The following is a 57671-nucleotide window of genomic DNA, read 5'->3' as shown; positions in this document are numbered from 1 at the left end:
ATCTGTCGTAATTTCCGAGAAATCCAGCACCGTCATGCCGCGACGGCCGTTCGATGTCGGTTTATATTTTTTAATCGCCATCGGAATGTCCCTCCTTCGTCACAAATATGAGTTCGTTACACTTCGAACAGTTCGATCTCTTTGCTGTCCTGCGTCAGCGTCACGATCGCTTTGCGGCGGCGGTTCGTATAGCCGCTGTAACGGCCGACGCGTTTAAATTTCCCTTTATAGTTCATGATGTTGACTTTTTCGACTTTGACGCCAAAAATTTTCTCAACGGCTTCTTTTACTTCCGTTTTGTTCGCTTTGACGTCGACTTCAAACGTATATTTTTTTTGCCCGATCAAGTCCATTGTGTTTTCCGTGATGATGGGGCGCTTAATAATGTCGCGAGGGTCTTTCATTATGCAAGCACCTCCTCTACCTTCTCCACGGCCGCCTTCGTAATGACGAGCTTGTCGTGATTCAGCACATCAAGCACATTGATGCCGCTAGCCGCCACCACTTTGACGCCCGGGATGTTGCGCGCCGACAAATACACGTTTTCGTTCAATTCGTCGGTGACAATGAGCGCTTTCCGGTCAACCGAGAGGTTATTCAAAATTTTTACCATTTCTTTCGTTTTCGGCGCTTCCAACGACAATTGGTCCAAGACAACGATGTCGTTTTCGAGCACTTTCGAAGATAAAGCCGATTTGATCGCCAAACGGCGAACTTTTTTCGGCAGTTTGTAGCTGTAGCTGCGCGGTACCGGACCGAAGACCGTGCCGCCGCCGCGCCATTGCGGAGCGCGAATCGAACCTTGGCGGGCGCGTCCTGTCCCTTTTTGACGCCACGGTTTGCGGCCGCCGCCGCTCACTTCAGCGCGGTTTTTCGTTTTGTGCGTTCCTTGGCGCATCGAAGCGCGTTGCATGATGACTGCTTCAAACAACACATGTTTATTTGGCTCAATCCCAAAAACGGCGTCGTTCAGTTCAATTTCGCCGACCGTCTGTCCGTTTTGGTTGTACAATGCTACTTTTGGCATTACGTAGTTCCTCCTTTCTTGGCCGGATGTTATTTCGCCTTCTTCGCCGCTTTCACAGCGCTTTTGACAATTACTAAGCCTTTTCTCGGTCCTGGCACATTGCCTTTAATGAGCAGCAAGTTGCGTTCCGGATCGACTTTGACGATTTTCAAGTTTTGGATCGTCACACGCTCGCCACCCATGCGGCCCGGCAAGTTTTTCGTTTTGAATACGCGGTTCGGCGCGATGGCCCCCATCGAACCAGGACGACGATGGTAGCGGGAACCGTGAGCCATTGGTCCGCGCGATTGGCCGTGGCGCTTGATGGCCCCTTGGAACCCTTTCCCTTTCGAAGTGCCTGTGACGTCAACGATGTCGCCTTCGCTGAAAATGTCCACTTTCACTTCTTGACCAACTTCGTATTCATCCACGTTGGCGCCGCGGATTTCGCGAATGAAGCGCTTAGGTGCCGTGTTTGCTTTGGCAGCATGGCCGATTTGCGGTTTGTTGGCGCGCTTTTCGCTAATGTCCTCAAAACCTAATTGAATCGCTTCGTAACCGTCGTTTTCGATCGTTTTCTTTTGCAAAACGACGTTCGGCGTCGCTTCGATGACAGTTACCGGAATCAAATCGCCGTTTTCCGCAAATACTTGCGTCATACCGATTTTTCTTCCTAAGATTCCTTTCGTCATTGGTCACACCTCCTAATCCATTAAAGTTTAATTTCAATGTCCACACCGGACGGCAAATCCAATCGCATTAACGAATCCACCGTTTGCGGAGTCGGATTGATGATGTCAATCAAGCGCTTATGTGTCCGCATCTCGAATTGTTCACGGGAGTCTTTGTATTTGTGAACGGCGCGCAGGATCGTATACACCGTTCTTTCTGTCGGCAGCGGAATCGGACCCGACACTTTTGCCCCAGAACGTTTTGCGGTTTCCACAATTTTCTCCGCTGACTGATCCAAAATTCGATGATCGTAAGCTTTTAAACGAATGCGAATTTTTTCTTTTGCCATTTGGTTTCCCTCCTTCTTCGCCTATTTTGAAAATAGACTTCTCCACGGAAATTTCCTGCACCCCGCCGTGGCAAAGCGGCCGGGTGTGTCAGCAACCTTCCGCTTCATCGCAGTCAAAGACCAACATTTGATATTATACTGGTATGTAAGGGAGATTGCAAGCCATTTCTTCGCTTTTCCCACACTTCTTCATTATACCGAGGCACCGGGCCGTTTTCAACATCGCCTCGGGAAAAGGAAAGATGGAAGGGGAGCACATGCAAGCACCGCGCTCGCTCGAGGAAAAGGGGTGAAGCAACGTTGGGGGCGCCGCTCTTTTGGCCAAACAGGCAAAAGAGGAAGGCTGATCGAAAAGACGCCGGCTTTTAAGATCGCACAACATGATAGAAAACGAAAGAGGGTGTCCCGATCGTTTCCGGACACCCTCTTTTCGCTTCAATTATTCAATGATTTGCGATACCGAACCAGCGCCAACCGTGCGGCCGCCTTCACGGATCGAGAATTTCGTTCCTTCTTCGATCGCGATCGGAGCGATCAGTTCAACCGTCATTTCGACGTTGTCGCCAGGCATAACCATCTCAACGCCTTCCGGAAGCGTGATGATGCCCGTTACGTCCGTCGTACGGAAGTAGAATTGCGGACGGTAGTTCGAGAAGAACGGAGTATGGCGTCCGCCTTCTTCTTTCGTCAAAACGTAAACTTGCGCTTTAAACTTCGTGTGCGGCGTGATCGAGCCCGGTTTCGCCAACACTTGACCGCGCTCAACTTCATCGCGCGATACACCGCGGAGAAGCGCACCGATGTTGTCGCCGGCTTCCGCTTGGTCGAGAAGCTTACGGAACATTTCTACGCCCGTAACCGTCGTCGATTTCGGCTCGTCGGAAAGACCGATGATTTCAACCGGATCGCCAACTTTCAACGTACCGCGCTCAACACGGCCCGTCGCAACCGTACCGCGGCCCGTAATCGAGAAGACGTCCTCGATCGGCATCATGAACGGTTTGTCTACTTCACGTTGCGGCGTCGGAATGTACTCGTCAACCGCGTTCATCAGTTCAAGAATTTTTTCTTCCCATTGCGGGTCGCCTTCGAGCGCTTTTAATGCCGAACCTTTGATGACCGGCACTTCATCGCCCGGGAAGTCGTATTCAGAGAGAAGATCGCGAACTTCCATTTCAACGAGTTCAAGCAACTCTTCGTCGTCCACCATGTCGCATTTGTTCAAGAACACAACGATGTACGGAACGCCAACTTGGCGGGAGAGAAGAATGTGCTCGCGCGTTTGCGGCATCGGGCCGTCCGCCGCCGATACAACAAGGATCGCGCCGTCCATTTGCGCTGCGCCCGTGATCATGTTTTTGACGTAGTCCGCGTGGCCTGGGCAGTCAACGTGCGCATAGTGGCGATTGTCCGTTTCATACTCAACGTGCGCCGTCGAGATCGTGATTCCGCGCTCACGCTCTTCCGGAGCCGCGTCGATTTGGTCGTACGCTTTCGCTTCCGCCTTACCTTGTTTGGCCAAAACCGTCGTGATGGCAGCTGTCAACGTCGTTTTCCCATGGTCAACGTGGCCGATCGTGCCGATGTTGACGTGCGGTTTCGTGCGTTCGAATTTCGCTTTAGCCATGAGAGATCCTCCTTAAAAATGAAAATATAATGGATATGGTTGGTTAAGTATAGGATGCTTGGGAACAAAATGTTCCCAAGTCTTACTTACATAAGTATTTATAGCGAAACTAGCAAAAGAAATCAATTATTCGCCTTTATTTTTTTTGATAATTTCATCGGCGATGTTTTTCGGAACTTCTTCGTAATGGTCAAACACCATCGAGAATGTTCCGCGCCCTTGCGTGTTCGAACGGAGCGATGTCGCATAACCGAACATTTCGGCCAGCGGCACCATCGCGCGAACGACTTGAGCGTTGCCGCGCGCTTCCATTCCCTCAACGCGGCCGCGCCGGGACGTGATGTCACCCATGATGTCACCAAGGTACTCTTCAGGGATGACCACTTCCACTTTCATGATCGGCTCCAACAGAACCGGGTCACACTTCGCAGCGGCGTTTTTCAGCGCCATGGAAGCGGCGATTTTGAACGCCATTTCGCTCGAGTCGACATCGTGGTACGATCCGTCGAACAATTTCGCTTTAATGTCGACAACCGGATAGCCGGCTAAGACGCCGTTTTGCATCGCTTCTTCCAGACCCGCTTGAACGGCCGGCACGTATTCTTTCGGAACGACCCCACCAACGATGGCGTTCTCGAATTCGAAACCTTTGCCGCGCTCGTTCGGCGAGAATTCGATCCAAACGTGACCGTATTGACCGCGGCCACCGGACTGACGGATAAACTTCCCTTCGACTTGCGCCGATTTGCGGAACGTTTCACGGTAAGCGACTTGCGGCGCCCCGACGTTCGCTTCCACTTTGAATTCACGGCGCATCCGGTCGACGATGATGTCAAGATGCAGTTCGCCCATTCCCGAGATGATCGTTTGTCCCGTTTCCGGATCGGTGTGAGCGCGGAATGTCGGGTCTTCTTCTTGCAATTTTTGCAACGCTTGGCTCATTTTGTCTTGGTCGGCTTTCGATTTTGGTTCGATCGCCACGGAAATGACCGGCTCTGGGAACTGCATTGATTCAAGGATGACGAGATTTTTCTCATCACATAGAGTATCGCCGGTCGTCGTGTCTTTTAAACCAACTGCGGCCGCAATATCGCCGGCATACACTTTCGAAATTTCTTGCCGGTGGTTCGCGTGCATTTGCAAGAGACGGCCGATCCGTTCGCGTTTGCGTTTCGTCGAGTTCATGACGTACGAGCCGGAATCAAGCGTGCCGGAATAGACGCGGAAGAACGTCAATTTTCCAACATACGGGTCGGTCATGATTTTGAACGCGAGCGCCGCAAATGGAGCGTCGTCACGCGCTTCGCGAGTCACTTCTTCTTCCGTATCCGGAACGACGCCGCGAATCGCCGGAATGTCTACCGGGGACGGCAAGTAGTCGACAACCCCGTCAAGAAGCAGCTGAACGCCTTTGTTTTTGAAGGCCGAGCCGCAGAAGACCGGGAAGAATTCCACGCTGATCGTCGCTTTGCGGATCGCCGCTTTCAGCTCTTCTTTCGTGATTTCTTCCCCTTCTAAATATTTCATCATCAGCTCTTCGTCAAGCTCAGCCACCGCTTCAATGAGCTTGGCGTGATATTCTTCCGCCATATCGCGGTAGTCTTCCGGAATTTCGATGCGCTCGATGTTTTTGCCGAGCTCATCGTGATAATGATACGCGCACATTTCGACAAGGTCGATGATGCCAGAAAACTGGTCCTCAGCGCCAATCGGCAGCTGCACCGGATGCGCGTTTGCTTGCAGGCGGTCATGAAGCGTTTTTACCGCATACAAGAAATCGGCGCCGATTTTGTCCATTTTGTTGACAAACACAATCCGCGGAACACCGTAAGTCGTTGCTTGACGCCAAACGGTTTCCGTTTGCGGCTCTACGCCGGATTGCGCGTCCAATACGGTAATCGCGCCGTCCAACACGCGCAACGACCGCTCAACCTCAACCGTAAAGTCGACGTGCCCCGGCGTGTCAATGATGTTGATGCGATGGCCTTTCCATTGCGCCGTTGTCGCCGCCGACGTAATCGTAATCCCGCGTTCTTGTTCTTGCTCCATCCAGTCCATCGTGGCTGCGCCTTCATGCACTTCCCCGATTTTATGAACGCGGCCGGTGTAGAACAAGATCCGCTCGGTTGTCGTCGTTTTCCCGGCGTCAATGTGCGCCATGATCCCTATGTTGCGAGTGTTTTCTAAGGAGAACTCTCTTGCCATAGCGGTTATTTTCTCCTTCCTTCAAAATAAAGTATAAACAAATGGCGCCGCCCTCTTTTCTTTCACAAAGCGGAACAGCCTTGCTGAAAAAAGCTGCAATATATAGGAAGATAGGTGAACAGGCAGCGATCGTGCCTTCTCACCTATTCCTTTTAAGCGGCGTTCCTTACCAGCGGTAGTGGGCGAAAGCTTTGTTCGCTTCGGCCATTTTGTGCGTGTCTTCGCGTTTTTTCACCGCTGCGCCCGTGTTGTTGGCAGCGTCCATAATTTCGTTTGCCAAGCGCTCTTCCATCGTTTTTTCATTGCGAAGGCGGGCGTATTGCACGAGCCAACGCAGGCCGAGGGAAATGCGGCGGTCCGGACGGACTTCGACCGGAACTTGATAGTTCGCCCCACCGACGCGGCGAGCGCGCACTTCCAACACCGGCATGACGTTTTTCAACGCTTGCTCAAACACTTCCATCGGATCTTTACCCGTGCGTTCACGGATCATATCAAACGATGTATAAAGAATTTTTTGTGCTTTCGATTTTTTGCCGTCAACCATAATTTTATTGATCAGACGGGTAACCAGTTTGGAATTGTAAATCGGATCCGGCAATACGTCACGCTTAGCAACAGGGCCTCTACGTGGCATAGTGTTTCCTCCCTTCAGGAAAACATTCTCTTCATTTCATTATTTTTTCGCTGCTTTTGGTTTTTTCGCTCCGTACTTCGAACGACCTTGCATCCGGTTCGCTACGCCAGCGGCATCAAGCGCGCCGCGGATGATGTGGTAGCGCACCCCTGGCAAGTCTTTGACACGTCCGCCGCGGATCAACACAACGCTATGTTCTTGCAAGTTGTGGCCAATCCCCGGAATATAGGCCGTCACTTCAATGCCGTTCGTCAGGCGGACACGGGCGTATTTCCGAAGCGCCGAGTTCGGTTTTTTCGGCGTCATTGTGCCGACACGCGTGCATACGCCGCGTTTTTGTGGAGACGATACGTTCGTTTGCTCCTTTTTGAAGCTGTTGTACCCTTTGTTCAACGCAGGGGATTTCGATTTGACCACTTTTTTCTCGCGTCCTTTGCGGACCAATTGGTTGATTGTAGGCATGAAAAGCTCCTCCTTTCGCGTGTTTTAAGCCCACATATCCAGGTGGTTCATCCTTTATGCAAACAAAGGTTTAAAGGCAAAAGAAAAGCGCTTAGCGAAGAATCGCCACCGCGGCCGCGCCGACCTGAATTTTGCAAGCTTTGCCGAGCTTTTTCATCGAATCGACTTTCGTGACCGGCACATTCGCCTCATTGGCGGCCGTCGTCACTTGCTCGATGATCGGCAAGTCGGCATCCATCGCCACGATCACTTCTGCCGCTTTCCCTTCCTTTAAAGCCCTTATCGTTTGTTTGGTTCCAATCACAATTTTCCCAGCCTGTAATACTTTTTCATAAGACATGTAACATATCCTCCAAAGTACCAGGTTGTTGGAACACCTTTATTAGACTACCATTTTCTTTGGTGATTGTCAACAGCATTTTGCATTCGGTGCCGCCGCTAAGGATGACCTTAGCGGGCGGCGCCGTTTACATTATTTGGACGAAACCGGGTCGCCGGCCGTTTCTTTCTTGATGGCCGGTTTTACGTTGCGATAACGGGCCATGCCGGTTCCGGCCGGGACCAATTTTCCGATAATGACGTTTTCCTTCAAGCCAAGGAGCTCATCGCGTTTTCCTTTGATGGCTGCATCCGTCAAGACGCGCGTCGTTTCTTGGAACGAAGCAGCCGACAAGAACGAATCGGTCTCCAGCGAGGCTTTGGTAATGCCAAGCAGCACTTGACGAGCCGTGGCCGGGCGTTTTCCTTCGCGCAGAGCTTGGGCATTGACGTCTGTAAATTGATGAACGTCCAACAGCGTGCCCGGCAGCACGTCGGTGTCTCCGGCATCAATGACGCGCACTTTGCGCAACATTTGCCGCACCATGACCTCAATGTGCTTATCGCTGATTTCCACCCCTTGCATCCGGTATACTTTTTGTACTTCGCGGAGCAAGTATTCTTGGACGGACGTGATGTCGCGCACGCGCAGCAGCTGTTTCGGGTCGACCGAGCCTTCCGTCAGCTCTTGGCCGCGTTCGACACGCTGCCCTTCTTCGACTTTTAGCCGTGCGTTGTACGGCGCTACGTACGTGCGCGTTTCCACCTCGCTTTGGACGACGATTTCATATTGGTTGTCGCGCGTTTCGTTAATTGAAATAACCGTGCCGTCGATTTCCGAAATCACGGCTTGCCCTTTCGGATTGCGGGCTTCAAACAGCTCTTGCACCCGCGGCAACCCTTGGGTGATATCATCGCCGGCGACGCCGCCTGTATGGAACGTCCGCATCGTCAGCTGCGTGCCCGGCTCGCCGATCGACTGAGCGGCGATGATGCCGACCGCTTCGCCAACTTCGACGTCCATGCCGGTCGCCATGTTGCGGCCATAACATTTTTTGCAGACGCCATGGCGCGTGTTGCAGGCGAAGACGGAGCGAATCCACACTTCCGTTATGCCGGCTTTCACGATCTCATTGGCGATATCTTCGGTGATCATCTCGTCTTTGCGAACGATCACCTCTCCCGTTTCCGGATGGCGCACCGTTTTATGCGCATAGCGGCCGACAAGCCGTTCCTCGAGTTTGACCACCACTTCTGTGCCGTCGGTCAGCGCCCGCGCCAAAATGCCGCGGTCGGTGCCGCAATCTTCCTCGCGGACGATGACGTCTTGCGCCACGTCGACGAGGCGGCGCGTGAGGTAACCCGAGTCGGCTGTTTTGAGCGCCGTATCCGCCAACCCTTTCCGCGCGCCGTGTGTGGAGATAAAGTATTCCAATACCGTCAAACCTTCACGGAACGACGACTTGATCGGCAGCTCGATGATCCGGCCGGCCGGGTTGGCCATCAAGCCGCGCATCCCCGCAAGCTGCGTAAAGTTCGAAGCGTTCCCGCGGGCGCCGGAATCGCTCATCATAAAAATCGGGTTGCGCTTGTCGAGCGATTTCATCAGCCGGTCTTGAATTTTGTCTTTCGCCGCGCTCCAGATGGAAATGACGCGCTCATACCGCTCTTCGTCGGTAATCAATCCGCGGCGGAACTGCTTCAAAACCGTATCGACTTTCGTTTGTGCTTCATCCAAAATTTCTTGTTTTTCCGGCAAAACGACGATGTCAGCGACACCGATCGTGATGCCCGCCTTCGTCGAATATTGGAAGCCGAGGTCTTTCATCCGGTCAAGCATTTTCGATGTTTCAGTGATTTTGAAACGCTTGAACACTTCAGCGATAATTTGCCCGAGCACTTTTTTCTTAAACGGCGGGACAGGCTCGCGCTTGCGAATCTCTTCGCGCACGTTGACCCCTTTGTCCAAGAAGTACTTATCCGGCGTCCGCCCTTCAATGTTTTCCGTCGTCGGCTCGTTGATGTACGGGAACGACTTCGGCAAAATTTCATTGAAAATAAGCTTGCCGACGGTCGTCAGGAGCAGCTTGCTGTTTTGTTCCTCAGTAAATGTTTCGTTTTTCAGCGAGCCGGCATGAATGGCGATGCGCGAATGGAGATGGACGTAACCGTTATGATAAGCAAGCAGCGCCTCGTCCGTGTCTTTGAACACCATACCTTCGCCGATGGCCCCTTCGCGCTCCATCGTCAAGTAGTAGTTTCCTAAAACCATGTCTTGCGATGGGGTAACGACCGGTTTGCCGTCTTTCGGGTTCAAAATGTTTTGCGCCGCCAACATCAACAAGCGCGCTTCGGCTTGCGCCTCAGCCGACAACGGCACGTGCACAGCCATTTGGTCGCCGTCGAAGTCGGCGTTGTACGCCGTACAAACGAGCGGATGAAGACGGATCGCCCGCCCTTCGACAAGCGTTGGCTCGAACGCCTGAATGCCGAGACGGTGCAGCGTCGGGGCGCGGTTTAACAGCACCGGATGTTCTTTAATGACATCTTCGAGCACATCCCATACTTCCGGATGAACGCGCTCGATTTTCCGTTTCGCACTTTTAATGTTGTGCGCCAAGCCCCGCTCGACAAGCTCCTTCATAACAAACGGCTTAAACAGCTCAAGCGCCATTTCTTTCGGCAAGCCGCATTGATACATTTTCAAGTTCGGGCCGACGACAATGACGGAACGGCCGGAATAGTCGACCCGCTTGCCGAGCAAGTTTTGCCGGAAGCGGCCTTGCTTCCCTTTCAGCATATGAGAGAGCGACTTTAACGGACGGTTCCCGGGACCCGTCACCGGGCGGCCGCGGCGGCCGTTGTCGATCAACGCATCGACGGCCTCTTGCAGCATCCGTTTCTCGTTTTGGACGATAATGTTCGGTGCGCCGAGGTCGAGAAGCCGTTTCAGCCGATTGTTGCGGTTGATGACGCGGCGGTACAAATCGTTTAAGTCCGACGTCGCAAACCGACCGCCGTCAAGCTGCACCATCGGGCGCAATTCCGGCGGAATGACCGGCAGCACATCAAGCACCATCCACGCTGGATCGTTTCCTGAACTGCGGAACGCCTCAAGTACCTCCAGGCGCTTAATGATGCGGGCGCGCCGCTGACCTTGCGCCGTTTTCAACTCCTCTTTCAGCGCGTTGACTTCTTTATCCAAATCAATGTCTTGGAGCAGTTTTTTGATCGCCTCCGCCCCCATCGATGCTTGGAACGATTGGCCGTATTTTTCGCGATAGGCGCGGTACTCTTTTTCCGACAGCAGCTGTTTTTTCTCAAGCGGTGTATCGCCCGGGTCGGTGACGACGTAGGAAGCAAAATAAATCACTTCTTCAAGCGCCCGCGGCGACATGTCAAGGACGAGCCCCATTCGGCTCGGGATCCCTTTGAAATACCAAATGTGCGACACCGGGGCGGCGAGCTCAATATGGCCCATCCGTTCGCGGCGGACTTTTGAACGCGTCACTTCGACGCCGCAGCGGTCGCAGACGACGCCTTTGTAGCGAACGCGCTTATATTTGCCGCAGTGGCACTCCCAGTCTTTCGTTGGGCCGAAAATGCGCTCGCAAAACAGGCCGTCCTTTTCCGGCTTCAGCGTCCGGTAGTTGATCGTCTCCGGCTTTTTCACTTCGCCGTACGACCAAGAACGAATTTTTTCTGGGGAAGCGAGCCCGATTTTCATGTACTCAAATTTATTGACATCCAGCAAGGGGTATACCTCCCTTATTTGATCCGTCGGTTTTGCTCCATGGCTTGTTTGCCGTCCATCCGCTCGAACGGCCGGCGGCGGGGAATCTCCCCGCCTAACCGTCATGACCGCTTCACTCTTTCGTCACGACATCTTTTTCTTCGTCAGCTTCTTCCGCTTCAACCGGCTTGACGTCGGCCATAATGGCGTCCGGAACATGGTCGTCATCGTCATCAAAGTGTTCCATGTTGATTTCTTGCTCGTCGCTCGTCAAAATCGTGACGTCCATGCCCAAGCTTTGCAATTCCTTAATCAACACTTTAAACGACTCCGGCACCCCCGGCTCAGGGATATTCTCCCCTTTGACGATCGCCTCGTACGTTTTGACGCGGCCGACGACGTCATCGGACTTGACAGTTAGGATTTCTTGCAGCGTATAGGCGGCTCCGTACGCCTCAAGCGCCCATACTTCCATTTCGCCAAAGCGCTGGCCGCCAAACTGCGCCTTACCGCCAAGCGGCTGTTGCGTGACGAGCGAATACGGGCCCGTCGAGCGAGCGTGAAGCTTGTCGTCCACCATGTGGGCGAGTTTGATCATGTACATAATCCCGACTGACACGCGGTTGTCAAACGGCTCACCGGTGCGGCCGTCATACAGCACGGTTTTCGCATCGCGCGCCATGCCGGCCTCTTCGAGAATGTTCCATACATCCTCTTCCGTTGCGCCGTCAAAGACCGGAGAGGCGATATGCAAACCGAGCTTTTTCGCCGCCATGCCGAGGTGCAGCTCAAACACTTGCCCAATGTTCATCCGCGACGGAACGCCGAGCGGGTTTAGCATGATATCGATCGGGGTTCCATCCGGCAAGAACGGCATATCTTCTTCCGGAAGAATGCGGGAAATGACCCCTTTGTTCCCGTGGCGACCAGCCATTTTGTCACCTTCAGAAATTTTCCGCTTTTGCACAATGTAAACGCGCACCAATTGGTTGACGCCTGGCGGAAGCTCGTCGCCGTCTTCGCGGTTGAACACTTTGACATCGAGGACGATGCCGCCGCCGCCGTGCGGCACGCGCAATGACGTATCGCGCACCTCGCGCGCTTTTTCCCCGAAGATCGCGTGCAGCAGCCGTTCTTCAGCCGTCAGTTCGGTCATCCCTTTTGGCGTCACTTTGCCAACGAGCAAGTCGCCGTCCTTCACTTCTGCACCGATGCGGACGATGCCGCGTTCATCCAAGTTTCTCAGCGCGTCTTCACCGACGTTCGGGATGTCGCGCGTAATTTCTTCCGGGCCGAGCTTCGTGTCGCGCGATTCGGCTTCGTATTCTTCGATATGAATCGACGTGTACACATCTTCTTTGACGAGCCGCTCGCTCATAATGATGGCATCCTCATAGTTGTAGCCATCCCATGTCATGAAGGCGACGAGTACGTTGCGGCCAAGAGCGAGCTCGCCTTTATCCATCGACGGACCGTCAGCCAAAATCTCGCCTTTCTCGACAATGTCGCCTTTTTTCACAATCGGCCGTTGATTGTAGCACGTGCCTTGGTTTGAGCGCACAAATTTCAGCAGCCGATATTTATCTAAATCACCCTTGACTTCTTTGCCGTCGACTTCAATGAGCCGGCGCACCCAAATTTCCTTCGCCTCCACACGTTCGACAATGCCGCGGTGCTTGCAAATGACCGCCGCGCCGGAGTCTTTCGCCGAGACGTACTCCATGCCCGTGCCGACGATCGGCGCTTCCGGCTCGAGCAGCGGCACCGCTTGGCGCTGCATGTTGGCTCCCATCAACGCGCGGTTCGAGTCGTCGTTTTCCAAAAACGGAATGCAAGCGGTCGCGGCCGAAACGACTTGTTTTGGCGAAACGTCCATGTAGTCGACGCGGTCGCGCTTGACAACGATGTTTTCGCCGCGGAAACGGGCAACGACGTTTTCCTCTAGGAACGTCCCGTCTTCGGCAAGCGGCACGTTCGCTTGCGCCACAACATAGTTATCTTCTTCGTCCGCCGTCAAATAATCAATATGGTCGGTTACTCTCCCTGTTTCCGGGTCAACGCGTCGGTACGGCGTCTCAATAAAGCCGAACTTGTTCACTTTCGCGTAGGTCGACAACGAGTTGATGAGGCCGATGTTCGGACCTTCCGGCGTCTCGATCGGACACATCCGCCCGTAGTGCGAATAGTGAACATCGCGCACCTCAAACCCGGCGCGCTCGCGCGTCAATCCGCCAGGGCCAAGCGCGGACAGGCGGCGCTTATGCGTCAGTTCGGCCAACGGGTTCGTTTGATCCATGAACTGCGACAGCTGCGAGCTGCCGAAAAACTCTTTGATCGACGCAATGACTGGCCGAATGTTGATCAACTGCTGTGGTGTAATCGTATTTGTATCTTGGATCGACATGCGTTCGCGCACGACGCGCTCCATACGCGATAGGCCGATGCGGAATTGGTTTTGCAGCAGTTCGCCGACCGAACGGAGGCGGCGGTTGCCTAAATGGTCGATGTCATCCGTATCGCCGACGCCGTGGAGCAAGTTGAAGAAATAGCTGATCGACGCAATGATGTCCGCCGGCGTAATATGTTTCACATCCTCAGCAATAAAGCCGTTGCCGATGACATTGATCACTTTGTCGCCATCTAAATCGTTCGGGGCGTAAATTTTGACCGTCTGCACGGAAATGTCGCCGTCCGCCACCCCTTCAACCGGTCGGTACGTTCGCAAACCTACACCTTTTTCCAAATACGGAAGGAGCCGGTTCAGCGTCCGACGGTCGATCATCGCTCCCGCTTCCGCAATGACCTCCCCGGTTTCCGGGTCGGCGATCGTCTCAGCGAGCCGCTGATTGAACAGCCGGTTTTTAATATGAAGCTTTTTGTTGATTTTATAGCGTCCCACGCTGGCCAAGTCGTAGCGTTTCGGGTCAAAAAAGCGCGACGCCAGCAAATTTTTCGCGTTCTCAAGCGTCGGCGGCTCCCCTGGACGGAGGCGCTCATAAATTTCGATCAACGCCTTTTCTGTGCTGTCGGTATTATCTTTTTCGAGCGTATTGCGCAAGTATTCATTGTCGCCAAGCAGATCGATGATTTCTTGGTCGGAGCTGAACCCGAGCGCACGAAGAAGCACCGTCACCGGCAGTTTGCGGGTGCGGTCGATACGCACGTAAACGACGTCTTTCGCATCGGTTTCGTACTCAAGCCATGCGCCGCGGTTCGGAATCACCGTCGCCGAGTAGCCGCGCTTGCCGTTTTTGTCCACTTTGTCGCTGTAGTACACGCTTGGTGAACGAACGAGCTGGGACACAATGACGCGTTCCGCTCCGTTGATGATAAACGTCCCGGTTTCCGTCATGAGCGGAAAATCACCCATAAACACGTCTTGTTCCTTCACTTCGCCCGTTTCTTTATTGATCAGGCGAACTTTGACGCGAAGCGGAGCCGCATATGTAACATCGCGTTCTTTCGCCTCTTCCACCGAGTATTTTGGCTCTCCTAAACTATAGTCGATAAATTCAAGCGAGAGATTGCCGGAAAAGTCTTCGATCGGGGAAATTTCCTTGAACATTTCCCGCAGCCCTTCATCGAGAAACCATTGGTAAGAGGACGTTTGAATTTCAATCAAGTTCGGCAATTCCAGCACTTCGCTAATGCGTGCGTAGCTTCTGCGTTGGCGGTGTCGCCCGTATTGAACCAGTCGGCCTGTCAAGAGTGATTCACCCCTCAAATGTAGACATTATGAAAACCGGAACCGGAACGTGGTCGCCAACGGATCGGAAGGGACATAAAAACCATCCCTATCAGTTGGCCCGCTCCGTCATTCCGGGGCAAAGCAGGCATGCTTGCGGCCGGCCCCCGCCGTCCGGGCGGAAACGGCTTTGCTTGCGTGCACCACCGTTTCGGGAAAGGGGATTTCAACACGCTCCCGGTGCGAGGAAACCAGGCGTTGAATGGGGAAAAAAAGAAAATGGTTTCTATTGCAATAGAAAACCATATGGTTCATTGCTTATGGATTTTATCATTTTTTCCATTGCACACAAAATTATACGTCTCCCCTTTACACGGGAAATGTGCCTATTTAGCATTTTATAATGCTACCACAATCAAAAAACGGTGTCAACATTTTTTCGCCTTTATGATATAATATCCTTTTTTCTTGGCGACGACTTCTACAACGGGAAACCATTCGTTCAGCTTTTGCAAAGCGGAAGGGGCGCCTTGTTTTTTTTGGATGACCACCCATAGCTCGCCCTGATCAAGCAGATGATCGCGGCTTTGTTCAAAAATCGCGTACACGACCCGCTTGCCGGCCCGGATCGGCGGATTGGTGATAATGGCCGCAAACCGCTGTTCACCGACTGCGGAAAACAGATCGCTTTGGTAAACGACCGCATTGGCAATCGCGTTCGCTCGCCTGTTTGTCTCCGCCAGCTCGAGCGCCCGTTCGTTGATGTCAATCATATGAACACGCCGATCCGGAAACGATCGAGCCAAGGCCAGCCCGATCGGCCCGTATCCACAGCCGACATCCAACCAATCCCCCGCCACTTCAGGCTCTTCGAACGTTTCGATTAACAAGCGGGTACCAAAGTCCACGTCGCGTTTCGAAAACACTCCGCTGTCCGTCGTGAAGCGGAATTCATGTCCTCGCAGCACGTACGTCCACGTTTGCGGATTTCGCTCCGACGCTGGACGGACCGAGTAATAATGCTCACTCACGATCGTTCCCTCCTTTTTTGCTGACAGATTGCACCGCCTTCATCACATAGTGTAACAAAAAAGAGACCGACCCTTGCTTCGGGCCAGCCTCTTTTTTCAGCGGCGCAGCCATTACTTGACTTCGACTTTCGCGCCAACTTCTTCGAGTTTTGCTTTAATTTCTTCAGCTTCTTCTTTGGAGACAGCTTCTTTGATCGGTTTCGGCGTGTTGTCAACCAAGTCTTTCGCTTCTTTCAAGCCAAGGCCAGTAAGTTCGCGAACGACTTTGATGACCTTGATTTTTTGCGCACCAGCGTCAGCGAGAATGACATCGAATTCGGTTTTCTCAGCCGCCGCTTCAGCGCCAGCCGCTGCGCCGCCCGCTACAACAACCGGAGCCGCAGCCGTTACGCCAAATTCTTCTTCAATCGCTTTAACAAGTTCGTTTAATTCCAATACCGTCATGTTTTTCACTGCTTCAATGATTTGTTCTTTCGTCATCGTGACTTCCTCCTTTTTTGATCATGATCGTTTACGCATATCCGAGCGCGCTGTTACGCGCCTTGCTCTTCTTGCTTGTCAGCCACCGCTTTAACCGCAAGCGCCAAGTTGCGGATCGGGGCTTGAAGGACGCTAAGCAGCATCGAAAGCAAGCCTTCGCGGGACGGGAGTTTGGCCAAGGCGTCGATTTCTTCTTTGCTGGCGACGTTTCCTTCAATGACACCGCCCTTGATTTCCAACGCCTCGTGCGTTTTAGCAAATTCGCTTAAAATTTTCGCCGGCGCCACGACATCTTCATTGCTGAAGGCAATGGCGTTCGGACCCGTAAACACTTCATCCAATCCTTCCAAGCCGACTTCCGCGAGCGCCCGGCGGGTTAACGTGTTTTTGTACACTTTGAACTCAATGCCCGCCTCACGCAGCTGTTTACGCAGCTCAGTCATTTCCGCCACGTTCAAGCCGCGGTAGTCGACGATGACCGTCGCCTTGCTGGCCCGGAATTTATCCGCGATTTCAGCGACGACCTGTTTTTTCAGTTCAATCGCGCTCGACACGTTCTGCACCTCCTGTGAAAAGAATCGAAGAATACCACTTATACCGCTTGGGCGTTCAACAAAAAACCTCCATGCCGCGTAGACATGGAGGTATCGTTCAGCGCACCGAACGGAAAACAGACGGCGCGCTGTTCTATCGTCCACATACCTCGGTAGGAAATTAAGCCGCAAACGGGCACCTACTGTCTACGGTACAAATGATATTCATTTGCTCAGCCAAATGGCATTTTAGCAGATGGGCAAGCAAAAGTCAACGGTTATTGCGCGACAGCTACCGTCGACGGATCGACCTTGATGCCAGGGCCCATCGTTGACGTAATCGTGACGTTTTTCACGTACGTCCCTTTCGCCGCCGCCGGCTTCGCTTTCAAAATCGCTTCGTAAACAGCGGCGAAGTTTTCAGCCAGCTTCTCGTTGTCAAACGACACTTTGCCGATTGGAACATGGATGTTCCCTGCTTTATCAACGCGGTACTCCACTTTCCCGGCCTTGATTTCTTGCACCGCTTTCGCGACGTCAAACGTGACGGTTCCGGTTTTCGGGTTTGGCATCAAGCCTTTCGGGCCTAAGATGCGGCCGAGTTTCCCGACTTCGCCCATCATGTCCGGCGTAGCAACGACGACGTCAAAGTCAAACCAGCCTTGCTGGATTTTGTTGATATATTCGGTATCGCCGACATAGTCAGCGCCAGCGGCTTCCGCTTCTTTCGCTTTTTCCCCTTTCGCGAATACCAACACGCGCGCGACTTTCCCTGTGCCATGCGGCAGGACGACAGCGCCGCGGATTTGCTGGTCCGCTTTTTTCGGGTCAACGCCCAAACGGAACGCGACTTCGACCGTGGCGTCAAACTTCGCTACGTTCGTTTTTTTTACGAGCTCGATCGCTTCGGCAATCGGGTACGCTTTAAAGCGATCAACAAGCTTCAATGCTTCCAAGTATTTTTTTCCTCTTTTTGGCATATAAAACATCCTCCTCGGTTGTGGTTGTAGCGGAAAAAACCTCCCACACGAAACGCTCTTCACCTTGCGAAGAAAGTGAAGAAAGGCGCGGCAGGCAAGTGTCATTCATGGAGAAAGAGGTTGCCACCTGATGCAACCTCTCCTCCCGAGCCGCGCGACAGCATTAGTCTTCAATCACGATGCCCATGCTGCGGGCCGTGCCTTCGACCATGCGCATGGCGGCTTCAATGCTCGCCGCGTTCAAATCCGGCATTTTCAGCTCGGCGATCTCACGCACTTTGTCGCGTTTGATCGTCGCCACTTTGTTGCGGTTCGGTTCGCCGGAGCCCGATTCAATGCCAGCCGCTTTTTTCAGCAATACAGCGGCAGGCGGCGTTTTCGTGATGAATGTAAACGAACGGTCTTCAAAAACCGTAATTTCAACCGGAATGATCAACCCTGCTTGATCAGCCGTGCGAGCATTAAACTCTTTGCAAAACGCCATAATATTGACACCGGCTTGACCGAGCGCAGGACCTACTGGCGGCGCCGGATTCGCTTTTCCTGCAGGAATTTGCAATTTGACGACCTTGATGACTTTTTTCGCCACGAGACACACCTCCTTACGTCCGTGATGTGGTATTAGGGATTGCCCCTCCCACTCATTCGGCTCCCCATCTTATGAGCCGTTTCGATATCTCCCGTTTCCGTTGAGAGGATCAGCAGAATAACAACAGGCTCCCTTATACGCGCCGGTATAAGTTCATTGCTTGATGTCTCCGGTTCAGAGACATACTGACTTTAAAATAGTATCACTTTTCCCTAGTAATTGCAAGTTCTTTATCCAGCTAGATTTTTTCAATTTGGGAAAACTCGAGCTCCATCCGCGTTTCGCGCCCAAACATATCGATCAACAGTTTCACTTTATGCTTGTCTGGGTCAATAGCTTCAATTTTCCCGACAAAGTTCGCAAACGGCCCTTCTTTGATGCGGACCGTTTCGTTCACTTCGTAGTCGACGTCCACCTCAGCGAGCGGCATGCCCATCCGCTTCAAAATTAGTTTGACTTCTTCCTCCATCAGCGGCGTCGGTTTTGAGCCGGCTCCGCTTGAACCGACAAATCCGGTCACCCCCGGCGTATTGCGCACTACATACCATGAGTCGTCCGTCATGACCATTTCAACAAGCACATAGCCAGGAAACACTTTTTTCTTGGTCGTTTTTCGTTTTCCGTTTTTCACGTCGGTCTCGGTCTCTTCCGGAACGATGACGCGAAAAATTTTATCTTGCATCCCCATCGATTCAACACGCTTTTCCAAATTCGCCTTCACTTTGTTTTCGTATCCCGAATAGGTATGGACGACATACCAGTTTTTCTCCATCAGCGAGCCTCCCTCGGGCGGTTTTTATCCCATTTTTGCGCAAAACAAAAACCCGTTGCCGGGTTCCATGCTCGTGCGATTATCTTTCATTATAGCATATCATTCGCCTGCTTATTCAGACAAAAGACGAATGAGTTCGGAAATGCCGAGGTCGACAACGGCAAAAAAGACGGTGAAAAACACCACCGTAGCCAACACGATCGCCGTATAGTTCACCAATTCCTTCCGGTTGGGCCAGCTTACTTTTTTTAGCTCGCGCACAACTTCACGCAAAAAATTTGTTATCCGCTGCATCACTCGTACCTCCACGATCGCTCCAAACTGTCTCCATCACCGGTTTGATTTGGCGATGGACCGCACGCTTGCCGCATCTTGGTCAGCACCAGGCGCGCGCCGATCGTCTGCGCGGCAACGGCGCTGTTCGACGTTCCAACGTTCCGCCTGTTTCAGCCAGATGTCCATAAAAATTTATCATACTGTCCATTCCGCTGTCAATGTCATGTTTTTCTCCTTGTCGCTGCCCGACACGCCACCTACAAATGAACTTCACGATATTCTAAGTATTTTTCCAGCTTCCGCTTGACGCGCTGCAACGCGTTATCAATCGACTTGACATGGCGGTTCAATTCTTCGGAAATTTCTTGGTACGAGCGCCCATCCAAATATAACGCGAGCACTTTCCGCTCGAGGTCGCTTAACAGCTCAGCCATCTTCAACTCAATGTCCCCTACTTCCTCACGGTTGACGATCAGCTGCTCCGGATCGGTCGCCTGCGTGCCGGACAGCACGTCCATCAGCGTGCGGTCCGATTCATCATCATAAATCGGTTTGTCCAAAGACACATATGAATTGAGCGGAATATGCTTTTGGCGGGTCGCCGTTTTAATGGCGGTGATCATTTGCCTGGTGATGCAAAGTTCTGCAAACGCTTTAAACGAAGAAAGCTTGTCCCCCTTGAAATCGCGGACGGCCTTATACAGGCCGATCATCCCTTCCTGCACGATATCCTCCCGGTCGGCGCCGACCAAAAAATAGGAGCGGGCCTTAGCGCGCACAAAATTTTGGTACTTATGGATCAAAAAATCGAGCGCTTCCCCATCCCCCTCGTGAACAAGCGCAACAAGCTGTTCGTCATCAAGGTGGCGATAATCCTTGATTTTATGTACGTTGACGCATTCCCCCACGCTGATCCCCCCGACCGCATAACTCGCTATTAGTTATTATACAGGACAAATTTTTACAGCGTCAACCGCTCATTTTTGCCCTCTTCGCCATTTTTCGAAGATTTCGGCAACTTGCTCACTGAGCGGCATTTTCGAGGTTGGGGTGTGCTGTTTGATATCGCTCAGTTTTTTGGAAATGTCCCGCTCGACCGATTCGACCTCATATAACAGCTCGCGGGCCGATTTGCGCAAGGCCCCTTGGCTGAACACCGTCCACTGCTCGGTGTAGTCGGAGGTAGCGACGTACACTTTCGTGCGCGCGTTCATCAATGTTTTTGCCAACCGTTCAATCCGCTCATCGGCCGTCTCATGCTCTTTTGTAAAAATGACGTCAATATCATAATGCTTATATTTTTTTTCATTGCCTTGCACGAGGTGGGCGTCAAACACAATGACGACATGATCGCCGGTGAATCCTTTATAATCGGCCAGTTTCGCAATTAACAAATCCCTTGCCGCTGCCAGATCGCCCTCTTCTTTCAACCGCCGGAGCGCCGGCCATGCCCCGATCATGTTATAGCCGTCGACAATCAAAATGTTCATCGGCTATTCCCCTAACGGATACCGCTTCCGGTACACCTCGTACATGAGCAGGCTGGCGGCGACAGAGGCGTTGAGCGAGGTGACGTGCCCGCGCATCGGCAGCCGGACCAAAAAATCGCATTTTTCCAGCACCAAACGGCTGATCCCTTTCCCTTCGCTGCCGATCACGAGCGCCAGCGGCATCGTGCCATCGAGCGAACGGTAGTCATCTTTGGCAGCCGCATCGGTGCCGGCGATCCAGACGCCGCGCTCTTTCAGCTCGTCCATCGTCCGCGCCAAGTTTGTGACACGCGCGACCGGAACGTGCTCAATCGCCCCGGTCGAAGCCTTGGCCACCGTTGGGGTCAGCCCGACCGAACGCCGCTTCGGAATGATGAGGCCATGCGCCCCGACGGCGTCAGCGGTGCGCATGATCGCCCCTAAATTGTGCGGGTCCTCAAGCTCGTCCAAGATGAGAAAAAACGGCGCTTCGCCCCGCTCGGCGGCGCGAGCGAACAAGTCATCGATTTCATAGTAGCGGTAGGCCGCCGCCTGGGCGATCACCCCTTGATGGGCCCCTTCCGCCATTTGGTCCAGCTTGCGTTTCGGGACGTATTGAACGAGCACGCCCCGCCGTTTCGCCCATTCAAGCACAGGTTCGACGGTATGGCGCTGCGCCCCTTCAGCGATCCAAATTTTATTGATGTCACGCCCCGCTTTGAGCGCTTCAATGACCGGATTTTTACCGATAATGTAGTCCATCATTCCAACGCCCTTTCTTCCCTTTCAATAATGGCAAAGGAACGGCTGATCAATTCCATAATCCGTGCTTCGTTATTCACTAAAAAATGATACCCAATCAGCGCTTCAAAGGCCGTGCTGTGCCGATACGTTTGCACATCCGTGTTTTTCGGGATCGTGCCGGATTTGGCGTTGCGGCCGCGGCGAACAATCTCTTTTTCCTCATCGGTCAGCACGCCTTCGTCAAGCAGCGCGAAAATGACTTTCGCTTGCGCCCCCGCCGACACATAGCGAACCGCCCGCCGGTGCAGCTCATGCGGCCGAACGTTCCCAGCTGCGAGCAAATGGCGGCGCACGTACACCTCATAGACCGCATCGCCGATGTAAGCGAGCGCCAAACCGTTTAACTGCCCTGCATTCTCGACTGTCTCAAACGGCATCATCGCTTACGATCCTCGTTTCCATCTCGTTCCTTGCGGCGTGTCTTCCAAAATGATGTTTTTGGCTCTCAGTTCGTCGCGAATGCGGTCAGCCAAGGCAAAATCGCGATTTTTCCGCGCTTCATTGCGTTTTTGGATCAACGCCTCGATTTCCTCATCAAGCAACTCATCCTGTTTCAAAGTAAGCCCCAGTACGCCCGCCAGCTGCTCGAACTCGCGCAAAAACGCGGCAATGACCTTCTCGGATGTCGTTTTTTCCTGCAAGTACAAGTTGGCCTGTTTCGCCAATTCAAACAATACCGCAATGCCGTTTGCGGTGTTGAAATCGTCGTCCATTTCACGGATGAACGAGGCGCGGATGTCAGCAAGGCGCGACAGCCATTCCTCATCATTGTCCGTCAAGTTCGTGCTTGCCTGCAGGCGATGCTGCAAATTGCCGTACGCCGTCTTCAGGCGCTCGAGCCCGCGCCGCGCACTCTCAAGCAGCTCTTCGCTGTAGTTGATCGGATGGCGGTAATGCACCGACAGCATGAAAAAGCGCAGCACTTGCGGGTCGATCTGCCGGACGATATCGTGAACGAGCACGAAATTGCCAAGCGACTTCGACATTTTTTCGTTGTTAATATTTAAATACCCATTGTGCAGCCAATATTTCGCGAACGGTTTGCCGGTCAGCGCCTCCGACTGGGCGATTTCGTTTTCATGGTGCGGAAACGTCAAATCTTGGCCGCCGGCGTGGATATCGATCGTATCGCCCAAATATTTGCGCGCCATCGCCGAGCATTCGATATGCCAACCGGGCCGCCCTTTCCCCCATGGGCTGTCCCATGAAATCTCTCCTTCTTTCGCCGCTTTCCAAAGGGCAAAATCAAGCGGATCGTCCTTTTTCTCGCCAACTTCAATGCGCGCCCCCGCTTGCAGCTCATCGATCGATTGATGGGACAGCTTGCCGTATTCGCGGAACTTGCGCGTCCGGTAATACACATCGCCTTCGACTTCGTAGGCATATCCTTTGTCAATGAGCGCCTGAATGAATTCGATAATCGTATCGATGTTTTCGGTCACGCGCGGATGGATGTCCGCTTTTTTGCAGCCGAGTGCTTGAATGTCCTCAAAATACGCCTCAATGAACCGCTCGGCGATCGCCGGGACGCTCTCGCCGAGCTCGCGAGCCGCTTTGATCAGCTTGTCGTCAACATCGGTAAAGTTCGATACATACGTCACATCATAGCCGCGGAACTCCAAATAACGGCGGATCGTGTCAAAAACGATGGCGGCCCGCGCATTGCCGATATGAATATAGTTATACACCGTCGGGCCGCACACATACATTTTCACCTTGTTCGGCTCCAACGGCTCAAACGGTTCTTTTTTTCGTGTCAGCGTATTATAAAGCCGTATGCTGCTCATACTCGTTCTTCCTTTCCTGTCGTTTCAATGCCTCAAGCTCGCTTTTCAGCCGAGCGATTTCCTCTTCAAGCTCCCGGAACCGGTCGGCGATCGGATCGGGCAGGTCGGTATGGTTTAAATCTTTCTTCACCCTTACCCCGTCGCGCACGACGACGCGGCCCGGAATGCCGACGACGGTTGAATTGGGCGGCACGTCTTTTAACACGACCGAGCCGGCGCCGATTTTCGAGTTTTCCCCGATCGTAATCGATCCGAGCACTTTCGCGCCGGCAGCGATCAAACAGTTATCTTTAATCGTCGGATGGCGCTTCCCTTTTTCTTTTCCTGTCCCACCTAATGTAACCCCTTGATAGACCGTGACATTGTCGCCGATTTCGCACGTCTCGCCGATCACCACGCCCATGCCGTGATCGATGAAAAAGCGGCGGCCGATTTTCGCGCCCGGATGGATTTCAATGCCGGTGAAAAAGCGGCTGATTTGTGAAATCAAGCGGGCAAGAAAATAAAATTTCCGCTTGTAAAGCGCGTGGGCGATCCGGTGCGCCCAGATGGCATGAAGGCCGGAATACGTTAAAATGACTTCCAAATAGCTTCTCGCCGCCGGGTCTTGTTCAAAAATGACTTCAATGTCCTCTTTCAATGTTTTAAACATGACATCCTCCCTCCACTTCTAAGAGACCGGTGATTTAAGGGGACAAGTCGCTTATCAAGCCCGTTTCTCAAATAGATAAGCCTTGTCGCATCAGGATCGCCTTTCAAGCGTTCCCCCATTGCTCAAGAGAAACAACCGTTTTCCACCAGCCTCCTAAGCTGTCTCGAATAAAAAACGTCTCTGTGCCGAAGACACAGAGACGCTGTTGGCGCGGTTCCACTCTGTTTAGCGAAACGGGGGCGCTTCGCTCACTCGAGTCCGATAACGGAGATGCTCCGCTCCCCTCTACTGCAGAACGTCTCTGTTCCGGTTCGAAAGGAGGCTCCGAGGCGCATTTCGGATGGCACCGCACATAAGCCGCTCCCAGCCAAGACGGCTCTCTCTGGAATGCCGATGCCTCCTACTTTTCCTCGTCAACGCTTTGTCATGATGAACTTGTTCCACCAAAAACTTTGTATTATTATATCACATTTACCGCCTGAACGTGCAAAGCGGAGTTAAAATTTTTGCTGCAGCGCCCGCTCCAGCCGCTCGATTACTTTTTGTTTGCCGAGCAGCTGAATGGCAAACGGCAGCTCCGGCCCGTGCGTTTGTCCGGTCACTGCGGCGCGGATCGGCATGAACAGCTTTTTCCCTTTTTGTCCGGTCGATTTTTGCACCGCTTTGATCGCTGCTTTAATCTCATCGGCCGTAAACGGTTCAAGCTCCCGCACGTTCGCTAAAAAGGCAGACAGCACTTCCGGCACCTGCTCCTCGGCCAGCACTTGACGCGCTTCCTCTTCATAGTCGACCTCTTCCTTGAAGAACAGCTCGGACAGCGGAACAATCTCCGCCCCGTAGCTCATTTGCTCTTGGTACAAGGCGATCAAATCGCGCGCCCATTGCCGCTGCTCCTCCGTCATATCCGCCGGCAGGCGCCCGGCTTTCACTAAATGCGGCAAAGCGAGATCAACAAGCCGATCGAGATCGAGCTGTTTCATGTATTGGTTGTTCATCCAGGCCAGCTTTTTCGTATCAAACATCGACGGCGATTTCGACAGCCGAGAGACGTCAAACAAGCGGATCAATTCGTCTTTCGTAAAAATTTCTTCTTCCCCTTCCGGCGACCAACCAAGCAGCGCGAAAAAGTTGAACATCGCTTCTGGCAAATAGCCGAGCTCTTTGTATTGCGAAACGAACTGAATGATCGATTCATCGCGCTTCGACAGCTTTTTCCGCTGCTCGTTGACAATCAGCGTCAAATGGGCGAACTGCGGCGGCTCCCAGCCGAAATAGTCATATACCATGAGCTGCTTCGGCGTATTGGACAAATGTTCCTCGCCGCGGAACACATGGCTGATCTCCATCAAATGGTCATCAATGACGACCGCAAAGTTGTACGTCGGAATACCGTTCGCTTTAACGATCACCCAGTCACCGCCGACATCCTTGGACGCAAACGTCACTTTTCCGCGCACTAAGTCGTCAAACTCATACGTTTTTCCTTCCGGCACCTTGAGGCGAATGGTATATGGCTTTCCTTGTGCTTCCAGCTCCGCCGTTTGCTCCGGGGTCAAATGCCGGCATTTGCCGCTGTATTGCGGAGCGGCGATGCCGGCGGCCCGCTGTTCCTCGCGTTCCCGTTCAAGCTCCTCCGGCGTGCAAAAACATTTGTACGCATGGCCTTGCTCAAGCAATTCATTCACATATCTCCGATAAATATCGAGCCGCTCCGTCTGCCGGTACGGACCGTAGCCGCCGTCTTTGTCGACCGACTCATCATAGTCGATGCCAAGCCATTGTAAGTTTTCAAGCTGCGACTGTTCGCCGCCTTCAATGTTCCGTTCAAGATCCGTATCCTCGATGCGGACGATCATTTTTCCACCGTGGTGGCGGGCAAACAAATAATTAAACAACGCTGTTCGCGCCCCGCCGATATGCAAATGGCCGGTCGGGCTCGGCGCATAGCGCACGCGCACCTCTTTTGCCATCGTCCAACCCCTCCACTTCCATCAAAACTTGTGCTATTATTGTACCGTTTATCGCGGCAATGTTCAAAACGGACGGCTCGCCTCATCAGCGCTGTGCCGCCGGACGCCGGCCTCTTCCGCTCGACGCCTTCACGCCCCAGCGGAAAAACACGAGGCCGGAACGCTTCCGGATCCGTCATGCCGCCGCTTCCTAAGCGGTCATCATACGGCATCGCACACCCTAATATTACGCCCCGCTCTTTTGCAGCAATACGACCGCCTGGGCAGCAATGCCTTCTTCGCGCCCAGTGAATCCCAGTTTTTCTGTCGTCGTCGCCTTCACATTCACTTGCAAACGCTCGGCTTCGAGCAGCCGGGCGATCATCGTCTTCATGTCCTCGATGTACGGTGCCATCTTCGGCTTTTGTGCGATAATGGTGCAGTCTGCATTAACTAGCGTATACCCTTCTTGCCGGACGAGCGCCCATACGTGCGCGAGCAACTCGGTTGAGTCAGCATCTTTATAGCGCGGGTCCGTATCGGGAAAATGCCGTCCAATATCGCCAGCGCCAATCGCGCCGAGGCACGCATCGGCCACCGCGTGCAACAGCACATCGGCATCAGAATGACCGAGCAACCCTTTCTCATATGGGATATGGACACCACCGATGATAAGCGGGCGCCCTTCCACGAGCTGATGAACGTCAAACCCTTGTCCAATGCGAAACATGTCTTTTCCCCCATTCTACTCGACAAGACGGCTTGCTAAAATCGCTTCGGCAAACAGCAAATCGTCCGGCGTTGTCAACTTAATGTTCTGATAGTCTCCCTCCAAAAGCCTCACCGGCTTGCCGAGCCGTTCGATGAGGCTGGCATCATCCGTGCCTAGGTAACCATCCCGTTTCGCCGCCTCGTGCGCCTCCATGATCAAAGACAGACGAAAAGCTTGTGGCGTTTGCACCGCCCACAAGCTGGAACGATCGATCGTTTCCTCAACAAACAAGCCGTTCGCTTTTTTAATCGTGTCTTTCACCCGCACGGCTGGAATGGCCGCCCCGTCTTGAACCGCGGCATCGGCCAGCTCATGCAACTGCCGGACGCGAATAAACGGGCGAGCGCCGTCATGGATGAGGACGATCCCCTCTCCCTTGAGCGCCTGCAGCCCGTTATACACGCTATGCTGCCGCTCCTGTCCGCCGTTGGCCAGCGCTGTGACTTTACGGATGCGATAACGTTCAAGCAGTTGCGCCAACCGCTGTCGTTCAGCCGGGTTGACGACGAGCACAATGCCGGCGCACCGCTCATCGCCGTCAAACACTTTCAATGTCCGAACGATGAGCGGTTCGCCGCCAAGTTCAAGAAATTGCTTGTTCATGCCGGCGTTCATCCGCTTTCCTTGTCCGGCCGCCAACACGATCGCTTCATACTTCATTGGACGTTTCCCCTATTCTTCTAAAGCGCTTTTTGCAACAGTTTTAGCTTGGCAAAAATCATTCTCCCCGCAGATGTTTGTAACACGCTAGTCACCAAAACGTCAACCCGTTTGCCGATATATTCTTTGCCATCTTCCACAACGATCATTGTCCCATCGTCCAAATAGGCGACACCTTGGTTATGCTCTTTGCCGTCTTTGATGACGTGCACGTTCAGCTCTTCCCCCGGCAGCACGACCGGTTTGACCGCGTTCGCCAAGTCGTTGATGTTTAAGACGCGCACGTTTTGCAGCTCACATACTTTGTTTAAGTTGAAATCGTTCGTCACAACGACCCCTTGCAGCTGCTTAGCCAACTTGACAAGCTTGCTGTCGACTTCTTGGACATCATTAAAATCCGCTTCGTGAATTTCTACTTTCATGGCCATTTCTTTTTGAATGCGGTTCAAAATGTCCAAGCCGCGGCGGCCGCGGTTCCGCTTCAGCACGTCGGACGAATCGGCGATATGCTGCAATTCTTCGAGGACAAATCGCGGGATGACAAGCGGTCCTTCCAAAAAGCCGGTTTGACAAATGTCCGCAATCCGCCCATCGATGATGACGCTCGTGTCCAAAATTTTGACGGCGCCGCCTTTTGACGGTTCGTTCTCAACCTCTGCGCTTTTTTTCTTTGTCATGCGGTTGGAAAGCGAAAATAAATTCATTAGCTCATTCCGTTTCTTCCAACCAACGCGAAACCCTAAATAGCCGAGCAAAATGGTCAAAAAAACCGGCAGCACTGTATTGAGCACTTCAATGCGAAACGACTGCAACGGCATGACAATGAAAAACGCGATAATGAGACCAAAAATCAACCCAAGGCTGCCAAACAGCACATCAACGGCTGGCGCTTTCACCAATGTTTCCTCAACCCATCGGATCATATCGACGACATAATCCACAAGCCAAAACGTCAGCAAAAAGAACAGAACGGCCCCCAAGAGCGCCAACAAATATGAATGATGAAGAAGCGGCAGGCCGCTTACATTTAACAGCCGAAACAAATCGGGCAGAAACATGGCGCCTAACGTTCCGCCTACGGCAAGAAAAAACAATTGCACAATCCGTTTCACCATCGGCCCATTTTCACCTCCTATTTAACATTATAAACAGTTTCCCATGTTTGAAACCAATTGGAAGATCATTTTTCACTATTTTTGAACATTCGACATCAACTTGTAACAATAGAAGTGCCGATGATGCCGCGGCAGTTTGCGCCCATGATTTTCTTACGTTGATGGAAGCAAAAAGGGTTCACGTTTCGCCCGCTTTATAACATCGTATGCTCGAGCGCCTCAGCGACATGTGATACGCCGATTACTTGGATGCCGTCGGGGGGCTGCCAGCCCGTGATATTGTTTTTTGGCACAATGACGCGCGAAAACCCTAGTTTGGCCGCCTCTTGCACCCGTTGTTCAATGCGCGAAACACGGCGCACCTCGCCGGTCAAGCCAACCTCGCCGATGATCACATCGGCCGGATGGGTCGGCCGGTCGCGAAAACTTGAGGCGATGCTGACGGCGACCGCCAAGTCAATGGCCGGTTCGTCAAGCTTTACCCCGCCCGCTACCTTCAAGTAGGCGTCTTGGTTTTGCAACAGCAGCCCGACCCGCTTTTCAAGCACCGCCATCAGCAGCGAAACGCGGTTGTGATCGAGGCCGGTCGCCATTCGCCTTGGGTTGCCAAAACTCGTCGGCGAAACGAGCGCCTGAATTTCAACGAGCACCGGGCGCGTCCCTTCCATGGCCGCGACGACCGTTGAGCCCGCCGCTCCGCGCGACCGCTCTTCCAAAAACACTTCCGACGGGTTTTCCACCTCTCGCAGCCCGATGTCGCGCATTTCAAAAATGCCGATTTCATTCGTCGAACCGAAACGGTTTTTCACCGCCCGCAAAATGCGGTACGTATGATGCTGCTCCCCTTCAAAATAAAGAACCGTATCAACCATATGTTCAAGCAAGCGCGGCCCGGCGATCGCCCCTTCTTTCGTCACATGGCCGACAATGAAAATGGCGATGCCTTTCGTTTTGGCGATTTTCATCAGCTCGGCCGTACATTCGCGCACTTGGGCGACGCTGCCCGGGGCTGACGTAATATCGGTCCGGTACACCGTCTGAATGGAATCGATGATCACACAGGCAGGCTGAATCGTTTCCACCGCTGTTACAATATATTCCATATTCGCTTCGGCTAACACATATAGTTCATTTGATTCGGCGTGGAGGCGCCCGGCGCGCAGCTTCACCTGCTTCACTGATTCCTCCCCGGATATATACAACACCTTGTGGCGGGCCGTGGCGAGCTGGGCTGACGTCTGCAGCAGCAACGTCGATTTGCCAATCCCAGGGTCACCGCCGATCAAGACGAGCGAACCTTTGACGATCCCGCCGCCGAGCACGCGATCGAGTTCCGCGCTGTTCGTTCGGATGCGCGGCTCTTGCGTAGCTGTAACCGCCGTAATCGGAACCGGTTGGGCCGAACTGGACGGTTCAGTGTGAAGAAACGCGCCGCGCCCAGAAACCGCCCGCTCGATTTCCTCCACAAACGAATTCCACGTTTGGCATCCTGGACAGCGGCCGAGCCATTTGGCCGACTCATAGCCGCACTCTTGACAAACAAACTTCGTTTTCTTTTTGACCATTTCTACAAACCCCTTCTATCGCCGGATCGGCAAGATGAGAAAAAAGGTATGGGCAGCAAACTGCCGCATACCCCTTCCCTTACACAACCGCCTGTTTCGCCAGCACGACAAACTCCCCGTCTTTGACATCAACGACGACTGTCTGCCCTTTGGCGATCGTGCCTTTTAGCAACTCTTCCGACAACCGATCTTCGATATGCTTTTGCAAGGCGCGGCGCAATGGGCGAGCGCCGTATTCCGGATCAAACCCTTCAGCGGCAATTTTCTCAATGGCCGCCTCGGTCAACTCTAGGTCAATATCCTGTTCCTTCAGGCGCTTCACGAGCGTATCGGCCATCAGGCGGACAATTTGTTTCAAATGTTCTTTTTCAAGCGAATGGAAGACGATAATTTCGTCGATCCGGTTTAAAAACTCTGGACGGAACGCCTTTTTCAGTTCGTCCATCACCTTGCTTTTCATGTCTTTATACTGCTGATGCTGATCTTGAATGTTAAATCCGACGTATTTGTTCCGCTTCAGCGCATCGGCGCCAACGTTCGACGTCATAATGATGATCGTGTTGCGGAAGTCGACCGTCCGTCCTTTCGAGTCAGTCAAGCGCCCGTCTTCCAGCACCTGCAGCAAAATATTGAACACATCCGGATGCGCCTTTTCCATCTCATCGAGCAAAATGACGGAGTACGGCTTGCGGCGCACTTTTTCTGTCAGCTGGCCGCCTTCTTCGTAGCCGACATACCCCGGCGGTGAACCGATGAGCCGCGATGTTGAGTGTTTTTCCATATACTCCGACATGTCGATGCGGATCAGGGCGTCTTCATCGCCAAACATCGCTTCTGCTAAGGCGCGAGCCAATTCCGTTTTCCCAACACCGGTCGGGCCGAGGAAAATAAACGAACCGATCGGGCGTTTCGGATCTTTCAGACCGGCGCGGGCGCGGCGCACCGCTTTCGCCACCGCTTTCACTGCCTCATCTTGGCCGACGACGCGGGCATGCAAAATCTCCTCAAGCTTGAGCAATCGTTCTGTTTCCGTTTCGGCCAGTTTCGATACCGGGATGCCGGTCCAGCTTGACACAACCGCAGCGATATCCTCCACAGTGACTTCGGAGTTTTCTTGCCCTTGTTTTTCCTTCCACGCCCGTTTCGTCTCTTCCAACTCTTCGCGCAGCCGTTGTTCCATATCGCGCAGCGAAGCCGCCTTTTCAAACTCTTGGCTTTGCACGGCTGCATCTTTTTCCTTCCGCACTTCCTCGAGCTTTTGCTCGAGCTCTTTCAGCTTCGGCGGCGCTGTAAACGAACGGAGGCGCACTTTCGAGCAAGCTTCGTCGATCAAGTCAATCGCCTTATCGGGCAGGAAACGGTCGGTAATGTAACGATCAGACAGCTTCACCGCTTGCTCAATCGCTTCATCGGAAATGGAAACACGATGGTGCGCCTCATAGCGGTCGCGCAGCCCTTTTAAAATTTGGATCGATTCTTCAACAGTCGGTTCATCGACATAAATCGGCTGGAAACGACGTTCAAGGGCAGCATCTTTCTCGATGTACTTCCGATATTCATCAAGCGTCGTCGCTCCGATGCATTGCAATTCTCCGCGCGCCAACGCCGGTTTTAAAATATTCGACGCGTCGATGGCTCCTTCCGCCCCGCCGGCGCCGATCAGCGTATGCAGTTCATCGATGAACAGAATGATGTTGCCCGCCTGCCGGATTTCATCCATCACCTTTTTCAAACGGTCTTCGAACTCGCCACGGTATTTCGTTCCGGCGACAACCGTTCCCATATCGAGCGTCATCACCCGTTTGTCGCGCAGCGTTTCCGGCACCTCGTTATTGACGATTTGCTGCGCCAGCCCTTCAGCGATCGCGGTTTTCCCGACACCCGGCTCCCCGATCAGCACCGGGTTGTTTTTCGTCCGTCTGCTTAATACTTCAATGACGCGCTGAATCTCTTTGCTCCGGCCAATAACCGGATCAAGGCGACCTTCGCGAGCGATCGCCGTCAGGTCGCGAGCGAGGCTGTCAAGCGTTGGCGTGCTCACATGTGAGGCCCCTCCGCCTCCATGGCCTGAGATCGATTCGTTGCTGCCGAGCAGCTGCAGCACTTGTTGGCGCGCTTTGTTCAAGCTGACGCCCAAGTTGTTCAGCACACGGGCCGCTACCCCTTCCCCTTCACGGATGAGCCCGAGCAAAATATGTTCCGTGCCGACATAGGAATGGCCAAGCTTCCGCGCTTCATCCATCGACAGCTCAATGACTTTTTTCGCCCGCGGCGTATAATGAATCGTGTGCGACGCTTCATTGCCACGGCCGATGAGCGATTCGACTTCTTTTTGAATTTTTTCAGGGCCTAGTCCGAGCGCCATGAGCGCTTTGGCTGCAATTCCTTCCCCTTCACGAATCAATCCGAGCAAAATATGTTCGGTCCCGATATTGTTATGGCCAAGGCGAATGGCTTCTTCTTGCGCCAGCGCCAGCACCTTTTGTGCCCGTTCCGTAAATCTGCCAAACATCATCGTTCATCACCCTCCATCTTTCTTCTTTCTTCCATTTTTAGACGTTCTCGAATCAGCGCTGCACGACGGACGTCACGTTCTTCCGGGCGGAGCGCCCCACCGGCGTACTGTTGCAAAAATCCTGGCTGCGTCAAAATCATCAGCTCATTTAAAATGTTGCGCGAGATGTTTTGGATATATCCTAAATCAATGCCAAGACGCACATCGGACAAACATTGCGCCGCCTCTTTTGATTCGATGACGCGGCAGTTGGCCAATATGCCGTATGAACGGAACACTTTATCTTCTAATTGTATGCCCAAAGTTTTGACTAATGCCTGGCGCGCCGCTCGTTCTTGGGCGATCAGCTGCTGGACGATCGTATGCAAATCAGCGACAATATCTTCCTCCGATTTGCCGAGTGTGATCTGGTTGGAAATTTGGAAAATGTTCCCCAACGCCTCGCTCCCTTCGCCGTATGTCCCGCGAACGACAAGACCGAGTTGATTGATCGCCGGAACAATGCGGCTCATTTGCTGCGTCAAGACAAGCGCCGGAAGATGCATCATTACCGAAGCCCGCAACCCCGTCCCCACATTGGTGGGACAGCTTGTCAAATAGCCAAGCCGTTCATCGAAGGCGTAGTTGACATGTCCTTCAATCCAATCGTCCAATTCGCTCGCCGCTTCCAGCGCCTCAGCAAGCTGCAGACCGGGGAACAGGCATTGGATGCGAATATGATCCTCTTCGTTAATCATGATGCTGATTTCTTCGTTCTCCGAGAGCAGGCAGGCGCCAAACGGCGAATCTTCCGCCAAATGGGGACTGATCAAATGTTTTTCCACCAAAACCCTCTTTTCAATTGGCTGAAGCTCCGACATTTTCAACAGCTCGAAACGCCCCGCCTCCCTATAAGAGCGGTGCGCAAACGCCCGCTCGAACAGCGAGACGATTTGTCTTGCCTCCTCGCTGCTGAACAGCGTCGGAAAACGAAAATCAACGATATTGCGCGCCAGCCGGATGCGGCTGCTTAAGACGATATCCGAATCCGGTCCCTCTTGACTCATCCACGAACTGACCGCAGTATTGAAAAATTTCTCAAACGACATGCCGTTACATATCCCCCTCTCCGCGCTGGCGAAGTTCATTTTCCAACGAGCGGATTTGGTCACGCACCTCTGCCGCTCGCTCAAATTCCTCGCGGGCGATCAATTCCTGAAGCTTTTGTTTCAGAGCGGCAAGCTGCTTGCGCAAATGAAGCACGCCCCCTTTTCGCTTCGGAATTTTCCCTGAATGGGCCGTATTGCCGCTATGAAGCCTTTTCAAGATCGGCGGCAAGTAACGGGCAAATGTTCGATAACAATCCGCACAGCCGAATCGCCCAATTTGTGTAAACTGATGATAGGTCATCTGGCATGTCTGGCACTGCAGCAAATCCGGGTTTGGAAACGCGTTCGCCGTCATCTCCTTCACCGGGGCCTCGAAGTTGAGTAAACCCGCCAACAAGTTGTTGAGTGGAAAATCGTCATGGCCATATAACATAAACATATGGCCGTGCTCCCTAGCGCATTGCTCGCAAAGATGAAACTCCGTTTTTTCTCCGTTGACGATTTTCGTAAAATGCATCGTAGCCGGCCGTTGCTTGCATTCTTGGCAAACCAAAGACTTCCCCTCCCCCTATTTATATTTCAGCGACGTCAACATCGCCTTCAGCATGCGCGCTCGCAGTTCATCCCGTTCAGGCAGGTCAATGTATAAAACGGAGCGATCCATGACACTTAACATCATTTTTGCCTCGCGCTCCGAAATCACGTTTTCATCAACGAGACGTTTCACCATATTCTCAGCATTCGACTGGCTGATGCGAGAACCAATGAGCTCAAGCAGCTGATCAATGAGCTGCGCCTCACTTTTTGTCTTTACCTTCATAATCCGAATATACCCGCCGCCGCCGCGTTTGCTTTCAACAATATATCCTCTTTCCAAGGTAAACCTTGTGTTGATGACATAATTGATTTGTGACGGAACGCATTGAAACTTACTAGCGATTTCACTTCGCTTAATTTCTACAATATCTTGATCACTCATATTGAGAACTTGCTTTAAATATTGCTCAATAATGTCGGAAATGTTTGGCACTCTACCTCCCACCTTCCTTACAACCGAACTGCTCAGACGATCAAATCCATCCGTTGACTTTGACTATATTTGACCTTACTTTTACTATATAATGTATGGCGAAAAAATGCAAGCGTTACTGAAAAACAGCGGGCATCTATAGAATATCCTCTTTTTCCAATGGCAAAACGTCAAAAAAAACAGATAAACAAAAAGCACGCCTTTTCTCCGAAAAGAAAAGGCGTGCTAAAAGATCTACTGCCTAGCAGCGACCTACTCTTGCAGGGGCGCTGGCCCCAACTACCATCGGCGCTGGAGGGCTTAACTTCCGTGTTCGGGATGGGAACGGGTGTTTCCCCTCCGCTATCACCACTAGGCAAGCGATTCCGTTTTTCATCAATCATTATACCAGAAAATTAATTCCTGTCAAGAAGGAACTCATTCCTTCAAAACTAGATAACCGTCGGAAGAAGCCGCGTGTCGTACTGTCTAGCTCCGGCCGCCATCGGCTCGCGACGCTTCGGTCCTGCTGTGGTGGCATAGCCTCCTCGCAGGCCCTCCAGCGCGTTTCGCCGATAAGCGGGCGGCCTCCGCTTTTCGCACTGTCTAGCTCCGGCTCGCCGCCGCTCGGGGTCAAATCACCTTCTCCTTCGGGGTGCAAGCACCCCTGCGGGCGAAGAACATTTGCCCGTCGCGGCGAACCGCTCGCCTGCGCTTTTCTAGGTTAAGCCCTCGATCGATTAGTATCCGTCAGCTTCACGTGTCGCCACGCTTCCACCTCGGACCTATCAACCTCGTCATCTTCGAGGGATCTTACTCGCCTAACGCGATGGGAAATCTCATCTTGAGGGGGGCTTCACGCTTAGATGCTTTCAGCGCTTATCCCGTCCGCACATAGCTACCCAGCGGTGCCCCTGGCGGGACAACTGGTACACCAGCGGTGCGTCCATCCCGGTCCTCTCGTACTAAGGACAGCTCCTCGCAAATTTCCTACGCCCGCGACGGATAGGGACCGAACTGTCTCACGACGTTCTGAACCCAGCTCGCGTACCGCTTTAATGGGCGAACAGCCCAACCCTTGGGACCGACTACAGCCCCAGGATGCGATGAGCCGACATCGAGGTGCCAAACCTCCCCGTCGATGTGGACTCTTGGGGGAGATCAGCCTGTTATCCCCGGGGTAGCTTTTATCCGTTGAGCGATGGCCCTTCCATGCGGAACCACCGGATCACTAAGCCCGACTTTCGTCCCTGCTCGACCTGTCCGTCTCGCAGTCAAGCTCCCTTGTGCCTTTGCACTCTCCGAATGATTTCCAACCATTCTGAGGGAACCTTTGGGCGCCTCCGTTACCTTTTGGGAGGCGACCGCCCCAGTCAAACTGCCCACCTGACACTGTCTCCCACCCCGCTAAGGGGTGCGGGTTAGAATTTCAATACCGCCAGGGTGGTATCCCACCGGCGCCTCCACCGAAACTGGCGCTCCGGCTTCTTAGGCTCCCACCTATCCTGTACAAGCGATACCAAAATTCCATATCAGGCTGCAGTAAAGCTCCACGGGGTCTTTCCGTCCTGTCGCGGGAAACCTGCATCTTCACAGGTAGTATAATTTCACCGGGTCTCTCGTTGAGACAGCGCCCAAGTCGTTACACCTTTCGTGCGGGTCGGAACTTACCCGACAAGGAATTTCGCTACCTTAGGACCGTTATAGTTACGGCCGCCGTTTACTGGGGCTTCGGTTCGCACCTTCGCTTCCGCTAAGCGCTCCCCTTAACCTTCCAGCACCGGGCAGGTGTCAGCCCCTATACGTCGCCTTTCGGCTTCGCAGAGACCTGTGTTTTTGATAAACAGTCGCTTGGGCCTTTTCACTGCGGCTCTTCCAGGCTCTTCACCCGAAAGAGCACCCCTTCTCCCGAAGTTACGGGGTCATTTTGCCGAGTTCCTTAACGAGAGTTCTCCCGCGCGCCTTAGGATTCTCTCCTCGCCTACCTGTGTCGGTTTGCGGTACGGGCACCTCTTCCCTCGCTAGAGGCTTTTCTTGGCAGTGTGAAATCGGGGACTTCCGGATCAATCCGTCGCCATCACAGCTTGGCCTTCCGGCCAGCGGATTTGCCTACTGGCCAGCCTCACTGCTTGGACAGGCTCTTCCAGCCGCCTGCTCGCCCTATCCTCCTGCGTCCCCCCATCGCTCAAACGGGAAGGAGGTGGTACAGGAATCTCGACCTGTTGCCCATCACCTACGCCTTTCGGCCTCGGCTTAGGTCCCGACTAACCCTGAGCGGACGAACCTTCCTCAGGAACCCTTAGGCTTTCGGCGCAGAGGATTCTCACCTCTGTTTTCGCTACTCATACCGGCATTCTCACTTCTAAGCGCTCCACCAGTCCTTCCGGTCTGGCTTCTCTGCCCTTAGAACGCTCCCCTACCGATGACCAACGGTCATCCCGCAGCTTCGGCGGCACGTTTAGCCCCGGTACATTTTCGGCGCAGAGTCACTCGACCAGTGAGCTATTACGCACTCTTTAAATGGTGGCTGCTTCTAAGCCAACATCCTGGTTGTCTTCGCAACTCCACATCCTTTTCCACTGAACGTGCACTTGGGGGCCTTAGCTGGCGATCTGGGCTGTTTCCCTCTCGACCACGGATCTTATCACTCGCAGTCTGACTCCCGGGCATAAGTCGTTGGCATTCGGAGTTTGACTGGGTTCGGTAACCCGATGAGGGCCCCTAGCCCAATCAGTGCTCTACCTCCAAGACTCTTACACCCGAGGCTAGCCCTAAAGCTATTTCGGGGAGAACCAGCTATCTCCAAGTTCGATTGGCATTTCACCCCTACCCACACCTCATCCCCGCACTTTTCAACGTGCGTGGGTTCGGGCCTCCAGCCGGTGTTACCCGGCCTTCACCCTGGACATGGGTAGATCACCTGGTTTCGGGTCGACGACGACGTACTCCTGCGCCCTGTTCAGACTCGCTTTCGCTGCGGCTCCGCCTCTCCGGCTTAACCTCGCACGCCATCGTCACTCGCCGGTTCATTCTACAAAAGGCACGCCATCACCCATGAACGGGCTCTGACTACTTGTAGGCACACGGTTTCAGGTTCTCTTTCACTCCCCTTCCGGGGTGCTTTTCACCTTTCCCTCACGGTACTGGTTCGCTATCGGTCACTAGGGAGTATTTAGCCTTGGGAGATGGTCCTCCCTGCTTCCGACGGGATTCCTCGTGTCCCGCCGTACTCAGGAGCCGCTCGGGAGGGAACGAAGTTTCGACTACAGGGCTCTCACCTTCTCTGGCCGGCCGTTCCAGACCGGTTCGTCTACCCCGTTCCTTTCTCACTCCCATAGTGAGCGGTCCTACAACCCCAAGAGGCACGCCTCTTGGTTTGGGCTGTTCCCGTTTCGCTCGCCGCTACTCAGGGAATCGCGTTTGCTTTCTTCTCCTCCGGGTACTAAGATGTTTCAGTTCCCCGGGTGTGCCCTCCATGCCCTATGGATTCAGGCATGGATACTGCCCCATTACGGACAGTGGGTTCCCCCATTCGGACATCTCCGGATCCACGCTTGCTTACAGCTCCCCGGAGCGTTTCGGCGTTTGCCCCGTCCTTCATCGGCTCCTAGTGCCAAGGCATCCACCGTGCGCCCTTTCTAGCTTAACCTACAGCGTCTCGGCTTCTTCCTTTTGTGTATCGGTTATCTAGTTTTCAAGGAACGAAGTCGCTCCATTGAGCTTGCTTCTTTGCTGGTTTGCGTCGAGGAATCTAGCTTCTCTGGACTCGCTTGTAGACGCAGACGCAAACGAAGCAGTGGAAGGAATTCTCATTCCTTCAAAACTGAACGAAACGAAAGCGCGGTGTTCATGCATATGGACTACTGTCTAGCTCCGGCCGCCATCGGCTCGCGACGCTTCGGTCCTGCTGCGGCGGCAACACATTGCATACGCTCCTGTGGCACCACCCACGCAGAACCAAGCAAAGCTTGGTTCGAGCCTCCTCGCAGGCCCTCCAGCGCGTTTCGCCGATAGGCGGGCGGCCTCCGCTTTTCCCCTTAGAAAGGAGGTGATCCAGCCGCACCTTCCGGTACGGCTACCTTGTTACGACTTCACCCCAATCACTTGCCCCACCTTCGGCGGCTGGCTCCCGTCAGGGTTACCGCACCGACTTCGGGTGTTGCAAGCTCTCGTGGTGTGACGGGCGGTGTGTACAAGGCCCGGGAACGTATTCACCGCGGCATGCTGATCCGCGATTACTAGCGATTCCGGCTTCATGCAGGCGAGTTGCAGCCTGCAATCCGAACTGAGAGCGGCTTTTTGGGATTCGCTCCCCCTCGCGGGTTCGCTGCCCTTTGTACCGCCCATTGTAGCACGTGTGTAGCCCAGGTCATAAGGGGCATGATGATTTGACGTCATCCCCACCTTCCTCCGACTTGTCGCCGGCAGTCCCTCTAGAGTGCCCAACCGAATGCTGGCAACTAGAGGCGAGGGTTGCGCTCGTTGCGGGACTTAACCCAACATCTCACGACACGAGCTGACGACAACCATGCACCACCTGTCACCCTGTCCCCCCGAAGGGGGAACGCCCAATCTCTTGGGTTGTCAGGGGATGTCAAGACCTGGTAAGGTTCTTCGCGTTGCTTCGAATTAAACCACATGCTCCACCGCTTGTGCGGGCCCCCGTCAATTCCTTTGAGTTTCAGCCTTGCGGCCGTACTCCCCAGGCGGAGTGCTTATCGCGTTAGCTGCAGCACTAAAGGGTGTGACCCCTCTAACACTTAGCACTCATCGTTTACGGCGTGGACTACCAGGGTATCTAATCCTGTTTGCTCCCCACGCTTTCGCGCCTCAGCGTCAGTTACAGGCCAGAGAGCCGCCTTCGCCACTGGTGTTCCTCCACATCTCTACGCATTTCACCGCTACACGTGGAATTCCGCTCCCCTCTCCTGCACTCAAGCTCCCCAGTTTCCAATGACCCTCCACGGTTGAGCCGTGGGCTTTCACATCAGACTTAAGGAGCCGCCTGCGCGCGCTTTACGCCCAATAATTCCGGACAACGCTCGCCCCCTACGTATTACCGCGGCTGCTGGCACGTAGTTAGCCGGGGCTTTCTCGTGAGGTACCGTCACCGCGCCGCCTTGTTCAAACGGCGCTCCTTCGTCCCTCACAACAGAGCTTTACGACCCGAAGGCCTTCTTCGCTCACGCGGCGTCGCTCCGTCAGACTTTCGTCCATTGCGGAAGATTCCCTACTGCTGCCTCCCGTAGGAGTCTGGGCCGTGTCTCAGTCCCAGTGTGGCCGGTCACCCTCTCAGGCCGGCTACGCATCGTCGCCTTGGTGAGCCGTTACCTCACCAACTAGCTAATGCGCCGCGGGCCCATCCGCAAGTGACAGCCAAAGGCCGCCTTTCAACCAAAGACCATGCGGTCTTCGGTGTTATCCGGTATTAGCTCCGGTTTCCCGGAGTTATCCCGGTCTTGCGGGCAGGTTGCCCACGTGTTACTCACCCGTCCGCCGCTGACCCAACCAGAGCAAGCTCCGATTCGGTCCGCTCGACTTGCATGTATTAGGCACGCCGCCAGCGTTCGTCCTGAGCCAGGATCAAACTCTCCAATGAAAGTTGATTGGCTTTGTAAGCTTCGGCGCCGACACCAAACGTGTCAAGCGGCCTCCGCTTTTCGTATTGTCTAGCTTCGGCCGCTATCGGCTCGCGACGCTTCGTGTCCCGCTGCTGCGGCGACACATTGCATACGCTCCTGTGGCACCACCCACGCAGAACCAAGCAAAGCTTGGTTCGAGCCTCCTCGCGGGCCTCTCAGCGCGTTTCGCCGATAGGCAAGCGGCCTCAGCCTTTCGTTGCGCTTCGTTTCGTTCAGTTTTCAAGGAACGAGGATGGAGCCTATCGGGATCGAACCGATGACCTCCTGCGTGCAAAGCAGGCGCTCTCCCAGCTGAGCTAAGGCCCCACGTGCTCCGCGATCGGGAAGACAGGATTTGAACCTGCGACCCCATGGTCCCAAACCATGTGCTCTACCAAGCTGAGCTACTTCCCGCTAACGCGCTCGAGAGGATTCGAACCCCTAACCTTCTGATCCGTAGTCAGATGCTCTATCCAATTGAGCTACGAGCGCAAGTGCCGAGGGCCGGACTCGAACCGGCACGGTAGTTACCTACCCCAGGATTTTAAGTCCTGTGCGTCTGCCAATTCCGCCACCCCGGCTAACAGGCAAAATCGATTAAAGACAAATAAATGGAGCGGAAGACGGGACTCGAACCCGCGACCCCCACCTTGGCAAGGTGGTGTTCTACCACTGAACTACTTCCGCCCAATTTTATGCGGGTGAAGGGACTCGAACCCCCACGCCCGTGAAGGGCACTAGACCCTGAATCTAGCGCGTCTGCCAATTCCGCCACACCCGCAAATCAATTGTGGTGAGCCATGGAGGACTCGAACCTCCGACCCTCTGATTAAAAGTCAGATGCTCTACCTACTGAGCTAATGGCTCATCGTTAGGATACACTCACATATTTGACGATGTCCCTTCCTCTACCAGCTGACTCGAAGATGCCGAGTGCGTCGGGACAACTCGCAGCAATTTCGAAGATGTAGCGCTCGTTGCTCTACCTACTGAGTGAATGGCTCATGTGATCATAACACTCTAAGTACTGATGAGCTCTACCTGCCTCTTCCTCTACCAGTTGTTTCGAGGAAGCTCGATGCGTCGAGGCAACTCGCAGTCAACCCGAAGATGCATTGCTCGTTACTGAGCGAATGGCTCATGGTTTGGTATACACTCAGATCTTTGACGATGTCCCTTCCTCTGCCAGCTGACTCGAAGATGCCGAGTGCGTCGGGACAACTCGTAGCGATTTCGAAGATGCAGCGCTCGTTGTTGCGCCAAAGGGATAGGTTAAGATGGTGGAGGATGACGGGATCGAACCGCCGACCCCTTGCTTGTAAGGCAAGTGCTCTCCCAGCTGAGCTAATCCTCCACGCCATCGCCTAGCAGCGACCTACTCTTGCAGGGGCGCTGGCCCCAACTACCATCGGCGCTGGAGGGCTTAACTTCCGTGTTCGGGATGGGAACGGGTGTTTCCCCTCCGCTATCACCACTAGGCGACCAATTAGACAAGTCATATTATAGCCGAATTGTTGCGTTTGTCAATACAATCTTTATTTTTGAACGCAACAGTTGTCATTTCAGCATGCTATCATAATATAGCACACCAAAAACGGTTTGTCAACGGTGATTTTTTACCTTCGTTCATAAAGACGACTTTTATTCTATACGCTTCTTGTTTTAAAGTCAATAGCCAATCGTCCCCTGTCAAGGAAAGACACAGGGGACGATCATTGTCATTTATGGCGCATCTGTGGGAAGAGCAGCACGTCACGAATGGACGGCGAGTTGGTCAAGAGCATCACCAAGCGGTCGACACCGATGCCAAGCCCGCCTGTTGGCGGCATGCCGTATTCAAGCGCTTCAAGGAAGTCCTCGTCCATTTCATGCGCTTCATCGTTTCCTTGTTCGCGCTCTTTTAGCTGCGCCTCGAAGCGTTGACGCTGATCGATCGGGTCGTTCAGTTCGGTAAAGGCATTGGCATGTTCGCGCCCGACGATAAACAGCTCAAATCGGTCGGTAAAACGCGGGTCGTCCGGATTTTTCTTGGCCAATGGCGAAATTTCAACCGGATGGCCGTAAATAAACGTCGGCTGGATAAGATGGGACTCGACTTTTTGTTCAAAAAACTCGTTGACAATATGGCCAAAGGTCATGTGGGGAGCGACTTCCACGCCATGTTCTTTCGCCAGTTCCCGCGCCTCTTCGTCGCTCATCTGTCGCCAGAAATCGACGCCGACATATTCCTTGATGGCGTCAACCATATGGAGGCGCCGCCATTCGGGCGTTAAGTCAACGGTATGTTCGCCGTATTGAATTTTCGTCGTTCCGAGCACTTCATTGGCGATGTGGGCGATCAAATTTTCGGTCAGTTTCATGATGTCGCGGAAATCGGCGTACGCCTCGTACAATTCGAGCATCGTAAACTCCGGATTATGGCGGGTGGAAATGCCTTCGTTCCGGAAAACGCGGCCGATTTCATACACCTTTTCCAAACCGCCGACGATGAGCCGTTTTAAATGGAGCTCGATGGCGATTCGCATATAAAGCGTCATATCCAATGCGTTATGATGCGTAATGAACGGACGTGCAGCCGCACCGCCTGCTACGGCGTGCATCATCGGTGTTTCGACTTCTAAGTAGCCATGGCTGTCAAGATACCGCCGCATCGATTGGATGATCAAACTGCGAGTAATAAACGTCTTCTTGCTTTCCGGATTCATGATTAAATCGAGATAACGCTGGCGGTAGCGCTGCTCAATGTCCTTAAGGCCGTGGTACTTCTCAGGCAGCGGGCGCAACGACTTGGTCAAAAATTCGTACGACGACACCTTAATGGAAAGTTCGCCGACTTTCGTTTTGAACACCGTGCCACGCACGCCAACGATATCGCCAAGGTCGGAGATTTTAAACAGTTCGTACTGTTGTTCGCCGACATCGTCTTGGCGGACATAAATTTGGATTTGCCCTGTAACGTCTTGGATGTGGGCAAATCCCGCTTTGCCTTTGCCGCGCTTAGTCATAATGCGACCGGCGATAGCGACTTCGATCGGGTTTTCTTCTAGCTGCTCTTTTGACCATTCACCGTATAGTTCAAATAGCTCTTGTGCCTTGTGCGTGCGCTCGAACCGTTTGCCAAATGGGTCGACGCCCAATTCTTCGATTTTTTTCAGCTTTTCCCTGCGGACGCGCAGTTGGTCGTTCAATTCTTCGTGACTCATAGCTCATTCACTCCATTTAGCGATTTTTTACGAAAAATACTGCCAGCACCCGCTGGCAGTTCTCCGCTGCATGAACATCGTCCTTGTTGGACCATGTCATCTTCTATGGTCATGCATAGAAGACGGGGGCTTCTCTGATCATCCCATCTTATGCCGGAAAATGGGCTGAGCGATCCCCGTGCGCCCCACGGTTCGATCACCGCCTTCGGTTGCGTCTTGACGCATTCCCCACTCTCCCTTTGCTTCGGAGCAGGAACCGTCTTGCAAAGCGATGCTAAACAGCTTCGGCGTTCGCCGCTGCTTGGGCTTCTGCTTCTTCCGCTACTTGAAGCAACAGCGCGGCCAGTTCGTCTCGCGTTTCGCATTCGTTGATGGCATTGCGGATTTTCGCTGCACCGCGAATGCCCTTTAAATACCAAGCAGCGTGTTTACGCATTTCTTTTACGGCGATATATTCGCCTTTTAAGGCAATCAATCGATCCAAATGCAACAGGCAGACGTCGATTTTTTCCCGCGGCGTTGGTTCGGGGATGAGTTCCCCCGTTTCTAAATAGCGGACCGTGCGGTAGATCATCCACGGATTGCCGAGCGCCGCCCGCCCGATCATGACACCGTCGACTCCTGTCTCTTCCAGCATCCGTTTGGCATCTTGCGGCGTTTTGACATCGCCGTTGCCGATGACCGGGATGTTGACCGCTTCTTTCACTTGCTTGATGATGTTCCAATCCGCTTTTCCTTCATACATTTGCACCCTTGTCCGTCCGTGGACAGCGACAGCTTTGCCGCCGGCGCGCTCGACGGCTTGAGCGTTTTCGACGGCGTAAATGTGCTGTTCATCCCAACCGATCCGCATTTTCACCGTGACCGGTTTTTCCACAGCATCAACAATCGCGGCAACGACATCATAGATTTTATTCGGATCAAGCAGCCATTTCGCTCCAGCGTCACAATTTGTAATTTTCGGCACTGGACAGCCCATGTTAATGTCGATGATATCGGCATTCGTATTTTTATCGACAAATTTCGCCGCTTTGACAAGCGTTTCTTTCTCGCCGCCGAAAATTTGCAAACTGATCGGCTTTTCCCGCTCATCGATGTACAACATATTCAACGTTTTTTCATTGTTGTATACGATTCCTTTGTCGCTGACCATCTCAGCGCATACGAGCCCGGCACCGAATTCTTTGACGGTCAGGCGGAACGCCGAGTTGCACACGCCTGCCATCGGGGCGAGCACAACACGGTTTTTGATTTCGACGTCACCGATGCGAAACATCGAAAACGCCTCCTTTCTACTTGTTTGATTCGAACGTTGGCGGAGACAGCTCCTCCACTGACACATTCAACCGTTCGGCGATTTGCCCGATGAGCGCATCGGATGGCATCCGATTACCACGCTCAATTTCACCAAGGATGGATACTGAAATGCCAAGCTCCTTAGCCAACTTTTCTTGTGTATATCCTTTCAGCTTTCGAAAAGCGCGAATACGTCTTCCCCATCTTTCTGCTTCCATAGGCGAACTCCTTTTTTGTCCGGCAGCCGGTCAATGATGTCGGTTAGCGGTTCAGAAAGAGTTGGTATGGTCACAAACGCATTGACTTCCAACAACGGAATGAGCACAAACGCCCGCTCCATCATGCGCGGATGCGGGATCGTCAGTTGCTCTGTCTCAATATTTTCATGATTATACAGCAAAATGTCAAGGTCTAACGTTCGCGGCCCCCAACGAACTTCCCTTTTTCTCCCCAATTTTTGTTCGATTTCTTGAGTCACGTCAAGCAAGGCAAACGGTGATAGCGTTGTCGCCACCTCGATCACCATGTTTAAAAACTTGCCTTGATTGACGTAGCCAACCGGATCAGTTTCATAAATCGATGAGCTGGAGGTGATAAAAATTTCTTTATGATGATAGAGCGCTTCAATGGCAGAACGCAAATAGGAAACACGATCTCCAAGGTTAGAGCCTAAAGCGAGATATGCAATGTTTTCCATTTAACGACCCCTATCAATTTCGACTGCGACATATTGATAATGGCCGCGGATCGGCGGATTCGGCTTTGTCACTTTGACAATGCAACGCTGAACAACAGGAAAGACGGCGAGCAAGTCGGCAGCGATCGCTTCAGCGACCGCCTCGATCAAGGCAAACGTCCGCTCTTCCACGATCACCCGGCAGTGCTCGTACACATCGGCGTAGTTGACGGTATACTCAAGACGATCGCTCCGCCCAGCGGGCTGCAAATCGAGCTCCAGCGTCACATCGACTAAAAACCGCTGGCCGAGGATGTTTTCTTCGCGAAGCACCCCGTGGTAACCGTAAAATTCCATGCCGTGCACGTAAATTTTATCGATGGCCGCTCTCTCCCTTCCCGAGCATAGCATCCATCATTTTCGCCATGCGAGCGATCGGCAATACATCGTGGACACGGACGATATGCACGCCTTTGACGATGCCGAGGCAAACGGTCGCGCCCGTCCCTTCCAGCCGCTCCTCAACTGGGACATTGAGCACATGGCCGATAAACCGTTTGCGCGACGTACCGAGCAACAGCGGATAGCCAAGAGCGGCAAATTCGTCAAGACGGCGCATCACTTCCAAGTTATGCTCGACCGTCTTGGCGAAGCCGATGCCTGGGTCTAAAATGATGTTTTCCTCTTTCACACCGGCTCCTTTGGCAATGCGAATGCTTTCCTGCAAATCAGCGATCATGTCGGAAATCAACTCGCGATACGCCATATCGCGGCGGTTGTGCATTAAAATAATCGGCACGCCGTACGTGGCGGCGACGCGCGCCATATCGGGATCGGCTTTTGCTCCCCAAACGTCGTTGATCATGTGTGCTCCGGCTTCGATCGCTTGCCGAGCGACCTCTGCTTTGTAAGTGTCAATGGAAATGGGTACGTTCACTGCCTTGGCGATCGCTTTGACCGCCGGGATGACTCGGCGCAGCTCTTCATCGAGCGGCACTCGATCTGCCCCCGGACGAGTTGATTCCCCGCCGATGTCAATGATGTCTGCTCCTTCCGCCACAAGCTGCTTCGCGTGCTTGACCGCGTTTTCGATGTCGTAAAACCGGCCGCCGTCGGAAAACGAATCGGGTGTAACGTTGACAATGCCCATGATCAACGTTTTTTTGCTTAAGTCAAATTCATGCCCTCGGCATTGAAGCCGAAGAGGGCGCGTCAATGTTGTCATCAGCCGTTCATCCTTTCCGCCAATTCATTCCTCGTCCATAACTGATGGGCCAAGCGCCGGTAATGATGCTGCAGCGTCTGAACGACCGGGCCGTTTTTTCCTTGGTAGACGCAACGGCCAATGCGGAAAAGGGGGACAATTTCCTGCACCGAGTTGGTGATAAACGCTTCATCCGCCTGCAACAGATGGGAGAGCGGATAGGCCCCTTCTTCGACGGGAATGCCCAACTGTCTGAGCAATGCGATGACGAATTGTCTTGTGATGCCGTTCAATATGCCGACAGCCGGCGCCGGCGTGTAGACAACGCCGTCTTTCACCCAAAAAAGATTGGAAACGATCCCCTCCGCTACCGCCCCTTCTGAATTCAAAAAAATTCCTTCTGCATCCGGTCGATGTCCGAGCTCCCATTTCCCAATCATATTGTTTAAATAATGGTGCGACTTTAGTCGCTCCTTTCCTTCCGGGCTGTTCCGCCTTGTCGCGAGCACCACCCCTTCTTTTCCTTCCGAGGGGGCAGGAGGCGGCAGCGGCTTCATATAGACAATCACGGTCGGACTTCGGTACTTTTCGATCGGCAAGCCGAGATCGCCGACCCCGGCCGATACATTGAAGCGCACATACGCGTCGCACAAGCCGTTGGCCTCAAGCAACTGTTCGATGATCGCCACCGCTTCGGCGCGGCCGAACTGCCTTTCGATGTGAAGCTCAGACAGCCCTTTGTTCAATCGGGCCAAATGATCGTCAAGCAAAAATGGGTGACCGCGATACGTGCGGAACGTTTCAAATAAGCCGAGCCCATATAAAAACCCGTGATCGAACGCTGACAGCCGAGCCTCCTCGCGCGGAACGACCGCCCCGTTCATATACACATACATGACCGTCACGCCTTTTTATATGTGTCGATAAAATTTTTCAATAGCTGCATCCCATGGCTCGTCATAATCGATTCCGGGTGAAACTGCACGCCTTCCACCGGCAGCGTGTGATGGCGAATGGCCATCACTTCCTCCTCTTCCGTCCAAGCCGACACGACGAAACAGTCCGGAAGCGTCTCTTTCTCGACGATCAAGGAATGGTAGCGCGTGGCCGTAAACGGGTTCGGCACGCCGCGGAAAATCGTCTCCCCATCATGGTAGACGGACGATGTTTTCCCGTGCATCAGCCTTGGAGCGCGGACGACGCGGCCGCCGAATGCCTGGGCGATGGCTTGATGGCCAAGGCAGACGCCGAAAATCGGAATTTGACCGGCAAAGCGATCAATGACTTCTAGGCTGACCCCTGCCTCATTCGGTGTGCAAGGACCGGGGGAAATCATGATAAAATCGGGGCGGAGCCGTTCGATTTCAGCCACCGTAATTTCATCATTCCGTTTGACAATCAGCTCTTCGCCCAACACACCCAAATATTGCACCAAATTGTACGTAAACGAATCGTAATTATCAATCATGACGATCATCAATTCTCACCTCGTGCTCAAAAATAATGCCTCTGCTTCGCTCAGCTCTTTCGCTTTCCAAAGGGCGGCCGCTTTCTTTACACATTCCTTGTACTCATGCTCCGGGTTGGAGTCGATGACGATGCCCGCCCCTGCTTGGACATGCGCCAATCCATCTTTGACGACCATCGTGCGAATGGCGATGTTGAGCTCCATGTTGCCTTGAAAATCGATCCAACCGATCGAACCCGTATACAAGCCGCGGCGAACCGGCTCCAGCTCTTCAATAATTTCCATTGTTCGCACTTTGGGGGCGCCGGTGATCGTCCCGCCGGGGAACATGGCGCGAATGACGGAAAACGCATCGTGCTCCGGCGCCATCGTGCCGGATACGTGAGAAACGATATGCATCACGTGAGAATACTTTTCGATAGTCATCCATTCGTCCACCCGAACCGTCCCGTAGGCACAGACGCGCCCAAGGTCGTTCCGTTCGAGATCAACGAGCATGGCGTGCTCGGCCCGCTCTTTTTCACTCGCCAGCAACTTGCGGGCAATTTGTTCATCCTCTGCCGCCGTCCGACCGCGCGAACGTGTGCCGGCAATCGGCCGCGTCTCAAGGCGCCATCCCCGCTTGCGGACGAGCAACTCCGGCGAGCCGCTGACCACTTGAAACTCCGGGGTGTGCAAATACGCCATATAAGGGGATGGATTTAGAGCCCGCAACTGTTTGTAGACGGCAAATGGGTGTGTCAACAGCGGCTGCGACTGGCGCACCGATAGGTTGACTTGAAACACGTCACCCGCCGCAATATAGCGCTGCACGCGGCGAACCGCCTCCATAAACCGCTCTTTTGTCATTGACATAGATGGCGTCGCTCTCGAGGCGGCAAACGGCCAAACAGGGGATTCCGTCCAGTCCTCGAGCCACATCCGCGCCTGCTCCTCAAGCCGCTGCTTGGCATCGTCTTCCTCCCCTTCATTCGCATAGGCAAGCAAATGAAGCTGTTCCGTTTGGTGGTCATAAATCGCTACGTCATCAAAGAGAAAAAAATACAAAAACGGCAGTCGCAAATCATCTTGCGCGAGCACCGGGAGCCGTTCTAAATAACGAACGGCATCATAGCTAACGAAACCGATCAGCCCGCCTTGGCAAGGCAGCGAGTCGCCTTCATCCGACACGGCGAACGAGCGAAACCATTGCCGGAGCCCTTCAAGCGGCGAGCCATCGAGCACCGTTTCATCCTCGCGCTGCTTGATGAGGAGCCGCCGCTCATCAGCGCGGATCACTCCGATCGGGTCAAGGCCGATCACGCTATACCTTCCCCCTTGACCGCTCTCCAACAACACATGATGAGACCGGCCATAGGCCAGCCGCTCATACTGGCGGAACCAATCCCGCCCGCGATAGTCGATCGTTCGTTTCAGTCGCCTGCGCCGCTGCTTCATCCTTGTCAGCTCCTTATGGTGTCCATCGTTACTCTTATTGTACAATGATTCGCTGTTCCGGTCATCCTCCCTATAAAAAATTCGACAGGGTCGCCCCTGCCGAGAAACGCTAGTCTTATTCTTCGAACTGATAAAGAGGAGTGCTCAAATAACGTTCGCCGTTGCTCGGGATGATGGCGAGCACTTTTTTCCCTTTGCCGAGCTCTTTCGCCACTTTCAATGCCGCATGAATCGCGGCGCCAGACGAAATTCCGCCGAGAATGCCTTCCTCGCGAGCCGCGCGGCGGGCCGCCGCAAACGCTTCTTCCGTAGTCACCGTGATCACTTCGTCGTAAATGCTTGTATCTAAAATATCCGGAATAAACCCGGCTCCAATTCCTTGGATTTTATGCGGACCCGGTTTGCCGCCAGACAACACCGGCGAATCGGCCGGTTCAACGGCATAAATTTTAATGTTCGGATACGCCTCGCGCAATACTTTTCCAGCACCTGTAATCGTTCCGCCCGTGCCGATGCCGGCGACAAACGCATCGAGCTGGTCGCCCATTTGCTCCACGATCTCTTTGCCGGTCGTCAAGCGATGAATTTCCGGGTTCGCTTCGTTTTTAAATTGCTGCGGCATAAAGTAGCCGTGCTCGCGGACGAGCTCTTCCGCCTTGGCGATGGCGCCGCGCATCCCTTGTGCGCCGGGTGTGAGCACAAGCTCGGCCCCATACGCCCGCAGCAGGTTGCGGCGCTCCAAGCTCATCGTATCCGGCATGACCAAGACCGCCTTATACCCTTTCGCCGCCGCGACCATCGCCAAACCGATCCCAGTGTTGCCGCTTGTCGGCTCAACGATCGTATCGCCCGGCTTCAGCTTGCCTGCTTTTTCCGCCGCTTCAATCATCGCCAGCGCAATCCGGTCTTTGACGCTGCTGCCCGGGTTCATAAATTCCAGCTTCAAGTACACGTCCGCGCTGTCTTCATCGACGATGCGGTTCAATTTCACGGCCGGCGTATCGCCGATCAATTCCGTGATCGAGTTGACTGTGCGTGCCATGATTCCACCCCTAATCCCGATTAATTTTATCGAATTTGTTTCCAATGTATCAGTTATTGGCGTAATTGTCAATCATTTTGATGTTTTCATCCTTTTTTGGCGAGTTGCTTGAGCTGCTCCAGTTCCTCTTTGGTAAAATGATATGCTTCGTTGCAAAAATGGCATGAAGCCTCGGCCTTGCCTTCTTTGTCAATGATGTCTTGGATTTCATCAGCCCCTAGGCTGATCAAGGCGTCCGCAATCCGCTCGCGCGAACAGCGGCAAGCGAAAGACACCGGCATCGTTTCGAGCACCCGCACGCCGCCATCGCCGAGCAGCTGTTCGAGCATCTGCTCCGGGCTGAGCCCGCTTTCAATCATGCGCGACACGGGCGGAATTTGTTTCAATCGCTCTTCAATGCGGGTGATCGTACGCTCGTCCGTTCCGGGCATTAACTGGATGATAAAACCTCCCGCCGCCCGAATCGTATGATCGGAATTGACGAGCACACCTACGCCGACCGATGACGGAATTTGCTCGGACGAAGCAAAATAATACGTAAAATCATCGCCGAGCTCCCCGGAAACAAGCGGCACTTGTCCGGTGAAAAAGTCACGCAGGCCTAAATCTTTCACGACCGTCAACATCCCATTTTTGCCAACCGCCCGCGCCACATCGAGCTTCCCATGCTCATTCAGTTCAAAATGGACATGCGGGTTTGTCACATAGCCACGCACTTCCCCTTTGGCGTTGCTGTCGACCAAAATGATGCCGATCGGGCCGCCGCCGTCAATTTTTATCGTCAACGTTTCCTCGCCTTTCAGCATCGCCCCCATCATGACGCCGGCGGTCAACGCCCGGCCGAGGGCCGCTGAGGCGGTCGGCCACGTCTGGTGGCGGCGTTGCGCTTCGGCAACCGTCTCCGTTGTCCTTGCCGCATACGCCCTCACTTGTCCATCATAAGCGAGCGCTTTCACTAAATAATCGTTCATCTCCATCAAGCCTTTCATCCTTTTTTCTCTATATTTTTCTCATACAACAATTTCAGTCCTGTCAGCGTTAAAAACGGATCCACGACATCAATGACGTCCGACTCGCTGGCAATGAGCGGAGCGAGACCACCGGTCGCAATCACCTTTGGCGGAACTTTGCTTTTGGCTTTCATTCGGGAAACGATCCCTTCCACCTGCCCAACGTAACCGTACACGATGCCCGCCTGCATGGCGCTGACTGTATTTTTGCCAACAATATCGTCCGGACGGGCGATTTCAATACGCGGCAACTTCGCCGCCCGCGCGAACAGCGCTTCGGTTGAGATCATAATTCCCGGGGCAATGGCCCCTCCCATATATTGTTTATGTTCATTAATGTAACAATACGTCGTCGCCGTGCCAAAATCAACGATGATGAGCGGACTGCCGTACAGGTGGATGCCGGCGACCGCATTGACAATTCGGTCAGCTCCGACTTCGCGTGGGTTTTCGTATTTGATGTCAAGCCCGGTTTTAATGCCGGGACCAACAATCAGCGGCTTAATATGAAAATATTTTACGCACATCCGCTCAAGAGCGAACATGATCGGCGGCACCACCGATGAGATGATGATGCCATGAATGTCGGAAAACTGAAGACCGACATGGTTGAAAAGCGACTTGATCGTCATGCCGTACTCGTCTTCCGTCTTCGCCCGGTTCGTCTCAATGCGCCAATGGTGCCTCAGTTCATCGCCGTCGTAAACTCCTAACACCGTGTTTGTATTGCCGACATCCAAGACAAAAATCATCGCTTCATTCCTCACTTTTCACAAATAAAATTCCCCTCTCTATCATATCATAATTGCCGCCAAAAAGCCGGCTCTCTTCCCGGCGCAGCGGCAAAAAAAAGAGATGCCTCCAAAACAGAGACATCCGCTCTCATTCGTCTTTCTTTTGAATGTTGATTTTGACATCCCCGGTCTCGTCGCGCCCTTTGCGGTCTGGCGGCAACGTACCGTGTTCAAACAAATGCTTGATTTGTTCGGCATCGAGCGTCTCGACTTCCAACAAGGTATTGGCGATCAAATCCAATTTATCCCGGTACTCGGTCAAAATTTGTTTCGCTTTGTCGTAGCATTCCTTGATGATGCGTTGAATCTCTAGGTCAATTTCATACGCGATCTTGTCGCTGTAGTTTTGTTCGTTATGCAAATCGCGGCCTAAAAACACTTGCCCGCTCGGTTGGCCAAATTGAAGCGGTCCGAGCTTTTCGCTCATGCCAAACTCCGTCACCATGCGGCGCGCGATGTTCGTCGCCCGTTGGAAATCGTTGTGGGCTCCGGTGCTTACTTCGTTGAACACAATTTCCTCGGCAACGCGCCCGCCGAGCAACCCGGTGATCTTATCCATGAGTTCGGCTTTCGTCATAAAGTAGCGGTCTTCTTTCGGCAACATGACCGCATAGCCGCCGGCTTGGCCGCGCGGAACGATCGTCACTTTGTGCACCATTTCCGCATCGGCGAGCACCATGCCGATCACCGTATGGCCGGCCTCGTGAAACGCGACGATGCGCCGTTCTTTTTCGGAAATGACGCGGCTTTTCTTCGCCGGTCCGGCAATTACCCGGTCCGTCGCCTCATCGATGTCGCTCATATCGATTTTCTTTTTGTTGCGGCGCGCAGCTACAAGCGCCGCTTCATTGAGCAGATTTTCCAAATCGGCGCCGGAAAATCCCGGTGTCCGCATGGCGATCGTCTTCAAGTCAACCGATTCATCGAGCGGCTTGTTTCGGGCATGCACGCGCAACACCGCTTCGCGCCCTTTGACATCCGGCCGGTCGACAGTGATTTGCCGGTCGAAACGGCCCGGCCGCAACAGCGCTGGGTCTAAAATGTCCGGTCGGTTCGTCGCCGCGATAATGATGATCCCTTCGTTGCCGTTAAAGCCGTCCATTTCGACAAGCAGTTGGTTGAGCGTCTGCTCGCGCTCATCGTGGCCACCGCCAAGACCGGCGCCGCGCTGGCGGCCCACGGCGTCAATTTCATCAATGAAGATGATGCACGGCGCATTTTTTTTCGCCGTTTCAAATAAGTCGCGCACGCGCGAGGCGCCGACCCCGACGAACATTTCTACAAAGTCCGACCCGCTGATCGAGAAAAACGGCACGCCCGCCTCCCCTGCGACCGCGCGCGCCAGCAGCGTTTTCCCTGTCCCCGGCGGCCCAACAAGCAGCACTCCTTTTGGAATGCGGGCGCCGAGCTCCGCAAATTTGCGCGGGTCTTTCAAAAACTCAACGATTTCGACGAGTTCCTCTTTTTCCTCGTCCGCCCCAGCCACATCCCGGAAACGGACTTTCCGCTTGTCATCCGTATACAGCCGCGCCCGGCTTTTGCCGAAATTCATCACCCGGCTGCCGCCGCCTTGCGCTTGATTCAGCAAGAAGAAAAACAAAATAAACATGATGACAAACGGGAGGATGGAGGTAAAGAACGTCACCCATCCGCTCGTTTCATCCGCCGGCACCACTTCCACCCGCGTTCGCGCCGCCGCAGCGTCAATGCGGTCAAGCACTTTATCGCTGTTCACGACATAGGTGGAAAAATACTGCCCCTCATTATATGTTCTCAATCGCCCTTTAATTTCATATACGCCGCGCTCCGGCTTAATGGAAAACGATTCAACATCCCCGTTTTCCAGATGAGTGATAAACCTATCGTACGTCATCGGCTCCGTCCGCTGATTCGTTCCGTTAAAAAAGCTGACAACGCCGATCACGACGAGGAAAATCAGCAAATAAAAGATGGTGTTGCGGAAAATCCGGTTCATTGCTTGCCTCCTCCCATATGAAACACACTATACTCAATACTATCATAGAAATTTGCTGAAATACAAACAATTCGGCCGGCGCGCAACAACGGTTCTACTTCTGGTACACTTCCGGCTTCAAGACGCCGATAAACGGGAGGTTGCGGTATTTTTCCGCGTAATCGAGCCCATAGCCGACGACGAATTCATCCGGGACGGTAAATCCGGTGTAATCGGCTTGAATGTTCGCCTTCCGCCCAGACGGCTTGTCAAGAAGCGTGACGATTTTGATCGAATTCGCCTTCCGGTAGCGGAACAAGTCAACGAGATAGCTGAGCGTCAGCCCGCTGTCAATAATGTCTTCAATGATTAAAATGTCGCGCCCTTCCACTGACGTGTTCAAGTCTTTGACGATTTTCACTTCGCCGGATGAAACCGTCGCATGGCCGTAACTTGACACATCCATAAAATCCATTTCCAAATATGTATCGATATGCTTAAGCAAATCGGCCATAAATGGCATCGCTCCTTTGAGGACGCCGACAGCGAGCGGAAAACGGCCTTCATATTCTTCGGTCAACAGACGGCCAAGTTCCCTGACTTTTGCCTGAATTTCCTCTTCCGTAATCAGCACTTTTTGGATATCGTCTTTCATCCCCATCTTTTTTCCTCCTAGCTGTTCATCGCCTGATAGTGCAACAAAATATATGGGCCTTTCCCTTGGTTTTTCGCTTCAAAAGCCGACTTTTTCAGGCCGGGCACCCAAAGGACGCGGCCGTCGGCATCTTCCACCACCGGCCAGCAATCCCTCTCCATCCGCGGAACTTTCGCTTCAATGAAAATTTCCTTCAGCTTTTTCGTCCCTCCCGTTCCTTTCAGCACCATGCGGTCGCCGTGACGGCGCGTCCGCACGTAAAGCGGCAACGCGATGGAAGCGGGATCGATGATGAACACGTCTTTGCCCGCCTGCTTTCCCGGATAGTGTTCCCGAAATTCACTGACAATTGCGCGCCCGTTTGGGAGAGGCAATCGCGCCGGAACGGGCAGCTCGAACCGATACCCTTTTCCGCCCAGTTTTTGGCCGAAGGTGAACAAGCAGCGGTCATACGAACGAACCGCTTGCAGCCCTTGCGGCAAATCAAGCGTCCCGGAAGGTTGGCCGCTTTCACAAAGCATCAGTATATGATGGATATGTACAGATGTCAACGCTGGCGGAACGCCGCCATAAAGACGGAGTAGCAGCTCTTGCAGCGCCCGGCGTTGCAGCGGTCGGGGCAGCGCTAAAAACGGGCCGATGCGAAGCACGACATCGCCAAGCTCGTTTTCCATTACTTTATTCAGCGCCTCTGACGCCAATTCCTCTAAAAACCGTTCATCTTCCGCCATCATTTCGCTATATTGCTGAAAGCGTTCGTGCAGGCGCGGATTTTCCTGCCGCAGCAGCGGGATAATATGATGACGGAACCGATTGCGCGTATAGTCGTCCTTTTCATTGCTCGGATCGCGCCGCGGGGCCAATCCTTCTTTGGCGCAATAGTCTTCGATTTCGGCGCGGCTGACGGCCAAAAGCGGGCGGATGAGATCGCCTCCTTGAAACGGCCGCTTCACCGGTATGCCGGCGTACCCTTTGCTCGTGCTACCGCGGACGAGCCGCATCAAAATTGTTTCGACTTGATCATCGCCATGATGGCCTAACGCGAGGTACTGAGCCTGATGTTTTTCCATCAATTTGGCGAAAAAATCGTAACGGCAGCGGCGCGCCGCTTCTTGGGCGCCCATGCCCATGCGCCGCTGAAACGCTCGAACATCGATTTGCGCCGCCTCACATACAATACGATGCTGGGCACAAAAATGTTTCACAAACTCCATGTCTTCTTCTGATTCCCGGCCGCGAAACATATGGTCGACATGGGCAGCGACAAGCCGCAGCTTCCGCTCGCCGCGAAGCGAAAGCAAAACATGCAGCAACGCGAGCGAATCAGGCCCCCCGGAGACGCCGACAATGACCGTCGTTCCTTCGGCAAGCAGCCGATGCTTGTCGATAAACGCACGCACTTTCTCGATCATCGATAAAACCCTTCTTCACCCTTTTAGCTTCATCGTAACACGTTCATCTTATTTTCTCAAAACTTCCGTTTGCTGATCGTTACATTGACAGCTGCCGATAAATATAAAAGCCATAGAGGCCAAGCAATAAGGCGGCAATCAGGACGGTCTCCACTACCCCTCTCGCTTTGCGGCGCCTATTCGTTCGCCGGCTAGGTCGGCGGCTCGGCGCTGTCTGGCGACGAACGTTGTGGGTGGTTGGCCGATGCGCGGAAGCGGCCAATAAGTCGCGGCGCATCTCGGCCGCCTTTGCATATCGGCCGTCAAGCGCCTTTTGCAGCACTTCCTTATAGCGTGAAAGAAAACGGTCCGCTTCAATGAGGGCAAAAAGCTGCGCCCGTCCGTTCCCCTTTTTTTCTATCGGACCTGGGTAACAAGAAGCTATCATCACCATGGCGGCGGCAAACAAGTCGTACGACGGTTCGGCTTTGCGCGATCCAAGCCCCCAGTAACCGCGGTCGTACAATTCGGTGAACTCTTTGACCGCCCTGCCCTGCAGCGTCGTCCCTCCTACGTCCAATAGCCGAACCGAAGGCGGAGGGCCGGTGACCATTAAATTGTCCGGCTTTAAATCACCGAACACCCAGCCTTCTTCATGCAGCCGCTCGAGCACCGACAACAGCTGCACGAGCAGCACGGGCGCCCACTCTTTTCCGTGGCGGCGGACAAAAACCGTGAACGGCTCTCCTTCAATATACTCCATGACGTAAAACGGAATCGTGCCTCGGGCGAATGGGCTCGGCCAGTCATCGGCTTCCAGCAAAGAAGGCCCGAGGGCGGCTCCCTGGACCTTGGAAAAGCGGCGCAATATATTCATTTCCGACGCCAATGACGCGTAATCATCGCTCAATTTGACAGCGACCCGATTCCGCCCGTTCTCCGCCAAATAGACAACGCCGTTGGCCCCGCTGCCAAGCCGCCGCAGCAGCCGATACGAATGGCCGTGCCATTTGCCGGTGATGATCGTACCCGGCGGCAAGCTACAAAGATGACTCTTCCACGTATGGCTCATCGCCATGGCCGATCCAGCTCCTTAGCGACCGTTTTCGCTCAAAATAGGCGATCGCTTCGCGCAGCGCCGGCCCGGTCGGCGTCAGTCCGCCCGATGCCAGCTTCGGAA

The 57671-nt window shown here is 53.6% G+C and carries 52 protein-coding genes, 8 tRNA genes, 4 rRNA genes and 2 other annotated features (2 of these 66 cut by a window edge); all 64 genes read right to left on the bottom strand.

All coding sequences use genetic code 11. The annotated features are described in order from the left end of the window. Positions 1-81, bottom strand: the 5' end (the start) of a protein-coding gene (rplB, locus tag GC56T2_RS00675; RefSeq protein WP_144972376.1) for a 50S ribosomal protein L2. 750 nt of this gene lie to the left of the window's left edge; only the first 81 of its 831 coding nucleotides appear in the window; it begins with the start codon at positions 79-81; its stop codon lies beyond the left edge, outside the window. Positions 82-116: 35 nt separating this feature from the next. Continuing rightward, complete coding sequence (rplW, locus tag GC56T2_RS00670; protein ID WP_144972374.1) at positions 117-404, bottom strand: 50S ribosomal protein L23; 288 nt, start codon at positions 402-404, stop codon at positions 117-119. Next, positions 404-1027, bottom strand: a complete 624-nt coding sequence (gene rplD, locus GC56T2_RS00665; protein WP_144972372.1) for a 50S ribosomal protein L4 — start codon at positions 1025-1027, stop codon at positions 404-406. Before rplD ends, rplW begins: the two co-directional genes overlap by 1 nt. A gap of 29 nt (positions 1028-1056) precedes the next feature. Then, on the bottom strand, positions 1057-1698 hold the full coding sequence (gene rplC, locus GC56T2_RS00660; RefSeq protein WP_144972370.1) for a 50S ribosomal protein L3: 642 nt from the start codon (positions 1696-1698) through the stop codon (positions 1057-1059). 20 nt (positions 1699-1718) lie between these two features. Next, on the bottom strand, positions 1719-2027 hold the full coding sequence (rpsJ, locus tag GC56T2_RS00655) for a 30S ribosomal protein S10 (protein WP_008881945.1): 309 nt from the start codon (positions 2025-2027) through the stop codon (positions 1719-1721). Between the two features lie 439 nt (positions 2028-2466). Then, on the bottom strand, positions 2467-3654 hold the full coding sequence (gene tuf / locus GC56T2_RS00650) for an elongation factor Tu (protein ID WP_144972368.1): 1188 nt from the start codon (positions 3652-3654) through the stop codon (positions 2467-2469). A 126-nt stretch (positions 3655-3780) separates the two neighbouring features. Beyond that, a complete protein-coding gene (gene fusA, locus GC56T2_RS00645; protein ID WP_144972366.1) occupies positions 3781-5859 on the bottom strand; it encodes an elongation factor G in 2079 nt (692 codons plus the stop codon). A gap of 166 nt (positions 5860-6025) precedes the next feature. Continuing rightward, on the bottom strand, positions 6026-6496 hold the full coding sequence (gene rpsG / locus GC56T2_RS00640) for a 30S ribosomal protein S7 (protein ID WP_033021007.1): 471 nt from the start codon (positions 6494-6496) through the stop codon (positions 6026-6028). 39 nt (positions 6497-6535) lie between these two features. Further along, positions 6536-6958, bottom strand: coding sequence for a 30S ribosomal protein S12 (gene rpsL / locus GC56T2_RS00635; RefSeq protein ID WP_011229616.1), 423 nt, complete (start codon positions 6956-6958; stop codon positions 6536-6538). 91 nt (positions 6959-7049) lie between these two features. Next, positions 7050-7298 carry a 50S ribosomal protein L7ae-like protein gene (locus GC56T2_RS00630; protein ID WP_144972364.1) on the bottom strand — a complete coding sequence of 83 codons (249 nt, stop codon included), beginning with the start codon at positions 7296-7298 and terminating at the stop codon, positions 7050-7052. A 132-nt stretch (positions 7299-7430) separates the two neighbouring features. Continuing rightward, on the bottom strand, positions 7431-11030 hold the full coding sequence (rpoC, locus tag GC56T2_RS00625; protein ID WP_144972362.1) for a DNA-directed RNA polymerase subunit beta': 3600 nt from the start codon (positions 11028-11030) through the stop codon (positions 7431-7433). A gap of 112 nt (positions 11031-11142) precedes the next feature. Next, the gene (rpoB, locus tag GC56T2_RS00620; RefSeq protein WP_144972360.1) at positions 11143-14715 is read right to left on the bottom strand and encodes a DNA-directed RNA polymerase subunit beta; all 3573 of its coding nucleotides are present in this window, start codon (positions 14713-14715) and stop codon (positions 11143-11145) included. 407 nt (positions 14716-15122) lie between these two features. After that, positions 15123-15725: a class I SAM-dependent methyltransferase gene (locus GC56T2_RS00615; protein ID WP_033842686.1), complete on the bottom strand. Its 603-nt coding sequence runs from the start codon at positions 15723-15725 to the stop codon at positions 15123-15125. 111 nt (positions 15726-15836) lie between these two features. Beyond that, the gene (rplL, locus tag GC56T2_RS00610; RefSeq protein WP_033008641.1) at positions 15837-16205 is read right to left on the bottom strand and encodes a 50S ribosomal protein L7/L12; all 369 of its coding nucleotides are present in this window, start codon (positions 16203-16205) and stop codon (positions 15837-15839) included. Positions 16206-16258: 53 nt separating this feature from the next. Continuing rightward, a complete protein-coding gene (gene rplJ / locus GC56T2_RS00605; RefSeq protein WP_033021021.1) occupies positions 16259-16759 on the bottom strand; it encodes a 50S ribosomal protein L10 in 501 nt (166 codons plus the stop codon). A 51-nt stretch (positions 16760-16810) separates the two neighbouring features. Further along, positions 16811-16969: a sequence feature (ribosomal protein L10 leader region), on the bottom strand. A gap of 47 nt (positions 16970-17016) precedes the next feature. Next, complete coding sequence (rplA, locus tag GC56T2_RS00600; protein ID WP_033021026.1) at positions 17017-17718, bottom strand: 50S ribosomal protein L1; 702 nt, start codon at positions 17716-17718, stop codon at positions 17017-17019. A 163-nt stretch (positions 17719-17881) separates the two neighbouring features. Next, the gene (gene rplK / locus GC56T2_RS00595) at positions 17882-18307 is read right to left on the bottom strand and encodes a 50S ribosomal protein L11 (protein ID WP_033842689.1); all 426 of its coding nucleotides are present in this window, start codon (positions 18305-18307) and stop codon (positions 17882-17884) included. A gap of 238 nt (positions 18308-18545) precedes the next feature. After that, positions 18546-19079, bottom strand: a complete 534-nt coding sequence (gene nusG, locus GC56T2_RS00590) for a transcription termination/antitermination protein NusG (protein WP_033842691.1) — start codon at positions 19077-19079, stop codon at positions 18546-18548. 111 nt (positions 19080-19190) lie between these two features. Then, positions 19191-19373 (bottom strand): preprotein translocase subunit SecE, encoded by a 183-nt coding sequence (gene secE, locus GC56T2_RS00585; RefSeq protein ID WP_033021039.1) that lies wholly within the window; start codon positions 19371-19373, stop codon positions 19191-19193. A gap of 36 nt (positions 19374-19409) precedes the next feature. Continuing rightward, on the bottom strand, positions 19410-19541 hold the full coding sequence (locus GC56T2_RS17950) for a hypothetical protein (protein WP_255515980.1): 132 nt from the start codon (positions 19539-19541) through the stop codon (positions 19410-19412). A 71-nt stretch (positions 19542-19612) separates the two neighbouring features. Continuing rightward, complete coding sequence (gene sigH / locus GC56T2_RS00580) at positions 19613-20263, bottom strand: RNA polymerase sporulation sigma factor SigH (protein WP_144972358.1); 651 nt, start codon at positions 20261-20263, stop codon at positions 19613-19615. Positions 20264-20332: 69 nt separating this feature from the next. After that, the gene (locus GC56T2_RS00575; protein ID WP_144972356.1) at positions 20333-20845 is read right to left on the bottom strand and encodes an NYN domain-containing protein; all 513 of its coding nucleotides are present in this window, start codon (positions 20843-20845) and stop codon (positions 20333-20335) included. A gap of 3 nt (positions 20846-20848) precedes the next feature. Then, positions 20849-21586, bottom strand: coding sequence for a 23S rRNA (guanosine(2251)-2'-O)-methyltransferase RlmB (gene rlmB, locus GC56T2_RS00570; protein ID WP_033021045.1), 738 nt, complete (start codon positions 21584-21586; stop codon positions 20849-20851). After that, the gene (locus GC56T2_RS00565; RefSeq protein WP_144972354.1) at positions 21586-22008 is read right to left on the bottom strand and encodes a Mini-ribonuclease 3; all 423 of its coding nucleotides are present in this window, start codon (positions 22006-22008) and stop codon (positions 21586-21588) included. The genes rlmB and GC56T2_RS00565 overlap by 1 nt, the downstream gene beginning before the upstream one ends. 3 nt (positions 22009-22011) lie before the next feature. Further along, the gene (cysS, locus tag GC56T2_RS00560) at positions 22012-23415 is read right to left on the bottom strand and encodes a cysteine--tRNA ligase (RefSeq protein ID WP_144972352.1); all 1404 of its coding nucleotides are present in this window, start codon (positions 23413-23415) and stop codon (positions 22012-22014) included. Continuing rightward, positions 23393-24067 (bottom strand): serine O-acetyltransferase, encoded by a 675-nt coding sequence (gene cysE / locus GC56T2_RS00555; protein ID WP_144972350.1) that lies wholly within the window; start codon positions 24065-24067, stop codon positions 23393-23395. The genes cysS and cysE overlap by 23 nt, the downstream gene beginning before the upstream one ends. Before the next feature lie 192 nt (positions 24068-24259). Then, positions 24260-24493, bottom strand: a binding site (T-box leader). A gap of 71 nt (positions 24494-24564) precedes the next feature. Then, positions 24565-26037, bottom strand: a complete 1473-nt coding sequence (gene gltX / locus GC56T2_RS00550; RefSeq protein ID WP_144972348.1) for a glutamate--tRNA ligase — start codon at positions 26035-26037, stop codon at positions 24565-24567. A gap of 226 nt (positions 26038-26263) precedes the next feature. After that, positions 26264-26746, bottom strand: a complete 483-nt coding sequence (gene ispF / locus GC56T2_RS00545) for a 2-C-methyl-D-erythritol 2,4-cyclodiphosphate synthase (protein WP_144972346.1) — start codon at positions 26744-26746, stop codon at positions 26264-26266. Positions 26747-26761: 15 nt separating this feature from the next. Continuing rightward, a complete protein-coding gene (ispD, locus tag GC56T2_RS00540; protein ID WP_144972344.1) occupies positions 26762-27448 on the bottom strand; it encodes a 2-C-methyl-D-erythritol 4-phosphate cytidylyltransferase in 687 nt (228 codons plus the stop codon). Positions 27449-27468: 20 nt separating this feature from the next. Continuing rightward, on the bottom strand, positions 27469-28563 hold the full coding sequence (locus GC56T2_RS00535) for a PIN/TRAM domain-containing protein (RefSeq protein WP_144972342.1): 1095 nt from the start codon (positions 28561-28563) through the stop codon (positions 27469-27471). 194 nt (positions 28564-28757) lie between these two features. Next, on the bottom strand, positions 28758-30128 hold the full coding sequence (radA, locus tag GC56T2_RS00530) for a DNA repair protein RadA (protein ID WP_144972340.1): 1371 nt from the start codon (positions 30126-30128) through the stop codon (positions 28758-28760). A gap of 79 nt (positions 30129-30207) precedes the next feature. Beyond that, complete coding sequence (gene clpC, locus GC56T2_RS00525; RefSeq protein ID WP_033021066.1) at positions 30208-32643, bottom strand: ATP-dependent protease ATP-binding subunit ClpC; 2436 nt, start codon at positions 32641-32643, stop codon at positions 30208-30210. Then, positions 32640-33731 carry a protein-arginine kinase McsB gene (gene mcsB / locus GC56T2_RS00520; protein ID WP_061912144.1) on the bottom strand — a complete coding sequence of 364 codons (1092 nt, stop codon included), beginning with the start codon at positions 33729-33731 and terminating at the stop codon, positions 32640-32642. Before mcsB ends, clpC begins: the two co-directional genes overlap by 4 nt. A gap of 4 nt (positions 33732-33735) precedes the next feature. Beyond that, entirely contained in the window at positions 33736-34284 is a 549-nt protein-coding gene (mcsA, locus tag GC56T2_RS00515) for a protein-arginine kinase activator protein McsA (RefSeq protein WP_144972339.1), read from the bottom strand. A 15-nt stretch (positions 34285-34299) separates the two neighbouring features. Then, entirely contained in the window at positions 34300-34761 is a 462-nt protein-coding gene (locus GC56T2_RS00510; RefSeq protein ID WP_033021074.1) for a CtsR family transcriptional regulator, read from the bottom strand. A 239-nt stretch (positions 34762-35000) separates the two neighbouring features. Further along, positions 35001-35117: ribosomal RNA gene (gene rrf, locus GC56T2_RS00505) — 5S ribosomal RNA — on the bottom strand. A gap of 343 nt (positions 35118-35460) precedes the next feature. Continuing rightward, positions 35461-38389 (bottom strand): 23S ribosomal RNA (locus GC56T2_RS00500). A gap of 392 nt (positions 38390-38781) precedes the next feature. Continuing rightward, positions 38782-40339, bottom strand: a 16S ribosomal RNA gene (locus tag GC56T2_RS00495). 276 nt (positions 40340-40615) lie between these two features. Then, positions 40616-40688: transfer RNA gene (locus GC56T2_RS00490), tRNA-Ala, on the bottom strand. Positions 40689-40701: 13 nt separating this feature from the next. Next, positions 40702-40775: transfer RNA gene (locus GC56T2_RS00485), tRNA-Pro, on the bottom strand. Between the two features lie 4 nt (positions 40776-40779). Further along, positions 40780-40853 (bottom strand) — tRNA-Arg (locus tag GC56T2_RS00480). A 3-nt stretch (positions 40854-40856) separates the two neighbouring features. After that, positions 40857-40942, bottom strand: a tRNA-Leu gene (locus GC56T2_RS00475). Between the two features lie 31 nt (positions 40943-40973). Continuing rightward, positions 40974-41048, bottom strand: a tRNA-Gly gene (locus tag GC56T2_RS00470). Positions 41049-41057: 9 nt separating this feature from the next. Then, positions 41058-41142, bottom strand: a tRNA-Leu gene (locus tag GC56T2_RS00465). A gap of 10 nt (positions 41143-41152) precedes the next feature. After that, positions 41153-41228, bottom strand: a tRNA-Lys gene (locus tag GC56T2_RS00460). 411 nt (positions 41229-41639) lie between these two features. Further along, positions 41640-41715: transfer RNA gene (locus GC56T2_RS00455), tRNA-Val, on the bottom strand. A gap of 8 nt (positions 41716-41723) precedes the next feature. Further along, positions 41724-41840, bottom strand: a 5S ribosomal RNA gene (rrf, locus tag GC56T2_RS00450). The 16S, 23S and 5S rRNA genes sit together here with 8 tRNA genes alongside, the layout of an rRNA operon. Before the next feature lie 239 nt (positions 41841-42079). Then, positions 42080-43564, bottom strand: a complete 1485-nt coding sequence (gene lysS / locus GC56T2_RS00445) for a lysine--tRNA ligase (RefSeq protein WP_144972337.1) — start codon at positions 43562-43564, stop codon at positions 42080-42082. A 274-nt stretch (positions 43565-43838) separates the two neighbouring features. Continuing rightward, positions 43839-44840, bottom strand: coding sequence for a tRNA dihydrouridine synthase DusB (gene dusB / locus GC56T2_RS00440; RefSeq protein ID WP_033022338.1), 1002 nt, complete (start codon positions 44838-44840; stop codon positions 43839-43841). 16 nt (positions 44841-44856) lie between these two features. Next, positions 44857-45078: a helix-turn-helix domain-containing protein gene (locus GC56T2_RS00435; RefSeq protein WP_033842708.1), complete on the bottom strand. Its 222-nt coding sequence runs from the start codon at positions 45076-45078 to the stop codon at positions 44857-44859. After that, a complete protein-coding gene (gene folK / locus GC56T2_RS00430; protein WP_144972335.1) occupies positions 45030-45557 on the bottom strand; it encodes a 2-amino-4-hydroxy-6-hydroxymethyldihydropteridine diphosphokinase in 528 nt (175 codons plus the stop codon). Before folK ends, GC56T2_RS00435 begins: the two co-directional genes overlap by 49 nt. Then, entirely contained in the window at positions 45558-45917 is a 360-nt protein-coding gene (gene folB / locus GC56T2_RS00425) for a dihydroneopterin aldolase (RefSeq protein ID WP_305040730.1), read from the bottom strand. Beyond that, the gene (folP, locus tag GC56T2_RS00420) at positions 45910-46761 is read right to left on the bottom strand and encodes a dihydropteroate synthase (RefSeq protein ID WP_144972331.1); all 852 of its coding nucleotides are present in this window, start codon (positions 46759-46761) and stop codon (positions 45910-45912) included. Before folP ends, folB begins: the two co-directional genes overlap by 8 nt. Further along, positions 46761-47636 (bottom strand): aminodeoxychorismate lyase, encoded by an 876-nt coding sequence (gene pabC / locus GC56T2_RS00415; RefSeq protein WP_033022343.1) that lies wholly within the window; start codon positions 47634-47636, stop codon positions 46761-46763. The genes folP and pabC overlap by 1 nt, the downstream gene beginning before the upstream one ends. A gap of 5 nt (positions 47637-47641) precedes the next feature. Further along, positions 47642-48217: an aminodeoxychorismate/anthranilate synthase component II gene (pabA, locus tag GC56T2_RS00410; protein WP_144972329.1), complete on the bottom strand. Its 576-nt coding sequence runs from the start codon at positions 48215-48217 to the stop codon at positions 47642-47644. A gap of 6 nt (positions 48218-48223) precedes the next feature. Beyond that, positions 48224-49645: an aminodeoxychorismate synthase, component I gene (gene pabB, locus GC56T2_RS00405; RefSeq protein WP_144972327.1), complete on the bottom strand. Its 1422-nt coding sequence runs from the start codon at positions 49643-49645 to the stop codon at positions 48224-48226. 115 nt (positions 49646-49760) lie between these two features. Beyond that, positions 49761-50687, bottom strand: a complete 927-nt coding sequence (gene cysK, locus GC56T2_RS00400) for a cysteine synthase A (RefSeq protein WP_033022348.1) — start codon at positions 50685-50687, stop codon at positions 49761-49763. A gap of 86 nt (positions 50688-50773) precedes the next feature. After that, the gene (gene hslO, locus GC56T2_RS00395; RefSeq protein ID WP_144976946.1) at positions 50774-51658 is read right to left on the bottom strand and encodes an Hsp33 family molecular chaperone HslO; all 885 of its coding nucleotides are present in this window, start codon (positions 51656-51658) and stop codon (positions 50774-50776) included. A gap of 14 nt (positions 51659-51672) precedes the next feature. Then, positions 51673-52449, bottom strand: a complete 777-nt coding sequence (locus GC56T2_RS00390) for a type III pantothenate kinase (protein WP_033022350.1) — start codon at positions 52447-52449, stop codon at positions 51673-51675. A gap of 130 nt (positions 52450-52579) precedes the next feature. Beyond that, a complete protein-coding gene (ftsH, locus tag GC56T2_RS00385) occupies positions 52580-54466 on the bottom strand; it encodes an ATP-dependent zinc metalloprotease FtsH (RefSeq protein WP_144972325.1) in 1887 nt (628 codons plus the stop codon). A 94-nt stretch (positions 54467-54560) separates the two neighbouring features. Then, complete coding sequence (gene hpt / locus GC56T2_RS00380; protein WP_144972323.1) at positions 54561-55106, bottom strand: hypoxanthine phosphoribosyltransferase; 546 nt, start codon at positions 55104-55106, stop codon at positions 54561-54563. Between the two features lie 11 nt (positions 55107-55117). Beyond that, on the bottom strand, positions 55118-56512 hold the full coding sequence (gene tilS, locus GC56T2_RS00375; protein ID WP_144972321.1) for a tRNA lysidine(34) synthetase TilS: 1395 nt from the start codon (positions 56510-56512) through the stop codon (positions 55118-55120). A 79-nt stretch (positions 56513-56591) separates the two neighbouring features. Beyond that, positions 56592-57569 (bottom strand): protein kinase domain-containing protein, encoded by a 978-nt coding sequence (locus GC56T2_RS00370; RefSeq protein ID WP_144972319.1) that lies wholly within the window; start codon positions 57567-57569, stop codon positions 56592-56594. Next, positions 57532-57671, bottom strand: the 3' portion of a protein-coding gene (locus tag GC56T2_RS00365) for a VWA domain-containing protein (RefSeq protein ID WP_144972317.1). The gene runs 601 nt beyond the window's last position; only the last 140 of its 741 coding nucleotides appear in the window; its start codon lies off the right edge, out of view; its stop codon occupies positions 57532-57534. Before GC56T2_RS00365 ends, GC56T2_RS00370 begins: the two co-directional genes overlap by 38 nt.

It is taken from the genome of Geobacillus sp. C56-T2 (genome assembly GCF_007829715.1).
GTDB lineage: Bacteria > Bacillota > Bacilli > Bacillales > Anoxybacillaceae > Geobacillus > Geobacillus icigianus.
Note: the sequence above shows the minus strand (reverse complement) of the source record. Positions and strands in the feature narration are given on the sequence as shown.

What these genes read in the sequence shown, in the direction of transcription:
- rplW (WP_144972374.1), bottom strand. Translation starts at nt 404, where the DNA reads ATGAAAGACCCTCGCGACATTATTAAGCGCCCCATCATCACGGAAAAC.
- rplD (WP_144972372.1), bottom strand. Translation starts at nt 1,027, where the DNA reads ATGCCAAAAGTAGCATTGTACAACCAAAACGGACAGACGGTCGGCGAA.
- rplC (WP_144972370.1), bottom strand. Translation starts at nt 1,698, where the DNA reads ATGACGAAAGGAATCTTAGGAAGAAAAATCGGTATGACGCAAGTATTT.
- rpsJ (WP_008881945.1), bottom strand. Translation starts at nt 2,027, where the DNA reads ATGGCAAAAGAAAAAATTCGCATTCGTTTAAAAGCTTACGATCATCGA.
- tuf (WP_144972368.1), bottom strand. Translation starts at nt 3,654, where the DNA reads ATGGCTAAAGCGAAATTCGAACGCACGAAACCGCACGTCAACATCGGC.
- fusA (WP_144972366.1), bottom strand. Translation starts at nt 5,859, where the DNA reads ATGGCAAGAGAGTTCTCCTTAGAAAACACTCGCAACATAGGGATCATG.
- rpsG (WP_033021007.1), bottom strand. Translation starts at nt 6,496, where the DNA reads ATGCCACGTAGAGGCCCTGTTGCTAAGCGTGACGTATTGCCGGATCCG.
- rpsL (WP_011229616.1), bottom strand. Translation starts at nt 6,958, where the DNA reads ATGCCTACAATCAACCAATTGGTCCGCAAAGGACGCGAGAAAAAAGTG.
- GC56T2_RS00630 (WP_144972364.1), bottom strand. Translation starts at nt 7,298, where the DNA reads ATGTCTTATGAAAAAGTATTACAGGCTGGGAAAATTGTGATTGGAACC.
- rplL (WP_033008641.1), bottom strand. Translation starts at nt 16,205, where the DNA reads ATGACGAAAGAACAAATCATTGAAGCAGTGAAAAACATGACGGTATTG.
- rplA (WP_033021026.1), bottom strand. Translation starts at nt 17,718, where the DNA reads ATGCCAAAAAGAGGAAAAAAATACTTGGAAGCATTGAAGCTTGTTGAT.
- nusG (WP_033842691.1), bottom strand. Translation starts at nt 19,079, where the DNA reads ATGGAGAAAAACTGGTATGTCGTCCATACCTATTCGGGATACGAAAAC.
- secE (WP_033021039.1), bottom strand. Translation starts at nt 19,373, where the DNA reads ATGCAGCGGATAACAAATTTTTTGCGTGAAGTTGTGCGCGAGCTAAAA.
- GC56T2_RS17950 (WP_255515980.1), bottom strand. Translation starts at nt 19,541, where the DNA reads ATGGACATCTGGCTGAAACAGGCGGAACGTTGGAACGTCGAACAGCGC.
- GC56T2_RS00575 (WP_144972356.1), bottom strand. Translation starts at nt 20,845, where the DNA reads ATGAACATTTTGATTGTCGACGGCTATAACATGATCGGGGCATGGCCG.
- rlmB (WP_033021045.1), bottom strand. Translation starts at nt 21,586, where the DNA reads ATGGACTACATTATCGGTAAAAATCCGGTCATTGAAGCGCTCAAAGCG.
- GC56T2_RS00565 (WP_144972354.1), bottom strand. Translation starts at nt 22,008, where the DNA reads ATGATGCCGTTTGAGACAGTCGAGAATGCAGGGCAGTTAAACGGTTTG.
- cysS (WP_144972352.1), bottom strand. Translation starts at nt 23,415, where the DNA reads ATGAGCAGCATACGGCTTTATAATACGCTGACACGAAAAAAAGAACCG.
- cysE (WP_144972350.1), bottom strand. Translation starts at nt 24,067, where the DNA reads ATGTTTAAAACATTGAAAGAGGACATTGAAGTCATTTTTGAACAAGAC.
- gltX (WP_144972348.1), bottom strand. Translation starts at nt 26,037, where the DNA reads ATGGCAAAAGAGGTGCGCGTGCGCTATGCGCCGAGCCCGACCGGCCAT.
- ispF (WP_144972346.1), bottom strand. Translation starts at nt 26,746, where the DNA reads ATGTTTCGCATTGGACAAGGGTTTGACGTTCATCAGCTCGTGGAAGGG.
- ispD (WP_144972344.1), bottom strand. Translation starts at nt 27,448, where the DNA reads ATGAAGTATGAAGCGATCGTGTTGGCGGCCGGACAAGGAAAGCGGATG.
- GC56T2_RS00535 (WP_144972342.1), bottom strand. Translation starts at nt 28,563, where the DNA reads ATGGTGAAACGGATTGTGCAATTGTTTTTTCTTGCCGTAGGCGGAACG.
- radA (WP_144972340.1), bottom strand. Translation starts at nt 30,128, where the DNA reads ATGGTCAAAAAGAAAACGAAGTTTGTTTGTCAAGAGTGCGGCTATGAG.
- clpC (WP_033021066.1), bottom strand. Translation starts at nt 32,643, where the DNA reads ATGATGTTTGGCAGATTTACGGAACGGGCACAAAAGGTGCTGGCGCTG.
- mcsB (WP_061912144.1), bottom strand. Translation starts at nt 33,731, where the DNA reads ATGTCGTTTGAGAAATTTTTCAATACTGCGGTCAGTTCGTGGATGAGT.
- lysS (WP_144972337.1), bottom strand. Translation starts at nt 43,564, where the DNA reads ATGAGTCACGAAGAATTGAACGACCAACTGCGCGTCCGCAGGGAAAAG.
- dusB (WP_033022338.1), bottom strand. Translation starts at nt 44,840, where the DNA reads ATGTTTCGCATCGGTGACGTCGAAATCAAAAACCGTGTTGTGCTCGCC.
- GC56T2_RS00435 (WP_033842708.1), bottom strand. Translation starts at nt 45,078, where the DNA reads ATGGAAGCAGAAAGATGGGGAAGACGTATTCGCGCTTTTCGAAAGCTG.
- folK (WP_144972335.1), bottom strand. Translation starts at nt 45,557, where the DNA reads ATGGAAAACATTGCATATCTCGCTTTAGGCTCTAACCTTGGAGATCGT.
- folP (WP_144972331.1), bottom strand. Translation starts at nt 46,761, where the DNA reads ATGACAACATTGACGCGCCCTCTTCGGCTTCAATGCCGAGGGCATGAA.
- pabC (WP_033022343.1), bottom strand. Translation starts at nt 47,636, where the DNA reads ATGTATGTGTATATGAACGGGGCGGTCGTTCCGCGCGAGGAGGCTCGG.
- pabA (WP_144972329.1), bottom strand. Translation starts at nt 48,217, where the DNA reads ATGATCGTCATGATTGATAATTACGATTCGTTTACGTACAATTTGGTG.
- pabB (WP_144972327.1), bottom strand. Translation starts at nt 49,645, where the DNA reads ATGAAGCAGCGGCGCAGGCGACTGAAACGAACGATCGACTATCGCGGG.
- cysK (WP_033022348.1), bottom strand. Translation starts at nt 50,687, where the DNA reads ATGGCACGCACAGTCAACTCGATCACGGAATTGATCGGCGATACGCCG.
- hslO (WP_144976946.1), bottom strand. Translation starts at nt 51,658, where the DNA reads ATGAACGATTATTTAGTGAAAGCGCTCGCTTATGATGGACAAGTGAGG.
- GC56T2_RS00390 (WP_033022350.1), bottom strand. Translation starts at nt 52,449, where the DNA reads ATGATTTTTGTCTTGGATGTCGGCAATACAAACACGGTGTTAGGAGTT.
- ftsH (WP_144972325.1), bottom strand. Translation starts at nt 54,466, where the DNA reads ATGAACCGGATTTTCCGCAACACCATCTTTTATTTGCTGATTTTCCTC.
- hpt (WP_144972323.1), bottom strand. Translation starts at nt 55,106, where the DNA reads ATGGGGATGAAAGACGATATCCAAAAAGTGCTGATTACGGAAGAGGAA.
- tilS (WP_144972321.1), bottom strand. Translation starts at nt 56,512, where the DNA reads ATGATCGAGAAAGTGCGTGCGTTTATCGACAAGCATCGGCTGCTTGCC.
- GC56T2_RS00370 (WP_144972319.1), bottom strand. Translation starts at nt 57,569, where the DNA reads ATGGCGATGAGCCATACGTGGAAGAGTCATCTTTGTAGCTTGCCGCCG.